The 57,671-nt window shown below is 67.6% G+C and carries 56 protein-coding genes, 1 tRNA gene, 2 rRNA genes, 1 pseudogene and 1 riboswitch (1 of these 61 running past the window's edge); of the genes and pseudogenes, 6 read left to right on the top strand and 54 right to left on the bottom strand.

The annotated features are described in order from the left end of the window. The 3 genes in view from WEE69_12865 to WEE69_12855 are tightly spaced (at most 2 nt apart) and all read left to right on the top strand, a layout consistent with a single transcriptional unit that may run on beyond the window. Positions 1-471: the 3' portion of a hypothetical protein gene (locus WEE69_12865; GenBank protein ID MEX1146183.1), read on the top strand. It extends 78 nt beyond the left edge of the window; the window shows 471 of its 549 coding nt (coding positions 79-549); its start codon lies beyond the left edge, outside the window; it ends in the stop codon at positions 469-471. Positions 472-473: 2 nt separating this feature from the next. Further along, complete coding sequence (locus tag WEE69_12860; GenBank protein ID MEX1146182.1) at positions 474-950, top strand: GNAT family N-acetyltransferase; 477 nt, start codon at positions 474-476, stop codon at positions 948-950. Next, positions 947-1,363 (top strand): NUDIX hydrolase, encoded by a 417-nt coding sequence (locus WEE69_12855; GenBank protein ID MEX1146181.1) that lies wholly within the window; start codon positions 947-949, stop codon positions 1,361-1,363. The genes WEE69_12860 and WEE69_12855 overlap by 4 nt, the downstream gene beginning before the upstream one ends. A gap of 85 nt (positions 1,364-1,448) precedes the next feature. Here the strand turns inward: WEE69_12855 and WEE69_12850 are convergent, their stop codons facing one another. The 27 genes and pseudogenes from WEE69_12850 to WEE69_12720 form a co-directional block, all read right to left on the bottom strand. Continuing rightward, positions 1,449-2,339, bottom strand: coding sequence for a Dyp-type peroxidase (locus tag WEE69_12850; protein ID MEX1146180.1), 891 nt, complete (start codon positions 2,337-2,339; stop codon positions 1,449-1,451). Positions 2,340-2,346: 7 nt separating this feature from the next. Continuing rightward, a complete protein-coding gene (gcvP, locus tag WEE69_12845) occupies positions 2,347-5,217 on the bottom strand; it encodes an aminomethyl-transferring glycine dehydrogenase (protein ID MEX1146179.1) in 2,871 nt (956 codons plus the stop codon). A gap of 144 nt (positions 5,218-5,361) precedes the next feature. After that, a riboswitch (glycine riboswitch) is annotated at positions 5,362-5,451 on the bottom strand. Positions 5,452-5,485: 34 nt separating this feature from the next. Continuing rightward, a complete protein-coding gene (gene gcvT, locus WEE69_12840; GenBank protein ID MEX1146178.1) occupies positions 5,486-6,553 on the bottom strand; it encodes a glycine cleavage system aminomethyltransferase GcvT in 1,068 nt (355 codons plus the stop codon). A gap of 107 nt (positions 6,554-6,660) precedes the next feature. After that, a complete protein-coding gene (locus WEE69_12835) occupies positions 6,661-7,098 on the bottom strand; it encodes a hypothetical protein (protein MEX1146177.1) in 438 nt (145 codons plus the stop codon). Positions 7,099-7,108: 10 nt separating this feature from the next. Beyond that, on the bottom strand, positions 7,109-7,690 hold the full coding sequence (locus WEE69_12830; protein ID MEX1146176.1) for a MerR family transcriptional regulator: 582 nt from the start codon (positions 7,688-7,690) through the stop codon (positions 7,109-7,111). Between the two features lie 146 nt (positions 7,691-7,836). After that, positions 7,837-8,340: a bifunctional nuclease family protein gene (locus WEE69_12825; GenBank protein ID MEX1146175.1), complete on the bottom strand. Its 504-nt coding sequence runs from the start codon at positions 8,338-8,340 to the stop codon at positions 7,837-7,839. Further along, on the bottom strand, positions 8,337-8,963 hold the full coding sequence (locus WEE69_12820; GenBank protein ID MEX1146174.1) for a phosphoribosyltransferase family protein: 627 nt from the start codon (positions 8,961-8,963) through the stop codon (positions 8,337-8,339). Before WEE69_12820 ends, WEE69_12825 begins: the two co-directional genes overlap by 4 nt. 794 nt (positions 8,964-9,757) lie before the next feature. Further along, positions 9,758-10,015: pseudogene (locus tag WEE69_12815) on the bottom strand (MerR family transcriptional regulator). Beyond that, complete coding sequence (locus WEE69_12810; protein MEX1146173.1) at positions 10,012-10,485, bottom strand: FHA domain-containing protein; 474 nt, start codon at positions 10,483-10,485, stop codon at positions 10,012-10,014. Before WEE69_12810 ends, WEE69_12815 begins: the two are co-directional and overlap by 4 nt. A gap of 33 nt (positions 10,486-10,518) precedes the next feature. Beyond that, entirely contained in the window at positions 10,519-11,232 is a 714-nt protein-coding gene (locus tag WEE69_12805; GenBank protein MEX1146172.1) for a biotin/lipoate A/B protein ligase family protein, read from the bottom strand. 44 nt (positions 11,233-11,276) lie between these two features. Then, positions 11,277-11,660, bottom strand: a complete 384-nt coding sequence (gene gcvH / locus WEE69_12800; protein ID MEX1146171.1) for a glycine cleavage system protein GcvH — start codon at positions 11,658-11,660, stop codon at positions 11,277-11,279. 40 nt (positions 11,661-11,700) lie between these two features. Further along, entirely contained in the window at positions 11,701-14,196 is a 2,496-nt protein-coding gene (locus WEE69_12795) for a sugar phosphate nucleotidyltransferase (GenBank protein MEX1146170.1), read from the bottom strand. A gap of 64 nt (positions 14,197-14,260) precedes the next feature. Beyond that, the gene (locus tag WEE69_12790) at positions 14,261-14,863 is read right to left on the bottom strand and encodes a CDP-alcohol phosphatidyltransferase family protein (GenBank protein ID MEX1146169.1); all 603 of its coding nucleotides are present in this window, start codon (positions 14,861-14,863) and stop codon (positions 14,261-14,263) included. A gap of 60 nt (positions 14,864-14,923) precedes the next feature. Beyond that, complete coding sequence (locus WEE69_12785) at positions 14,924-15,655, bottom strand: SDR family oxidoreductase (GenBank protein MEX1146168.1); 732 nt, start codon at positions 15,653-15,655, stop codon at positions 14,924-14,926. Between the two features lie 24 nt (positions 15,656-15,679). Continuing rightward, complete coding sequence (locus tag WEE69_12780; GenBank protein ID MEX1146167.1) at positions 15,680-16,489, bottom strand: XdhC/CoxI family protein; 810 nt, start codon at positions 16,487-16,489, stop codon at positions 15,680-15,682. Then, positions 16,486-16,803 carry an XdhC family protein gene (locus WEE69_12775; protein MEX1146166.1) on the bottom strand — a complete coding sequence of 106 codons (318 nt, stop codon included), beginning with the start codon at positions 16,801-16,803 and terminating at the stop codon, positions 16,486-16,488. The genes WEE69_12780 and WEE69_12775 overlap by 4 nt, the downstream gene beginning before the upstream one ends. Positions 16,804-16,870: 67 nt before the next feature. Further along, positions 16,871-17,986, bottom strand: a complete 1,116-nt coding sequence (locus WEE69_12770; GenBank protein MEX1146165.1) for a VWA domain-containing protein — start codon at positions 17,984-17,986, stop codon at positions 16,871-16,873. Next, positions 17,976-18,875, bottom strand: coding sequence for a MoxR family ATPase (locus WEE69_12765; protein ID MEX1146164.1), 900 nt, complete (start codon positions 18,873-18,875; stop codon positions 17,976-17,978). Before WEE69_12765 ends, WEE69_12770 begins: the two co-directional genes overlap by 11 nt. A 40-nt stretch (positions 18,876-18,915) precedes the next feature. After that, a complete protein-coding gene (locus tag WEE69_12760; GenBank protein ID MEX1146163.1) occupies positions 18,916-20,460 on the bottom strand; it encodes a gamma-glutamyltransferase family protein in 1,545 nt (514 codons plus the stop codon). Between the two features lie 25 nt (positions 20,461-20,485). Continuing rightward, positions 20,486-20,926 carry a hypothetical protein gene (locus tag WEE69_12755; GenBank protein ID MEX1146162.1) on the bottom strand — a complete coding sequence of 147 codons (441 nt, stop codon included), beginning with the start codon at positions 20,924-20,926 and terminating at the stop codon, positions 20,486-20,488. Between the two features lie 96 nt (positions 20,927-21,022). After that, positions 21,023-21,097, bottom strand: a tRNA-Pro gene (locus WEE69_12750). 54 nt (positions 21,098-21,151) lie between these two features. Beyond that, positions 21,152-21,370: a hypothetical protein gene (locus WEE69_12745; protein MEX1146161.1), complete on the bottom strand. Its 219-nt coding sequence runs from the start codon at positions 21,368-21,370 to the stop codon at positions 21,152-21,154. Positions 21,371-21,459: 89 nt separating this feature from the next. Next, positions 21,460-22,929 (bottom strand): Tad domain-containing protein, encoded by a 1,470-nt coding sequence (locus tag WEE69_12740; protein ID MEX1146160.1) that lies wholly within the window; start codon positions 22,927-22,929, stop codon positions 21,460-21,462. Between the two features lie 53 nt (positions 22,930-22,982). After that, positions 22,983-23,573 (bottom strand): TadE/TadG family type IV pilus assembly protein, encoded by a 591-nt coding sequence (locus tag WEE69_12735; GenBank protein ID MEX1146159.1) that lies wholly within the window; start codon positions 23,571-23,573, stop codon positions 22,983-22,985. Further along, positions 23,570-24,136, bottom strand: a complete 567-nt coding sequence (locus WEE69_12730) for a TadE family protein (protein ID MEX1146158.1) — start codon at positions 24,134-24,136, stop codon at positions 23,570-23,572. The genes WEE69_12735 and WEE69_12730 overlap by 4 nt, the downstream gene beginning before the upstream one ends. A gap of 135 nt (positions 24,137-24,271) precedes the next feature. Continuing rightward, positions 24,272-25,618, bottom strand: a complete 1,347-nt coding sequence (gene der / locus WEE69_12725; GenBank protein ID MEX1146157.1) for a ribosome biogenesis GTPase Der — start codon at positions 25,616-25,618, stop codon at positions 24,272-24,274. Further along, positions 25,615-26,991 carry a DUF512 domain-containing protein gene (locus WEE69_12720; GenBank protein ID MEX1146156.1) on the bottom strand — a complete coding sequence of 459 codons (1,377 nt, stop codon included), beginning with the start codon at positions 26,989-26,991 and terminating at the stop codon, positions 25,615-25,617. The genes der and WEE69_12720 overlap by 4 nt, the downstream gene beginning before the upstream one ends. A gap of 45 nt (positions 26,992-27,036) precedes the next feature. Between WEE69_12720 and ispH the strand changes: the two genes are divergently transcribed. Next, positions 27,037-28,107, top strand: a complete 1,071-nt coding sequence (gene ispH, locus WEE69_12715) for a 4-hydroxy-3-methylbut-2-enyl diphosphate reductase (protein ID MEX1146155.1) — start codon at positions 27,037-27,039, stop codon at positions 28,105-28,107. On the opposite strand, the gene WEE69_12710 is transcribed toward ispH, so the two are convergent. The 7 genes from WEE69_12710 to WEE69_12680 are packed head-to-tail and all read right to left on the bottom strand — an operon-like array spanning position 28,075 to position 33,266. Then, positions 28,075-28,734, bottom strand: a complete 660-nt coding sequence (locus tag WEE69_12710; GenBank protein MEX1146154.1) for a lysophospholipid acyltransferase family protein — start codon at positions 28,732-28,734, stop codon at positions 28,075-28,077. The two genes, ispH and WEE69_12710, sit on opposite strands and share 33 nt — an antisense overlap. Then, entirely contained in the window at positions 28,734-29,402 is a 669-nt protein-coding gene (gene cmk, locus WEE69_12705; protein MEX1146153.1) for a (d)CMP kinase, read from the bottom strand. Before cmk ends, WEE69_12710 begins: the two co-directional genes overlap by 1 nt. Next, a complete protein-coding gene (aroA, locus tag WEE69_12700) occupies positions 29,399-30,691 on the bottom strand; it encodes a 3-phosphoshikimate 1-carboxyvinyltransferase (GenBank protein ID MEX1146152.1) in 1,293 nt (430 codons plus the stop codon). Before aroA ends, cmk begins: the two co-directional genes overlap by 4 nt. Positions 30,692-30,722: 31 nt before the next feature. After that, a complete protein-coding gene (gene aroH, locus WEE69_12695) occupies positions 30,723-31,085 on the bottom strand; it encodes a chorismate mutase (protein MEX1146151.1) in 363 nt (120 codons plus the stop codon). Positions 31,086-31,095: 10 nt separating this feature from the next. Continuing rightward, a complete protein-coding gene (locus tag WEE69_12690) occupies positions 31,096-31,833 on the bottom strand; it encodes a pseudouridine synthase (protein ID MEX1146150.1) in 738 nt (245 codons plus the stop codon). Positions 31,834-31,845: 12 nt separating this feature from the next. After that, positions 31,846-32,463, bottom strand: a complete 618-nt coding sequence (gene scpB, locus WEE69_12685) for an SMC-Scp complex subunit ScpB (protein ID MEX1146149.1) — start codon at positions 32,461-32,463, stop codon at positions 31,846-31,848. After that, complete coding sequence (locus tag WEE69_12680; protein ID MEX1146148.1) at positions 32,460-33,266, bottom strand: ScpA family protein; 807 nt, start codon at positions 33,264-33,266, stop codon at positions 32,460-32,462. The genes scpB and WEE69_12680 overlap by 4 nt, the downstream gene beginning before the upstream one ends. Positions 33,267-33,323: 57 nt before the next feature. Here WEE69_12680 and trpS point away from each other — a divergent pair, with 57 nt between their 5' ends. Continuing rightward, positions 33,324-34,313 carry a tryptophan--tRNA ligase gene (gene trpS, locus WEE69_12675; protein MEX1146147.1) on the top strand — a complete coding sequence of 330 codons (990 nt, stop codon included), beginning with the start codon at positions 33,324-33,326 and terminating at the stop codon, positions 34,311-34,313. A gap of 13 nt (positions 34,314-34,326) precedes the next feature. Here the strand turns inward: trpS and WEE69_12670 are convergent, their stop codons facing one another. From WEE69_12670 to WEE69_12605, 14 genes are all read right to left on the bottom strand, one after another. After that, on the bottom strand, positions 34,327-34,734 hold the full coding sequence (locus WEE69_12670; protein MEX1146146.1) for a hypothetical protein: 408 nt from the start codon (positions 34,732-34,734) through the stop codon (positions 34,327-34,329). 125 nt (positions 34,735-34,859) lie between these two features. Beyond that, entirely contained in the window at positions 34,860-35,507 is a 648-nt protein-coding gene (locus tag WEE69_12665) for a site-2 protease family protein (protein ID MEX1146145.1), read from the bottom strand. Positions 35,508-35,510: 3 nt separating this feature from the next. After that, positions 35,511-35,849: a TraR/DksA C4-type zinc finger protein gene (locus WEE69_12660; protein MEX1146144.1), complete on the bottom strand. Its 339-nt coding sequence runs from the start codon at positions 35,847-35,849 to the stop codon at positions 35,511-35,513. A 62-nt stretch (positions 35,850-35,911) separates the two neighbouring features. Then, entirely contained in the window at positions 35,912-36,868 is a 957-nt protein-coding gene (gene xerD / locus WEE69_12655) for a site-specific tyrosine recombinase XerD (protein ID MEX1146143.1), read from the bottom strand. Positions 36,869-36,871: 3 nt separating this feature from the next. Further along, positions 36,872-37,441 (bottom strand): NUDIX hydrolase, encoded by a 570-nt coding sequence (locus WEE69_12650; GenBank protein ID MEX1146142.1) that lies wholly within the window; start codon positions 37,439-37,441, stop codon positions 36,872-36,874. Continuing rightward, the gene (locus tag WEE69_12645) at positions 37,438-39,111 is read right to left on the bottom strand and encodes a CTP synthase (protein ID MEX1146141.1); all 1,674 of its coding nucleotides are present in this window, start codon (positions 39,109-39,111) and stop codon (positions 37,438-37,440) included. The genes WEE69_12650 and WEE69_12645 overlap by 4 nt, the downstream gene beginning before the upstream one ends. 52 nt (positions 39,112-39,163) lie before the next feature. Further along, the gene (locus tag WEE69_12640) at positions 39,164-40,018 is read right to left on the bottom strand and encodes a hypothetical protein (protein MEX1146140.1); all 855 of its coding nucleotides are present in this window, start codon (positions 40,016-40,018) and stop codon (positions 39,164-39,166) included. A gap of 19 nt (positions 40,019-40,037) precedes the next feature. Beyond that, positions 40,038-40,967, bottom strand: a complete 930-nt coding sequence (locus WEE69_12635) for a copper transporter (GenBank protein MEX1146139.1) — start codon at positions 40,965-40,967, stop codon at positions 40,038-40,040. Positions 40,968-40,979: 12 nt separating this feature from the next. Beyond that, positions 40,980-42,104 (bottom strand): putative cytokinetic ring protein SteA, encoded by a 1,125-nt coding sequence (gene steA / locus WEE69_12630; GenBank protein MEX1146138.1) that lies wholly within the window; start codon positions 42,102-42,104, stop codon positions 40,980-40,982. A 44-nt stretch (positions 42,105-42,148) separates the two neighbouring features. Continuing rightward, positions 42,149-43,768: a DNA repair protein RecN gene (recN, locus tag WEE69_12625; protein MEX1146137.1), complete on the bottom strand. Its 1,620-nt coding sequence runs from the start codon at positions 43,766-43,768 to the stop codon at positions 42,149-42,151. 5 nt (positions 43,769-43,773) lie between these two features. Beyond that, positions 43,774-44,643: an NAD(+)/NADH kinase gene (locus tag WEE69_12620; GenBank protein ID MEX1146136.1), complete on the bottom strand. Its 870-nt coding sequence runs from the start codon at positions 44,641-44,643 to the stop codon at positions 43,774-43,776. Further along, positions 44,640-45,422 (bottom strand): TlyA family RNA methyltransferase, encoded by a 783-nt coding sequence (locus WEE69_12615; GenBank protein MEX1146135.1) that lies wholly within the window; start codon positions 45,420-45,422, stop codon positions 44,640-44,642. Before WEE69_12615 ends, WEE69_12620 begins: the two co-directional genes overlap by 4 nt. Before the next feature lie 8 nt (positions 45,423-45,430). After that, entirely contained in the window at positions 45,431-46,246 is an 816-nt protein-coding gene (locus WEE69_12610; protein MEX1146134.1) for an HAD-IIA family hydrolase, read from the bottom strand. 1 nt (position 46,247) lies between these two features. Continuing rightward, positions 46,248-46,631 (bottom strand): tetratricopeptide repeat protein, encoded by a 384-nt coding sequence (locus tag WEE69_12605; protein MEX1146133.1) that lies wholly within the window; start codon positions 46,629-46,631, stop codon positions 46,248-46,250. A 96-nt stretch (positions 46,632-46,727) separates the two neighbouring features. Here WEE69_12605 and WEE69_12600 point away from each other — a divergent pair, with 96 nt between their 5' ends. After that, positions 46,728-47,945 (top strand): DUF1015 domain-containing protein, encoded by a 1,218-nt coding sequence (locus WEE69_12600; GenBank protein ID MEX1146132.1) that lies wholly within the window; start codon positions 46,728-46,730, stop codon positions 47,943-47,945. Between the two features lie 12 nt (positions 47,946-47,957). Here the strand turns inward: WEE69_12600 and WEE69_12595 are convergent, their stop codons facing one another. The 6 genes from WEE69_12595 to WEE69_12570 form a co-directional block, all read right to left on the bottom strand. Further along, positions 47,958-48,998, bottom strand: coding sequence for a 2-oxoacid:ferredoxin oxidoreductase subunit beta (locus WEE69_12595; GenBank protein ID MEX1146131.1), 1,041 nt, complete (start codon positions 48,996-48,998; stop codon positions 47,958-47,960). Continuing rightward, on the bottom strand, positions 48,995-50,866 hold the full coding sequence (locus WEE69_12590) for a 2-oxoacid:acceptor oxidoreductase subunit alpha (protein MEX1146130.1): 1,872 nt from the start codon (positions 50,864-50,866) through the stop codon (positions 48,995-48,997). Before WEE69_12590 ends, WEE69_12595 begins: the two co-directional genes overlap by 4 nt. A 124-nt stretch (positions 50,867-50,990) precedes the next feature. Next, a complete protein-coding gene (locus WEE69_12585) occupies positions 50,991-51,380 on the bottom strand; it encodes a hypothetical protein (GenBank protein ID MEX1146129.1) in 390 nt (129 codons plus the stop codon). A 182-nt stretch (positions 51,381-51,562) separates the two neighbouring features. Beyond that, entirely contained in the window at positions 51,563-52,546 is a 984-nt protein-coding gene (locus WEE69_12580) for a tetratricopeptide repeat protein (GenBank protein ID MEX1146128.1), read from the bottom strand. Positions 52,547-52,652: 106 nt separating this feature from the next. Further along, positions 52,653-52,769 (bottom strand): 5S ribosomal RNA (rrf, locus tag WEE69_12575). 127 nt (positions 52,770-52,896) lie between these two features. After that, positions 52,897-57,302: ribosomal RNA gene (locus tag WEE69_12570) — 23S ribosomal RNA — on the bottom strand. Positions 57,303-57,671: the final 369 nt, after the last annotated feature.

Genomic DNA, 57,671 nt, shown 5'->3' with positions numbered 1-57,671 from the left:
CGCGACAGCGCGCCCCAGTTCATGCGCATGTTCGTGGCCCGCGGCCGCACCGAGCTCGACCAACGCCGCAAGTCGGTCGGTGAGCAGATCGATCAGGTGCGCACGCTTGGCGAGACCGCGGCGACCGACGGCGGACCAGAGGTCCTGCGGGTGCTCTCGACCGGCCTTGCTGCGCTGCGCGAGAAAGCCGAGGAAGCGCTCGTAGCGCTCGGAGTGACGGACGCAGGCACGTCCGACGCGGCCGACGTGGCCGAATGCGCCGACCGGGACGCGGCGGGTGCCGTCACCCGGAACCGCGATCGGGGCGACCTCGCGATCCCGGGGTACGACGACCTCTCGGCATCCCAGGTCGTGGACCACCTCGACGACCTGTCCAGCACCGACCTCGAGGCGATCCGCGAGTACGAGGCCGCACACCGCGCGCGCAACACCATCCTCGGGAAGATCGAACAGCTCACGCGCGGCTCCTGACCGTGGAGAGCTGCCGGCGCGCGACCCCCGACGATCTCGAGGAGATCGTTCGCCTCGCGCAGGGGTTGCGCGAAGAGCTCGGATCGATGCGCGGCGGTGACGTGTGGCTCGCCCGTGAAGCACGACCCGAGCCGCTCGACGAGACGTATCAGCCGCTGATCGACCACCAGGATGCGCTGGTCGTCGTGGGCGCGATCGATGCCTCGGCCGTGGGCTTCGGCGTCGCTGAGATCGAGACGATGCGTACGGGGGAGCGACTCGGTCGCGTGACCGAGCTGTTCGTGGAGGCCGGCGCACGGTCGGTGGGTGTGGGGGAGGCGATGGCCGCGACGTTGATCGACTTCTGCACCGAGCGCGGGTGCATCGGCATCGACACGATGGCACTCCCCGGCCACCGCGCGACCAAGAACTTCTTCGAAGAGCAGGGTTTCACCGCGCGGTCACTCGTGATGCACCGATCCCTGCGCTCCTCAGAGTGAACGCGCCGCAGGTCGCCGTGGGCGCTGTGGCGCTCCACGCCGGGCGGATCCTCCTGGTGCGTCGTGGTCACGGCCCCGCGGCGGGCACATGGTCGGTACCGGGCGGGCGGGTCGAGCTCGGCGAGACCCTGCACGAGGCGGTGATCCGAGAGGTGGCGGAAGAAGCCGGGATCCCCGTGGTCGTCGACCGCTTCCTCGGCTGGGTCGAGCGCATCCACGACGCGCCGGGCGGGCCGCACTTCGTGATCCTGGACTTTGCCGTCACGGTCCTCGAACCAGACACCTCACTGATCGCCGGCGACGACGCCACAGAAGCCGCCTGGACGCCTGTCGACGAGCTCGGTGACCAGAACCTGGCGCCCGGCCTGCTCGACTTCCTGGGGGACTGCGGCGTGCTGGCCGGTGAAGGCTGAGCGCCGAAGTGCCGATAAGCCTCGTTATGTCAAGTTGCCAGACTTTGGCGGGCTGCTGGAGAACGCGGGAGGGCGAGATGCGCCGCTACGCCAGGTCGCGTAGGGCTGTGAGTGACGGGGCGAAGTAGAAGGCTGCGCTGACTGGTTTGGTGAAGTCGGTGAGGTGGTCGTGTGTGTCGTCGGCTGTGCCGAACATTCTGGCGAGCATGATCTCGAACTTTGTGGGGTCGTTGCTGAAGGCTACGAAGTAGAGGCCGAGCTCGTTGATGCGGCCGTAGGGGACGCTGCGGCGGTAGATCTCTAGCTCTTCGCCGTTCTCGTCTTCTACGACGACTCTGCTGATGTGGGCGGTGTCGGGCTTGTCGTCGCGTTCTTGGCTGTCGGGCTTGGTGCGGCCGATGACGGCCTCCTGCTCCTCGACGGAGAGGGCGTGGAGCTTGGCGAGGTCGTGGACCCACTTCATGGTGATGACGTGGGAGCCGCCCTCCCCTGGTGCACCGGTGGGGACGAGCGCGACGTCCGGTGCGTCTTCGACCGGAGGGTTCTCGGTGCCGTCGATGAAGCCGCTGAGGTCACGGCTGTCGAGGTACACGAAGCAGGGCTCTTCCTGCGCGAGCTCCGCGACCGGTGCGAGCGCGGCCCCCACGGCGCGGGCGTTGTCGAGCAGCACGTCGGGGCCGGTGCCGTGCAGCCAGACCCACAGGTCATGCGGTGTCGCCGGCACGCGCCGTCCGTCGCCTTCGATGCCTGCGAAGTCGTGCGCGTTCTCGGGCGTGTTGTCCGGCGCGATGCTGCGCCAGAGGTCGGCGCGGAACCCGACCACGATGTTCGTGCCGCCTGAGGTGACGAGCGGCTCGCGCAGCTTGGCGACGGCTGCGGCGACGGCTGCCGGCTTGGTGCCGGGACGCACGTCGAACTCGAGGTGGTACTGCGAGCGCGTGCCCTGAGCGAAGATTCCTGGCTGTGCGGTGATCACGAACCCGTCATTCCCTTTCGGCGTAGGCCTCAATCGGCGGGCATGAGCAGAAGAGGTTGCGGTCCCCGTACGCGTTGTCGATGCGGCTGACCGGTGGCCAGTACTTGTCATCGGGCGATCCGCCGGTTGGGAAGGCGGCCTCGTCACGCGAGTACGCGCGGGACCATTGGTCGGTGACGACGTCGCCGGCCGGGTGCGGCGCGTGACGCAGGGGACTGTCCTCGACGGAGCACTCCCCTCGCTCGACCCGCCCGATCTCCGACCGGATGGCGATCATCGCGTCGCAGAAGCGATCCAGCTCGTGCTTGCTCTCCGACTCGGTCGGCTCGACCATGAGCGTGCCTGCGACCGGGAACGACATCGTCGGCGCGTGGAAGCCGAAGTCGATGAGCCGCTTCGCCACGTCCTCGGCAGTGACGCCGGTGTCGTGAGTGATCGCGCGCAGGTCGAGGATGCACTCGTGGGCGACGAGTCCTTCGGGGCCCGCGTAGAGGACCGGGTAGTGCTCGTGGAGCCGCCGGGCGACGTAGTTGGCGCTCAGGATCGCCACCTGGGTGGCGCGCAGCAGTCCGGGCCCGCCCATCAAGCGGATGTACGCCCACGAGATCGGCAGGATGCCGGCCGATCCCCACGGCGCCGCGGAGATCGGGCCCACGCCGGTCGCTGGTCCGGCTTCGGCCACGAGTGGGTGGTTGGGCAGGAACGGCGCAAGGTGCGCGCGCACTGCCACCGGTCCGACGCCGGGTCCACCCCCGCCGTGAGGGATGCAGAAGGTCTTGTGCAGGTTGAGGTGCGATACGTCGGCACCGAAGTGTCCCGGCTTCGCGACGCCGACGAGCGCGTTCAGGTTGGCGCCGTCGAGGTACACCTGGCCGCCGTGCTCGTGCACGACCGCGCACACGTCTCGGATCTGCTCCTCGAAGACGCCGTGCGTCGATGGGTATGTGACCATCAGCGCGGCCAGCGTGTCGGCGTGCTCGTGGGCCTTGGTCTTCAAGTCGTCGACATCGACGTTGCCGTGGTGGTCGCAGCTCACGACGACCACGCGCATGGCGGCCATGGCTGCGCTCGCCGCGTTCGTCCCGTGCGCGGATGCCGGGATGAGACAGACGTTGCGGTGCTCCTCCCCCCTGCTGCGGTGGTACGAGCGGATCGCGAGGAGACCGGCGAGCTCCCCCTGTGAGCCCGCGTTGGGCTGGAGCGACACCGCGTCGTACCCGGTGATCTCGCACAACCACGTCTCGAGGTCGGCGAACAGCTCGAGGTAGCCGCCGACCTGGTCGACCGGCGCAAACGGGTGGATCGACCCGAACCCCGGCCAGGTGACCGGGATCATCTCCACGGTCGCGTTCAGCTTCATCGTGCACGAACCGAGCGGGATCATCGTGCGGTCCAGCGCGAGATCGCGATCCGCGAGCCGTCGGAGGTAGCGCAGCATCGCGGTCTCCGAACGGTGCGAGTGGAACACCGGGTGGGTCATGAAGTCGGACGTGCGTGCAAGGGCCGCAGGGATCGCAACCTCGGTGTGAGCGTCGACGTCGTCGACCGCGGCCGAGATCCCGAATGCCTCCCACACCTGTTGCACCACGCGGCGGGTGGTCGTCTCGTCCAGTGAGATGCCGAGCGTGTCTCGGTTCACCTCGCGGAGGTTGATTTCGCGTGCGCGCGCACCGGTGGCGATCGCCGCCGCTCGACCAGGCACACGCACGGTCACGGTGTCGAAGAAGGCGTCGTGCATCACGTCGATCCCGGCGTCGCGCAGCCCGGTGGCCAGCACAGCGGTCAACCGGTGGATTCGGCGCGCGATCGCGCGGATCCCGTCGGGTCCGTGGTACACGCCGTAGAGCCCGGCCATCACGGCCAGCAGCACCTGCGCGGTGCAGATGTTGCTCGTCGCCTTCTCACGACGAATGTGCTGCTCCCGAGTCTGGAGCGCGAGCCGGAACGCGGGGCGGCCGCCCGAGTCCACCGAGACGCCGACCAGGCGACCCGGCAGGCTCCGCTGGTACTCGCTGCGGGTGGCGATGAACGCGGCGTGCGGGCCGCCGTAGCCAAGGGGCACGCCGAACCGTTGCGATGACCCGACGACGACGTCGGCGCCCTGCTCCCCCGGCGGAACGATCACCGCCAGCGCGAGGAGATCGGCCGCGACCGCCGCGAGCGCGCCTTGGCCGTGCAGGCGGTCGACGAGGGGGCTGAGGTCGCGCAGCACGCCGCTGCTGCCGGGCTGCTGGATCAACGCGCCGAACACCCCGTCGGGCGGGACGTCGGCCTCGGCATTACCGACGCGAACGTCGAGCCCCAACGGCATCGCGCGCGTCTCGACGACCGCGATCGTCTGAGGATGGCAGTCGGCATCGACGAAGAACGTCGTGCCCGCGTCGGGGTTCATGCGGTGGCACAACGTCATGGCTTCGGCGGCGGCGGTGCCCTCATCGAGCAGCGAGGCGTTGGCGATCTCCATCCCCGTCAGGTCCGTCACCATGGTCTGGAAGTTCAGGAGCGCTTCGAGACGACCCTGGGAGATCTCGGGCTGATACGGCGTGTACGCGGTGTACCAGGCTGGGTTCTCGAGCACGTTGCGCAGGATCACGTTGGGCGTGACCGTGCCCGAGTAGCCCATGCCGATCAGTGAGGTCGCGATGGTGTTGCGCGCCACGAGCTCGTGCAACAGCTCGAGCGCGGTGACTTCGTCGCACGCGTCCGGTAGCGCCAGCGGTGTTCGATCACGGATCGTGACGGGCACGGCGTGGTCCGTGAGCCCGTCGAGTGACGTGTACTCGAGCAGGTCGAGCATCTCGCGCTGCTCGGCGTCGTCCGGACCGATGTGCCGACGCACGAAGGCGTCGGGCTCTTCCAGCTCCGGGAGTGTGGTCATCTGGGGATCTCCGTCCGCGACGTGCCAGCGAGCCACTCGTCGTGACCCTCGGCTCCCCCGCTGTCGCGGTACCTGAGAGATTCGCCGGCGCTCGCCGGCTTTCCCCTTCGGTGAGGTGCTCTCGCACCTACTCTCCAGCGTTGCCTCGCCCGGGCGGTCCTGGTGCCTGAGAGGTTCCGGGGAGTGGTTGCTCCTTCGGCGCCCGCGTGCAGCGGGCTCTCCCGCCCAGGGTCGACGGCTGTGCAGCCCCGAGGCTAGCCGCGGCCCCTCACCGGCCGAAGAACGGCGGCTTCACCACCTGTGCGGAGATGGTGCGGCCGCGCACGTCGATCTCGACCTTGGTGCCTTCGGCGGCGTCGGGCGGGAGGAACGCCAGCGCGATCCCCTGCTCGAGCATCGGTGAGAAGTTGCCGCTCGTGACCTGGCCGACTTCCGTGCCGTCGATCATGACCGCGCAGCCTTCGCGTGGGATCTGGCGGCCGTCGACGAGAAGGCCGCGCAACCGGCGCTCGACCCCGCGCTCCTTCTCGGCGAGCAACACATCGCGCCCGCGGAAGTCGCCCTTGTCGAACCGCACGACCCAGGACAGACCGGCCTGGAGCGGCGTGATGCCCGGCCCGAGCTCGTGGCCGTGGAGTGGGAGGCCTGCCTCGAGGCGCAGCGTGTCACGAGCACCGAGCCCGGCCGGCTGAACACCGCCCGCCAACACGGCGCGCCACACGCTGGCCGCAGCTTCGACTGGCACGTGCAGCTCGACACCGTCTTCGCCCGTGTACCCGGTGCCGGCTGCGAAACCGGGCGCTCCGTCGTAGTCGACCGCCTCGACGGCGAAGTGCGGGACGTCGGCCGCGGCGGGCACCGCTGCCGTCAGCTTCGCGCGCGCCTCTGGACCTTGGACCGCGATGATCGCCCGGGACGAGGTGATGTCCTCGACCGAGCAACCGCCCGGATCGCCCAACGCGTCGACGATCCGAGCCGTGTTCGACGCGTTGGGCATGACGATGAAGTCGTCGTCCGTGAGCCACCACACGATGATGTCGTCCACGACGTGGGCGTCGTCGGGGTCGAGCAAGTGGGTGTACTGAGCCCGGCCCGGCCCGATCCGACCGAGATCGTTCGTGAAGGCCTGTTGGAGGAGTGCGTGCGCGCCAGCGCCCGTGACCCGGAGCGATCCGAGATGCGAGACGTCGAACGCCACCGCGTGCTGGCGGCACGCGCGGTGCTCTTCGAGCACGCTCGTGTACTGGATCGGCATCTCCCAGCCGCCGAACTCGACCAGGCGCGCGCCGAGCGCACGATGCTCCGCGTCGAGCGGGCTGTGGCGCAGTTGACTCACGGCGTCGGAGCCTAAATCCCTGGTCGCGCTCGCTCGGGCTCGGGGTACCCGAGCCCGCCCAACGGGGCGCTCGGCTGCTCGGAGAGGGATGACTCAGGAGGGATGACTCAGGCGGTCTCGGCCGCGGATCCTGGCGCTCGACGCGGCTCCGGGCGGAGGTCGAGACGCGTCGGTGGAGCCCCGCCGATGTCACTGAGCTGCTCGGGTGGCTCCAGGCCGTACTTCACCAGCAAGTGGAGGTAGTCGCGTTGGTAGAGCACCTTCACCTGGACCTCCGGGTGCTGTTCCTGGAGCCGGCGCGCCTTTCGGTTCTTCTTTGTGACGAGCTTCTGGTTGAGGGTGGTGATCTCGATGAAGACGTCGTACGTCGGGAGGTAGAAGTCGGGGGTGAACGCCTGCACCGGGTTGCCCTGGCGGTCACGCTCCAACGTGAACGTGCGCGGTTCGTACTCCCACGCGATGCCGTAGAAGTCGAGCAGCTTCGCGAACTGCCGCTCCGAGTTGTGCGCGAACCGAACCTGCTCGTGCGGCAGGTCCGTGCTCATCGGGTCGCGTTCAGCCCCCGTCGGCTGCCCGCTGCTCGGGCTCGGTCGCCGTCGCGTGACCGGCCGACCCTGGCAACGCGAGCCGGTGGATGGCGGCGTCGAGCTCTTGCACCATGTTGCCGACCGGGACCACGTTGAAGACGCCCTGGCCGGTGCGCACGAGATCGAAGAGGTGCTCGCCGTCGCGTGCGAGCACCGTGTTGGTGCCGTCGATCACGAGGCTCGCGGTTTGCCAGTCGCCGCCGCGCTCGCTGCGCAACGATTCGATGACCTTGCGAGCGGTCTGGAGGCGCACGCCGGCATCGAGCAGGCCCTTGATGACCTTGAGCTGCACCAGGTCGCGATACGAGTACCGGCGATGGGTCCCGCTCCCGGCCGCCGGAGCCAACGAGGGCTTCAGCAGGTCGGTGCTGTCCCAGTAGTCGAGTTGGCGGTACGTGATCCCGACGATGTCGCAGACGTTGGGCCCGCTCCAGCCCAGCCCATCACCAACTTCGTCTGGTCGCCCCCGCAGGCTCGGACTCGTGCTTTGGCGGTCGGCAGAGCCGCCGCCTTCGCGTGCCTCGTCGAAGGTCCCCTGGCTCGTGCTCATCGAGGCCGCCTCCCGGTCGCATCCCCGGTGGCTCGGGCCCGCGGGGCGGGCCTCAGGGAGTCACACAGGCGTAGTTACGGCCATGTGACGCTACTCCTCGTCCGCCTGAGAGTCAACGGTTTCGGTCCGGAGCCAGGTCAGGCCGATCAGCCCGGTGAGCCGCCTTCCCCGGAGGCGAAGTCCTCGGGTTGGACCTGGTTGAGGAACTCCCGGAACTCCTCGATCTGGGCCTCTTCCTCGTCCTGGTCGAACAGGATGCCGGCCTCTTCGAGCACTGCCTCGGCGGCGAAGATCGGCACCGGCTCCGGGTACCTCGCGGCGAGCGCGAGCGCGTCCGACGGGCGGGACGAGATGCGGCGGGTCTCGCCGTTCCCGCCGAGCTCGATCTCGGCGTAGAAGGTGCCGTCGTGGAGCTCGGTGATCACGACTCGTTGGAGCTCGACGGCGAGGTCGTCGAGCACGGCCTTGAACAGGTCGTGGGTCATCGGCCGCGGTGTTTCCATCCCCTGGAGCGCGTAGACGATCGCAGTCGCCTCGGGCGGGCCGATGAAGATCGGCAGGTAGCGCTGCCCCTCCTCCTCGCGGAGAAGCACGATCGGCTGGTTCGTGGGGACCTCGACCCGGACACCCACCAGTGACATCTGGATCACGGCGTAGTCCTCCTCGCGGTCACCCTAGACCCTGGTCTCGCCGGTTCAGGACCGGGATACAGCGACAGGTACGCGTCGGGATGGGACGCGAGCGTCGCCGGATCTGCTCGCACGATCATCGGCAGGTTCCGGTACTGCTCGCCGTGATGCAGGCCGTAGCCGAGCACGTACGCATCCCCGGGGATCTCGAGGCCCACATAGCGGACCGGCACCGGGACGATGCGCCGTTCGCTGCGATCAAGCAGTGTGCAGATGTCCACTCGACGCGCGCCGCGCACGTTGAGGTGCTCGACGAGGTACGCGACCGTGAGTCCGGTGTCGACGAGGTCCTCGACGAGGACGACGTCACGATCGGTGACGTCGAGATCGAGATCCTTGAGCAGACGTACCCGACCGGAGTCGGGCGCGTAGCGCGAGATGGCAAGGAAGTCGACACACACGTCGATCCCGCGCATTCGGCGCACCAGGTCGGCGAGGAACACGAGCGCGCCCTTCAGCACGCCGACGAGCACGACACCCTCTGGATGGTCGGCCGTGATCGCGGCGGCGAGGCGTTCGGCGCACTCGGCGAGCTCCGACTCGTCGAGGATGGTGACCGGCTCTGCGCCTTGGCGCTGAGTCACTCCGCGAGCGTGCTGCGCAACGCGCGCCTGAGCATCGCAGTCCGCAGCCGACGCCCCAGCCGAGCCAGCTCCTCCAGCTCGCCCTGGAGCTTGGCGCGCGACGCCGGGTTGCGCTGCTTGACGTACGGCAGCAGCACTTGGGTGAACAGCGCGGCTTCGCGCTGGGCGAAGTGCCAGTACATCTTCAGGTGCCGAGGCTCGATCCCCCGCCGGTAGCAGCCGACGGCGAGCTCGGCGACGGCGAGCATCTCGTCGTCGTACCGGTCGATGTCGTCGTCGGACCGCATCGCCACGATGATTCCGAAGGACTCGAGCGCGTCGAGCTGCGGGTTCGTGAGTCCGGTCGCCTCGAGGAGCTCGCCGCGTGTCAGGTCGGTCGACGTTGCGACGTCGCGCCCGTTGCGGATGCTGCCGACCTGCTCCTCGTCGTCCTCGGTGTCGATGTGATCGTCGAGCTCGGCGAGCGGCAATCGCGGTGCGCGTGGGGGTGACGACGGCGGACCCTGCGGCCGCGGCGGTGACGACGGTTGGGCTTGTGGCCCTGGTGGTGATGTCGGACGCGGGGCGACGGGCGTAGCCGGCGCGGGTGGACGTGCGGCCGGCGCGGGCGCGCTCGAAGCAGTGGAAGTGCTCGGCGCGGTCGCGGCCGGTGCGGTCTGGGGCGGTGAAGGGGTGCTCGGTGCTGGTGCGACACCGGGCGACGTCGACACGGGTCGGGTCGCCGTCGTGCCAGTGGATGGTGGCTGCGAGCCCCCGTTGGCAGAGCCGATGCGGGGCGCACCGTTCGGCCCGAACGCGTCGAGTCGCTCCTTGATCACACGGAGCGGCAAGAAGTGATCGCGCTGCTGCACGAGGATCCAACGCAGTCGCTGCAGGTCGGGTGGGTAGAACCGTCGGTAACCTGACGGTGTGCGCTCGGGGTCGATGAGGCCCTGACTCTCGAGAAATCGGATCTTCGAGATCGTGACGTCGGGGAACTCGCTGCGCAGCTGATCGAGCACCTCGCCGATCGACAGGTGCGCGCCTGAGCTCGCGGTGGCTTCGGTGGTCATGCCTGCTCCCCCGAGCCGCCGACCACGAACGTGAGTACGAATCGCCCCACCTGGAGCTCGCTCATGTCGCCGAGCTTGGACGTCTCGATGCGCTCGCGGTCGACGTAGGTACCGTTGAGCGACCCCGCGTCGCGGACCTCGTAGTGGCCCTCTTCGCGCTCGATGACGGCGTGATGACGTGACACGGTGACGTCATCGAGGAAGATGTCGGACTCCGGGTCTCGACCGAGCGTCGTGTTGTCCGAGGCGAGCACGAAGGTGCTCCCGGCATTGGGTCCGCGCCGCACGATGAGCATCCCCATTCCGTCTGCGAGCTGATCGAGCAGGTGCCCGATCTCCTGCTCGAGGGCGCGACGTCCTTCGATCAGCTCCAAGGAGACGGTGGTGTCCTCTTCGCCGAGCGGCTCACCGCATGACGAGCAGAAATTCGCCTCGACTTCGTTCTCGTGGCCACAGCGCCGACAACGCACCCTTACAAGGGTACCGACGCGAGCCCGGTTGCATCAATGCTGCGCGTAGGAACGCTGCGGCACAAGCACTGCAGGGTCGAAGGAAACGGGCAGGGATCTGGCGAAACCCTTCACGATCGCGTCGGCAACCGAGCGCGGATCACTCGGCGCGGCGAGCTCCTCGAGCGTGACCGTCGCGCGGAGGAGCGCGTCATGGTCGCAGTCGGTGCGAACGACGTCACACTCGTCGATCTCGAGACGTCGTAGCAGGATCGAACCGTGCTGAAGGACGGCGCCGTCGCGTCGTACCTGTGCCGATCCACACACCTTGCGATCGCCGACCCGCAGGTCGGCTCCCTGTTGCCCGGCGAAGCACACTGCTCCTGGCGGCCCGTCGTTTCGGGCGATCGCCGCGGTGACGCCGATGAGCTCGAGGCCGGCGATCAGCGCTCGTGCGATCACGTCGTAGACGGCGCGCACACCACCGTCCGCACCCGAAGGAAGCGACAGCGAAACCGAGTAGGTGAGGTCGGCGCCATGCAGGAGCGCGGCTCCGCCGGTCGGGCGGCGCACGATGCGAACACCGAGCTCTTCGCAGGCGGCCTCGTCGACATCCGCGCGGTCCTGGAACCGGCCGAGTGACAGCGTCGGCTCGGACCAAGTGTACAGGCGCAACGCTGGCTGTCCATCGGCAACGACCTGCTCGAGCAGCTCGACATCGGTCCGCATGTGATCGGTGGACGCGTCGCTACCGATGTCGTCGATCAAGCGCCAGCGAGGCGCACCCGCGGGTGGTCGATGGTCGCGAGTGGTCAACCGCTCTCAACCAACGCGCGGTATGCCCTCGCGTCGAGCAGGGAGTCGATCTGAGACGGATCGCTCAGATCAACTTCGAAGATCCAACCCACCCCGTAGGGCTCCTGGTTGACGAGCTCCGGAGAATCGTTGAGCGCTTCGTTCACCGCTGTGATGGTTCCCGACACCGGCGCGTAGATGTCGGAGACGGACTTCGTGGACTCGACCTCGGCGCACGTGGCCATCGCTTCGACTGCCTTGCCGACCGTCGGGAGCTGCACGTAGACGATGTCGCCGAGCGCGTCCTGCGCATAGTCCGTGATCCCGACGCGCGCACGCGAGCCGTCGACCGCGACCCACTCGTGCTCCTTGCTGTACCTCAGGTTGTCGGGAAACTCCATTGCTCCACTCCGGTGTCAGGGTCGGCGCATCGTAGGTGGCTCAGCGAAGCAGCTGGCGAATCACGAGCGCGTAGTCGTGCGCGAGACGGTGGGCCGCCTCGTCATTCTCGGCCTCGGCCCAGACGTGCGTGGTCGGCTGCTCGAGATCGGGCATCACCAGCGCCCAGCCGTCCGGGCGCAGGACCTTGACGCCATCGACGAGGAGGAACTCGTGCTCGGCATCACGCGTCAGGAGCTCGACGAGCTCACGCATCACCGCGCCCTTCCGTTCCCAGGCTGTCGGCACCGTCTCGTGCGCGACGTGCACCCGTGGGAGCTCTTTGACGACGGTCGAGAGGGTTCGACCGGTCGTCGCGAGCAGGTCGAGCACATGCGCGAGTGATGCCGAGGCGTCGTAGGCCGGGAGGAACTCCGGCCAGATGAACCCGCCCTCCGGCGATGCGGCGAAGGCGATGTCACCGAGCGCGGCCACCTCCATGAGGTGAGTATCGGAGCGCTTGGTCCACACGACCTCCCCGCCGTGCGCCATCGCGAGGTGCTCGGCTGCTTGTGTGACGGATACCGGCAGCGCGATGCGGGCGTGCGGGCGGGCTTCGGCCACGAGGGTGACGAGCGCCAGGAGCGCCTCGGTGCGTGAGAGTGCGTGACCTTCGTCGTCCACCAGGGCGATCGTCTCTCCGTCGGGCGAGATCACGCAGCCGAGGTGACTTCCCGATGCGCGAACGAGCTCGGCGATGCGGACGACCTGCTGGTCAAGCTCGGTGGCGGAGCTCGCGGCGGTGCTGGCGTAAGGATTGATCGCGAGCGCGTCCACGCCGAGCTTTGCCAGCACCGACGGCATCACGATCGACGCCGCGCCGTACGAGTAGTCGAGCACCACTTTGAAGGCGCGTTCGTGCAGCTTCTCGGCGTTGACGGAGCGCGCGAGGGCGGCCGTGTAGAACTCGATCGAGCGCGGCGGGTACACGATGTCGCCGATGTCCCCTGCGAACGCACGTCGGTAGTCCTCGCGCGCGAGGAGCCGCTCGAGCTTTCGTTGCATCCCTTCGTCGATGTCGCGCCCATCCGCGTCGAAGATCCGTATCTCGACGCTGTCTGGATCGTCGGCGTCGAGGCGGACGGTGATGCCACCGCGCGCCTGGCTGTTGCGAACCTGAAAGCGGGTGACCGGGACGGTCGCGAGCTCGACGTCCTCGACGTTCGCTCCGGCAAGGTTTAAGCCACCGATCACCGCACGCTTCAGCGCACGGGCCGCACGGCTGGTGTCCCGGCTCGTCGTGACCGTCGAGCCCCGTTTGAGTGCGGTGCCGTACGCCATGGCCAAGCGCACCGCGACCTCCGGCGTGATGTCGACGTTTGCGAGCCCTCGTACGCCCCGTCGACCGAACAAGGTTCGGGCACCGCGACTTTCCCAAACGATCGAGGAGTTGACGACGGCTTCGGCTTCAACCGTCTTGAAGGAGTAGATCCGCACGCCGGCGTTGACGACCGCGTGCTCGCCGATGAAACACTCGTCGCCGACCACGACGCCTTCCTCCAGGCGAGCATGGCCGCGCAGGTCGGTGGACCGTCCGATGACACAACCGCGGAGCCGGGCGTTGCGCCCGATGTAGACGTGGTCGTGACAGAGCGCACGCTCGAGGGTCGCGTCGTTCTTTATGACCACGTCGGTGCCGAGCACGGTGTACTCGCTGATCCTCGCTCCGGCTTCGATCTTGCAGTTGTCGCCGATGACGGCCGGACCCTCGACCACGGCGGCGGGATCAATCTCTGCGCCCTCGCCCAGCCAGACCCCCTTGCTCATCTCGAAGCCGGTGATGTCGACCTTGACCCGGCCGTCGAGCACATCGGCGTGCGCGCGCAGGTACGCGTCGGTGGTGCCGATGTCCTCCCAATAGCCGTCGACGACATGGCCGTGGATCCGAAGGCCCTTGTCGAGCGCTGCGGGGAACACGTCTTGGGCGAAGTCCACGACCTCGCCCTCTGGGATCAGGTCGAAGATCTCGGGCTCGAGCACGTAGATCCCGGTGTTGATGGTGTCGGAGAAGACCTGGCCCCAGCTCGGCTTCTCGAGGAACCGCTCCACGCTGCCGTCGGGGCGCGTGATGACGATCCCGAACTCCAGCGGATCCTCGACGCGCATGAGTGCGATCGACGCGGTGGCCCCACTCTCACGATGTGCCTTGATGAACCCGGTGAGATCGATGTCGGTGAGCACGTCGCCGGAGATGACCAGAAACGTGTCGTCGAGCTCGGAGGCGGCGTTGCGGACCGAGCCTGCAGTGCCGAGGGGTGTCTCATCGGTCGCGTAGCGCATGCGGGGCCCGAAGTCGGAGCCGTCGCCGAAGTAGTCACGGATCTGGTTGGCGAGGTACGCGACGGTCACCACAACGTCGTCGAAGCCGTGGCGAGCCAGGAGCGTCACGATGTGCTCCATCAGCGGACGGTTGACGAGGGGGATCATCGGCTTCGGCTGGTTGCTCGTGAGCGGACGCAACCGCGTGCCTTCTCCCCCGGCGAGGATGACGGCTTTCATGGTCGCGCTCCCTCGGCAGCGGGATACCCGCTGCCGCCCTGCGGGACGGTCGGCTGCTCGGTCTTCATACCGCAGCTCCTGACGTGCCCGCGCGGGCACTGCGACCGGCGCGCAGCGCGTCACGAGCGATCGGCACGTACTGCGCGACTGCGAGGTATCCGAGGACGAGACCCCCGGCCGTGGCAACCCAGGTGGTGACTTGGGCCGCATCGCGACCGGTGCCGGGATCGAGCACGTCGACGAGAAGGAAGCCGGGCAGCGCGAACATCAATGCAAACGTGCCCGCTTTGCCGGCCCATTGCACATCGATCCTGGCTGCGCCGGCCACGGCGAGCGCGAGCGTGGCCGCGCTCACGAGCGCCTCACGGACCAGGACCAGCACACCCACCCAGGTGGGGACCACGCCGTCGATGGTCAAGGCGATCGCGGCGGTGAGCAGGAGGATCCGGTCGGCCACGGGATCGAGCACCTTCCCCACGAGGCTGCCCTGGTCGAAGCGTCGGGCGATCCAACCGTCGACCCAGTCGGTGGCGCCGAGGACCGCGAGAAGGCCGAACGTAACCGCGCGCTCCTCGGCCTCGAAGAGCAGCCAGAGGAACAGCGGTGCGCAGAGGAGCCGGATCACCGAGATCGCGTTCGGGACCGTGAGAACCCGGCGATCGTCCACAATCGCCAGCGTAGGCGGCTGATCGCGCTCTTCCACTCTGGCTGCGGCGTGACGTGACGGCTATTGCAGGCCGGCGTATGCGCCGCCGTCGACAGGGATTGCCACACCCGTGAGGGAGCGAGCTTGCTCGGAGCACACGAACGCAACGATCGCACCGAAGTCCGCCGGCTGACCCAGCGTTCCGCTTGGAATGCCGGACGCGTCCGCGCCACCGAGCGCGCGCAGTCTCTCCGTGTCGTGCAGACCGGGTTGAAGTGAGTTCACCGTGATCCCGTCGGGTGCGACCTCGCGAGCGAGCGTCTTCAAGAATCCGGTCACGCCGGCGCGCGCGGTGTTCGACAGGATGAGATGCGGCATCGGCTGGCGGACGGCGATCGATGTGATTGCCACGACTCGTCCCCATTGCTGTGCCTGCATGGCCGGGATCGCTTCTGCACACATCGCGATCGTCGAGAGGCAGTTGAGCTGGAAGGCACGCGTGTACTCCTCGAGGTCGGAGACGTCCGCGAACCGCCCCGGCAGCGGCCCACCGGCGTTCGGCACCAGGATGTCGATCCCGCCGAGCGCTTCTCTCGTCGCCTGCACGAATCCGCGAGCGCCGTCGGGCGTGCTCATGTCGGCCACGAGCGGCACGAGATCATGCGTGGACGCGGCGGCTTCGACCGCGCCTCGGTCGCGGCCACAGATCGCCACCTGTGCGCCTTCGGCGGCAAGTGCCACCGCCGAAGCGAGGCCGAGACCGCGGGATGCCGCGGCGACCGCGGCACGGCGGCCGGTGATGCCCAGGTCCATGGCTCCTCCCCTGATGTGAGCGGCTCAGGCGTGGATCGGGCCGTCGGTGTCGCGCAGCGATGGCGCCGCGTGGCCCGTGCGGGTCGCGATGATCTCGGCGCAGATCGAGACGGCCGTCTCTTCAGGTGTTCGCGCCCCGAGATCGAGGCCGATCGGCGCCATGACCCGCGTCAGCTCCGCGTCGGTCACCCCGACCTCGCGCAGTCGCACGACCCGCTTGGCATGCGTCGAGCGACTTCCCATCGCGCCGAGATACCCGACTCGCGTGCCGAGTGCACCAACGATGGCGGGCACGTCGAACTTGGCGTCATGGGTCAGCACGCACACCGCGTCACGTGGTCCCAGGTTGTCACCGATTCGGCTCAAGTGACGGTCGGGCCAATCACACACGACCTCGTCCGCCATCGGGAAGCGCGCGGGAGTGGCGAACACCTCACGCGCGTCACAGACCGTCACGCGGTAGCCGAGCAGCTTCGCCGCTCGAGCGAGCGCCGCGGTGAAGTCGACTGCGCCGAAGATCACCATCTGCGGTTGGCGCACGAACGACTCGACGAAGACTTCGACGTCACGCTCGCGTGCCTCACCGTGCGGGCCGTAGTGACGGGTCACCGTCAACCCGGCTTCGAGCTCACCGAGCGCATCGCGAGTGACGACGCGATCGAGATCCGGATCTCCGAGGGTACCCATGGGTTTGCCGCCGGGGGTGACGAGCAGCTTGGCGCCGACGCCGTTGCCGTTGATCACCGTGGCCAACGCAACCGGCTCGTCGGCGCGAAGGGCGTCCTCGAGCGCTTGGAAGACCGGAGTCGCCGGATCGCCCGCGCCGGAGGTCACCAGTCGAGGGGCTCGACGAACACGTGGATCGTGCCGCCACACGTGAGACCGACGGCGAAGGCCTCGTCGTCGGAGTAGCCGAACGACACGACGCCACGCGGGCGCGTTCCTGCGAGGACCGCGAGCGCCTCGGTGACGACCGCGCCCTCGACGCAACCCCCGGACACCGAGCCGGCAACCTCGCCGCTCTCGCTCACCGCCATCGCGGCGCCGGGATCGCGCGGACCAGAGCCATCGAGACCGACCACGCGCGCCACCGCGACCCGCTGTCCGAGGGCCCGCCACCGGTCGATGTCGTCGAGGATCTCTTTCACCCTTTGTTCGCTCCCACTCCGCTACCCCGCTCAGTGCGTTCGCTCCATTCGCTCCGTTCGCGCTGGCTCACTTGCCGATCACCTCGGCGAGCTCTTCGAGCGCGGCAAGCGAGTGCCCGGTGACGAACTCGTCGACGTGGGGCAGGGCGGCAGCCATCCCGCGCGCGAGCGGGGCGTACTCGGGAGTTGCCTTGAGTGGGTTCACCCACACGATCCGGTGCGCGACGCGTCCGAGTCGGGCCATCTCCTCTCCGAGCACCGAGGGATCGCCGCGATCCCAGCCGTCAGAGAGGATCACGATCACCGCGCCGCGCGCCATGCCGCGCACACCCCATTGGTCGTTGAATGCCCGCAGGCCTTCGCCGAGTCGGGTGCCGCCGGAAAAGTCGACGACACGTTGCGCCGCGGCGGTGAGTGCGGCGTCGGGATCGCGCGACGACAGCTCCCGCGTGATGCGCGTGAGTCGGGTGCCGATGGCGAAGGCCTCGACCCGTCCCCGACCGACGACCGCCGCTTGCACGAAACGCAGGAACGCCCGGGCATACGGCTCCATCGAGCCGCTCACATCGCACAGCAAGACGACCCGACGCGGCCGCCGCGACGGGCTCGAGAACGCGCGGTCGATCGGCTCGCCCGCCGAGCGCAAGGATCGGCGAACCGTCCGGCGCAGATCGGGACGGCCGCGCTCGCGGCGGGTCGGTCGACGCCGGCGTGAGCGCCGCAACGCACCGGCGAGTCGGAGGTCGGCCATCATCCGACGTGCCTCGACAAGCTCGGCATGCGTGTAAGCGGCGAAGTCGTGGTGGCGCAGCACCTCGGCGCGGCTCCATCGCACCTCGAGCGTCACGGCCGCGTCGTCGTCGGGCTCGGCGTTGTGGTCGGCGTCGTCCTGATCGGCATCGAACGCGAGCGTCAAGGGCGTGGGCTCGGCGGTGCTCCCGTCAATGCCGACCTTGCCGTCCCAGAACACGCCGAACGCGCGGTCGTAAGTCTCGCGGTCTTCCGGGCCCCGGAGCAGGGTTGCGTGCCCGGCCCAGTACACCCCGTCCCGGCGATCGAGGCCGACTGCTGCGAGGGCTTCGCCGAACGCGATGGTCGAACCGACGGGCACGTCGAGGCCAGCACCGCGCAGCACGCGGGCGAACGCAACTGCGACGCGGTCGGCGTCGGCCTCAGGAGGCACGGTTGGTGGTGGCTGCGGCCTGGACCAGCAGCTCGAGCCCATGGGCGCGGGCGCGCTCCTGATCCTCGCGGTACTTCAGGACCGTGCCGAGCGTGACGTCGACGGTTGCCGCATCGAGCGTGGTCGACCCGAGCGCGGCGACAGCTTGGGCCCAGTCGATCGTCTCGGCCACGCCGGGTGGCTTGTAGAGGTCGAGGTCGCGCAGTGCTTCCACGGCACCCGCGACCTGGCGCGCGAGCTCCTCGCGCACGTCCGGCGCCCGCACTCTGAGGATCGCAAGCTCGCGCTCGAAGTCGGGGTGTCCGATCCAGTGGTACAGGCAGCGGCGCTTCAGCGCATCGTGGACGTCGCGCGTGCGATTCGACGTGACCACCACGATCGGAGGTGATTCGGCTCGGAAGGTGCCGAGCTCGGGGATCGTGATCGCGTAGTCAGACAGGATCTCGAGCAGGAACGCCTCGAACTCGTCGTCCGCCCGGTCGACTTCGTCGACGAGGAGCACCGGCGGCTGGTTCCCGCTGTGGGCGATGGCGCGCAAGAGCGGGCGCCGCACGAGGAACCGCTCGGAGTACAGCTCGTCCTCGTCGACCGGGCCTCCACCAGCCTCGCTCGCCCGGAGATGGAGCAGCTGACGCGAGTAGTCCCATTCGTAGACGGCCTGCGCCGCGTCGATGCCCTCGTAGCACTGGAGGCGAACGAGCTCACCGCCGGTCCAGCGTGCGAGCACCTTGGCGACTTCGGTCTTGCCGACACCGGCCTCACCTTCGAGCAGCAGCGGCCGTTCGAGTCGAAGCGCGAGGAAGATCGCCGTGGCGAGGCCCTCGTCGGCGAGATAGTCGTGCGCGGCGAGTGCCTCGCGCACTTCGTCGACGTTCTTCACGTCGGTCACGCGTCGATGGTAACCGCCGCGGGAGCCGGCTCGGTGCGGTTCACAAGCCGAGCGCGGCACCCTCCGAGCGAGGATCGAACGTGGCACCCCATCCGCTGCCAGTCGGCCAGACGGCGTGTGCGTGCCCCATGCTGATGTCGTACGCGCTCGTCTCGGTGACCGCGTGGCCCTTCGCGCGCAACGCCTCCAGCGTGTCCGCTTCGAAGCGCGTCTCGGCGCGCACGTGCCACGAACCGGGATCGACTCGCCACCGCGGAGCCGCGACGGCGTCGGCGGGATCCTCCCCTGCCTCGATGATCCGCGCGAGCAGCTGCACATGCACCGGCACCTGCGCATCGCCACCCATGCTCCCGAACACCAGGCTCGGTTGTCCGTCCCGGAGGACCATGGCCGGGATCAAGGTGTGCATCGGCCGCTTGGCCGGCGCATACGCGTTTACGCGGTGCGGATCGAGTGAGAACGAGAAGCCGCGGTTGTTGAGGTTGATCCCCCACTCCGCCACGTGGACGCCCGATCCGAAGTGGACGAAGTTCGACTGGATGAGGCTCACGAGCAGACCGTCGCCGTCTGCCGCGCACAGGTACGCGGTCCCTCCGGGCTGCGGTTCACCTCCGCTGGGAGTTGTCGCTCGGGCCGGATCGATCTCGTCCGCGCGGGACTTCACCCACTCGTCGGTGAGCAAGTCGAGCGCGGATCTCGGCATCGTCGTTGGGTCGGTCACCCAACGGTCGCGGTCGGCGAGCGCGAGCTTCGTCGCCTCGATCATCACGTGCTCACGCTCGCCAGCCGCGGTCGGCAAGCCCACGGCGTCGAGGATGCGCAAAGCCTCGAGCGCAGTGACACCTTGGGTCGGCGGGGGAAGCTCGGCGATTTCCACCTCGCGGTACTGCGCGAGGAGTGGGTCTGCCCATTCGCCGGTGTGCGACGAGAGGTCGGACGGTGCGAGGTCGCCGCCGCTCTCGCTCACCGCGACGGCGATGGCCTCCCCGATCGGCCCTCGGTAGTAGGAGTCGGGTCCGTCGCTCGCCAGGCGCGCGATCGTTCGGGCCAGCGCCGGCTGACGCAGCACGTCACCACGTTGCATGTCGCCGTACACGCCGTGCCATGCCGTCGAGCCGGGGTACATCTGACGCCCCTCGGCGATGGCTCGCGCGCCGCCGGGCGTGACTTCGAACCCGTCTTCGGCATAGCGCAGCGCGAACTGGGCCAGCTGCTCGAAGGTTCGGGTTCCCCAGCGATCGAGGAGGTCGAACCAGCCGGCCACCGCACCCGGGACCGTGACCGAATCGGGACCGAACACGGGCATCCCTGCCTGCCCCGCCCGAGCCTGCACCCGCTCGATCGTCGCCGCCGCGGGAGACCGTCCCGACCCGAGGTAGCCACTGAGCGAGCCGTCCCACACGATGACGAACAGGTCGCCCCCGTAGCCACAGAAGTACGGCGCGACCACGCCGAGCGCGAGGTTCGCGGCCACGATTGCGTCCACTGCGTTCCCGCCGTCGGCGAGGGTGGCGTAGCCGGCTGCCGACGCGAGGTAGTGCGGAGTCGCCAACGCGGCGCGCGGGTATCGATGACTCAACGGCACGACGAGCAGCCTAGAAGTCGGTCTCCTAGCTCGCGTCGGGGTTGGCGGCGCGAGCCGCCGCGTCCTTGCACTCGGCGATGCGATGCCGCAGTCGTGTCGCGAGCGCCTCGTCGCCGCGCTGGCGCGCGATCCAACCGAGGCGGCGGAAGTGCAGCTCGAGCGGTGGCACCTGCGCGACGAGCGACTCGGCTTCGGTCGCCTCGACGAGGCGCCACAGCAGGAACTCGGCCGCGTCGAGGTCGCCTTGGCCGATGAGCGCCTCCACGGTGGGGATCCACTCGGTGTGATGCCGGCCGAAGTGCTGGCCCGGCTCGTCCGAGTGGTCACCCCGGTGCTCGAGGCAGAAGTCGCAGCGGTCGCCGTACCCGATCACGATCCCGCAGCGGCGACAGCGCCGGGCCGCGGGGGCCAGAGCCGACCAGCCGCGCTCGTTCCCCAACGGGAGTGCCGAGTTGTGGACAGCCATGTGGACAACCTGGGGACGACGTGTGAGCGAAGGCTCGCTTTCTGTGGAGAACCTAGCCACGTCTCCCCGCGTCGTACAAGGGGGCGATGTCTTGAGTCGGGCTGCCGGGATTCGAACCCGGGACCTTTGGTCCCCCAGACCAACGCGCTAACCAAGCTGCGCCACAGCCCGCGGTGCTCGGTGCCGCACCGGGACGACGATGCTACCGGCCGCTCACTGCGTTCCTCAGAGCTCGCCGATCAGCCACTCGACGCCCTGCACGATGCGATATCCGAGGTAGAGCGCGAACACGCCGAGCAGCAGCTTGAGATGCCATGGGATGCGCCGCAACGCTCGGGCGCGTCCGCCTTCGGGATCGACGGGCTTGCCGCAGACCGGGCACGCACCGTCGGCGCGGACCGTCGACGGTGACAGAAAGCGGTCGCACTCGGTGCACCAGGGCATGCCCGCATTCCAGCATGTGTCGATCAAAGCCTGGATGTGACCGATGTTCGTCACATGCTCGCCCGAATGGCGCGAGCAGACCGAGTCCGCTACTTCACGAGGTGGACGGGGTCACCGACGATGTTGACCGACCAGGTCGTTCGGTCGGTCGGGTTGCTCCCCGCCGTATACCGCACCTTCCACCACGTCTTCGTGCCGTAGAGGCCCACGTAGTTGGCGGGCAGAGCGATGTCGAGGACCATGTAGCGGTCGTTGTACTTGCTCGTGCTGTTGAGGCCACTGTACGGCTGGGTTCCGGTGCCGGACACGCTGAGGGAGGTACCACTCCCGCTGCATCCTCCCGTCGGCGGCGTCGGCGGGTTGCACGGTGTGGACCAGCCGAAGGTCGTGGCATTGCCGTTGGGATCGATGATCCGCAGCGTGTCGGAGCCCTCACCGGCGTCGAACAGGGTTACGCGCATCGTCTTCCCGGCATGCACAGGATCGATCTGCGCCAGGTAGAAGTCGGCGGTGGTGCTCGGACCGTTCGCGAGGATCGAGATGTCACTGACGCCGTGCACTTGCGGGCATGACGCCGAGTAGCCGGTCGCACCAATGATCGTGGTGCATTGCGAGAACGAGCTCCCGGTGAACGCGCGGATGCCGAACCCGTTCGAGGCGCGGCTGTTGAGCTGCCCTCCGAGCGTCCGCGCTCGGAGGTAGTACTGACCAGCCGACGGGTTTGTCCAGGTCTGGAGCCTCACCCAATTGTTCTGAAGCGTCGACGACGACTGGTTCGTGGTGTACGTGAAGGTGCTGAGCAACGTCAGGTTCGAGAGGTCGAGAGGCGTGGTGTTGCGGTCGTAGACCTCGAAGATCGTCGTCACGGCTTGCGACCCGCTCGCGACCGAGAGGTCCGAGGGTGACCCCGAGGTGTAATAGGGCGCGTCGTAGACCTCGAGGTTGAGAGACGACGCGTTCGAGGGCAGCTCGATCGCGTAGAGGTAGCCACTCGGGTCGTAGCTGGTCGAGTCCTCGGATCCGTTGTTGCACTGGCTGGCACCCGACGACGTCGAATACGACTCGTGGAACGCGAGCTTGTCGTCGCCGCTCTCATGACCCGCGCAGTATCCGTTGGCTGCCGCCCAGAAGTTCTCCCGGTCCGTGGAGAGGAGGTTGCCCGTCCCGAAGGTGTTCTTCGGGCTCCCGAGCGGAACCGGGAGGACGTATTCGGCCAGCGAACCGCGCGAGATCGCCTGACTCTGGGCCACCAAGCTGGAGAAGAACTGCTTGGCGTCCGTATCTGTGATCGTGACCCGCAGCTGGCGGTTGTTCCCGGTCACCGCCTCCACCCAGATGCGGATGTTCTCTACGCCGTCCTCAAAGCCGTTCCGAGCGGCGGCGTCGAGTGCCGCTTGTTCAGCCGAATCGAACTGAGGCATCCACACGACGCCGGCCAGTGCCGCCGCGTCGGCTGTGCGCTTGATCTCCCCGGCCCGCACATACCAGCTCCCGAAGTCGACCGCGAACCCGGCGAACAGCAGCAGCGTCGTCAACATGATCGCGACGAGCACCAGCACGAACCCGTCTTCTTCGCGGCAACGCTTGCGTAGAAATCGACGCTCTCGCACGGCTACCCCTTCGGCTCGAGGCGCATGACTGCAGCGGACTGCAGACCCAGCGGCGATCCGAAGAAGTTGGTCAGGGTCTGGGAGTTGGCCTTGATCCACACCCCGACGTAGTCATTCCCGAGGTGCTGCACGCTCTGGCGCGAAGTCGGGCACCAGAAGTGATCGGGCGCGCCCCCACCGCAGCTCGTGGTGCCGGTGAAGTCTGCCTGCGTGAGGCTCCCGAGCTGTGCGCCGCTGTACACGTTGCACTTCCCCGTCTGCGACGTCGGTGTTGAGCCAGTGCATCCGGTGGGGATGTCGCCGTCGGCATCAGACGCCTTGTAGACAACGACGTAGTCGACGTTGTCGAGCCCCAAGTCGGTGAGCACCGACTTGACGCTCTGGAGCGCGCCGTAGTCGGCCATCCGGTCGGCGCCGAGACCGCTCCCCACCCGCGCACCGCCGCGAGCCGCGGTCTCGACCTTCAGCTTGTTGCTCCATGCCGATCCGAACTCGATGATCCCGAGCACGATCAGCACGAGCAGCGGCAGGGTGACGGCGACCTCGATCAGGGCGGCTCCCCGCTCGTCGCCCCACCGGCGACGCCTTCTCACGTCAACGTCCGAGGCTCGATGCGGATCACCGTGTCGGTCGTGAACGTGAAGCTCTCCCCGATGATCCCGGTCAGGTTCTGGTGCTCGGCCTCCACGTACACGCCGATGTAGTCCGGCGGGCCGTTCGCTCCCTGGAGTGCGGTCTTCCGCGTCGTCGGGCACCAGAAGTTGTCCACTTTCGTGCCCGGGCCAGGAGGGCCGATGCAACCGAACTGATCCGAGTCGAGGGCCAGGTCGCCGCTCACATAGCGATTGCATCCCCGTGTCCCCGAAGTGTTCGTCACACTGGCCGTCTTGCACGCGGCCGGCACCCGGTCGTCGGGGCTCGTCGCTCGATAGACGACCACCATCGTGATGTCGTTGGTCCCCATGCCGGTCGCGCCGTTCTCGACGGCTTGGAGGATCGCGAAGTCCGCGAGGACGTCGTTGGCCTCGCCGGAGCCTGAGCGGGCGCCGACCACACTCATGTTGTTCACCGTGAGGCGACCGAAGAAGGCGTAGCCGGTCTCCATCACTCCGTAGATCAAGAGGAGGACGAGGGGCGCGATGATCGCTGCCTCCACGAGACTCGAACCCCGCTCTGGATCTCGCCTGCGAACCACGTCTTCTCGGACCCTCGGTTGCGACTCCTGCCGCGCGCCACTTTCCGGAGGTTTCGGCATTTCGGGGCCTCGGACTTGAACCGGCCCCGAAAGAGATCAGGACGTGCGCCGCCGGACCCGGAGCTTCACGGGCGTGGGGCCGAGCTCGAAGGCCTCCCGGAGCTTGCGCTCCAGGTAGCGCAGGTACGGCTTTGGGAGGTCATGGGTGGCAAAGATCGTGAACGTCGGGGGGTCCGTCGCGCCTTGGGTGGCGTAGAGGATCTTCGGTCGGTGGCGCTTGGTGGGTGGGGGTGCGTGACTCGCCTGGGCGTCCTGGAGCACCTTGTTGAGCGCCGACGTCGGGATCCGCCGGTGGTACGCGGCCTCGGCCTCGCGCAATGCGGGGAGCAGCTGCCCCACGCCGCGGCCGGTGTGCGCCGAGACCTTGAGGACCGGCGCATACGACAGGAAGGAGAGCCGATCCGCAATGTCGATCAGCACCTCGCGTCGGCGATCGGCGTCGTCGTCGAGGAGGTCCCACTTGTTCAAGACGACGACGATGGCGCTGCCGGCCCCGTCGACGCGCTCGGCCAGGCGTTGGTCTTGGTGGGTGACCCCGGCGGACGCGTCGATCACGAAGAGTGCGGCGTCGGCACGGTCGACGGCTTCGAGGGCGCGGAGGACGCCGAAGTGCTCGGTGGCTTCATCGACCCGGCTGCGCCGTCGCATGCCCGCGGTGTCGACCACGCGAAGCGGGCCATCTGGTGTGTCGAGCAATGTGTCGATGGCATCGCGAGTAGTGCCGGGCTCGTCGTGCACCACCACCCGCTCGTCGCCGACCAGGCGGTTGAACAGCGTGGACTTGCCGACGTTGGGGCGCCCGACGATGGCCACCGCGAATGCCGGGTCTTCCTCGACCGGCGTGTCCTGCACGACGGGAGGGAGGGCAGCCACGATCGCATCGAGGAGGTCTCCCGCGCCTCGACCGTGTGCCGCCGACACGAGCAGCGGCTCGCCCAACCCGAGGCGGCTGAACGCCCACGCGTCGGCCTCCTGGCGTTGCCCATCGACCTTATTGGCCACCACGAGGACGGGCTTCTTCGCGCGCTGGAGGATGCGCGCGACCTGCGCGTCCTCTTCGACCACACCCACAGCCGCGTCGACAACGAGGATCACCACGTCGGACTCGCGGATTGCCCGCTCCGCCTGTGCGCTGACCTGCCGCGTGAGCGCACGCGACTCCTCAGTGGCCGTTCCGTCGGGGAGCCAGCCACCGGTGTCTACGACCCGAAACCCGCGGTCTCGCCAGTCCGCGACCAGCTCCTTGCGGTCGCGGGTCACGCCGGGCCGTTCTTCGACGATGGCGGCACGACGACCGACGAGGCGGTTCACGAGCGTGGACTTACCGACGTTCGGACGCCCGACGACCGCCACCACGGGCAACATGGCCACGATCGTGCTCATGACGAGCGCACGGTCGACACCAACGCGACACCGTCGGTCGGGACGACCTCGACCGGCATCGGCAGGTCATCGAGTCCGGTGCCGTCGAGGAATCGCCCGTTCGACAGCACGACGTCGGGAAGCAGCACGCGGCTGTTCGTCGGCTCGCCCTCGAGCGCGGCGGCGATGTCGCTCCCCGTGAGCAGTCCGGTGACGGCGATGTTCCCACCGAAGAAGTGGTTGCGAACGGGGAGCAGGTGGATGCTGGCATCCGACGCCCCTCTCAGCGCGTCGAGCATCGGCTCGAGCACACTCGCGCCGTACTCCCCGGTCACGATCGTGATCGGCCGCACCTCATCGCGGGCGTCGCGCACCGCAAGTCCGCGAGGCGCGCGGTAGCCCCACGAGGGAGCGCCATCCACCCAGTCGAAGAAGCCGGTGCGGTGCGGGCCCGGCGCCGCGGCATCCCCGGCGAGCGCGCTTGCTACTTGTGCCGCGAAGGTGCGCGCCATCCCGATCCCGTTCTCGTGTTGCGGGTAGCCGTCGTACTCCTCGCCTTCCGGGAACGCTGAGCTCGCGAGGAGGTAGTACTCATCGGCTGCGAACACGAGACGCCGGCCTACGGCCTCCAGGAATCGCGGCTGCCACCGCTCCACCGTGTCGATCGCCGCGAGCGCGTCGGCCGTGGTGTGCGGGCGGAGGTCAGGCTCGGTGGTGTGGGCGCTGACCCCGAGCGGCACGAGGCCTAGTGACGCGAGGGCGGGGTACTCATCGAGCACCCCCAGCAGGGTCTCCCCGAGCACGTCACCATCGTTGAGACCGGGACAGACCACGACCTGTCCGTGCACCTCGATGTCGGCCTCCAGCAACGCTCGCAGCCAACGCAGGCTGGTGGCGCCGCGCGGGTTTCGCAGGAGGCGGGCGCGGAGCTTCGGGTCGGTCGCGTGGATGCTCACGTACAACGGGCCGAGCCGTTCGGTGACGACTCGCTCGAGGTCGGCCTCGGTGAACCGGGTGAGCGTCGTGAAGTTTCCGTAGAGGAACGACAACCGGTAGTCGTCGTCCTTCACGTAGAGGCTGCGCCGCATGCCCTTCGGCAGCTGGTAGATGAAGCAGAACGGGCAGTGGTTGTCGCACGTCCGTACTCGGTCGAACACCGGGCTCGCGAGCTCCAACCCGAGCGGCTCTCCGGCGCGCTTCTCGATGACGACGGCGCGTTCGATCCCACCTCGTCGAACCTCGAGGTCGAGGTGCGCGTCGTCAACGTGCAGGTGATAGCGGATGACGTCGCGCACGGCCTCGCCATTGACCCTGAGGAGTTCGTCGCCGGCGACCAGCCCTGCGGTCGCGGCAGGCGAGGCGGGCGCGACCGCCACCACGCGTGCGGTCGGCATCCGACGAGTCTACGAGGCCATGAGCCCACGGGTACCCTCGCCCGAATGGCTGTCGAACGTGTGCTGCTCGCGGAGCCGCGCGGCTTCTGCGCCGGCGTCGAGATGGCGATCAAGGCACTCGCTTGGATGGTTCGCGCCTTCGACCCGCCGGTCTACTGCTACCACGAGATCGTCCACAACCGACTCGTCGTGGAGCGCTTTCGTCGACTTGGAGTGGTGTTCGTCGACGACGTCACCGAGGTTCCTTCGGGGGCTCCGTTGATGTTGTCGGCGCACGGTTCGGCACCCGACGTGGTCGATGCCGCGCGCGAGGGCAATCGATTCGTCGTCAACGCGGTCTGCCCGTTGGTGACCAAGGTGCACCACGAGGCCAAGGTGCGCGCGGGCAAGGGCTACACGATCCTCTATGTCGGCCATGCCGGTCATGACGAGGCGGTCGGGACGCTCGCCGTGGCTCCGGAGAGCATCCGTCTGGTCGAACGTCCAGAGGACCTCGAACGTGCGGTGTCCACCGTCGGGGACCCACAGCGGGTTGCGCTGCTGGCCCAGACGACGCTCGCGCTGCACGACTGGGAAGGGATCATGGGCGAGGCCCGTGCAAGCTTCCCGGAGCTCTGGACCGCCACCCGCGATGACCTGTGCTTCGCGACGACGAACCGCCAAGCCGCGCTCCGAGCGATCGCAGCTTCGGCCGATGCCGTGATCGTGATCGGGAGCTCGAACTCCTCGAACACCATCGCCCTGGCCAAGGTCGCCGAGGAAGCCGGATGTGAGCTCGTGCTGCGCGTGGACGGTCCCGACGAGCTCGACCTCGCGGCGCTGGGCGGAGCCCGAGTCGTCGGCGTCACCGCGGGTGCAAGCGCGCCCGAGGACGTCGTCATGGCCGTCGTCGAGAAGCTCGATCCTCGCGATGACGTCGAGCGTGTCTACGTGACCGACGAGGACGAGTACTTCCCGCCGCCACGTGAGCTTCGTGAGCTCGTGCCGGCGGTCGACTCGCTCGTGGCGGTGATGCTCGGGGGTGATCCTGCCACCGCACGACGCGCCGGTGGTCCGTTCGTCGACGACCGCAGCGTCGACGCGTCAGCGGCGCTCGCCGACCTCGTTGCCCGCTGACGTTCCGGCGACTTGGCGTGCCGTGTCGAAGCACTTCTGGAGCTGCGTGCGCAACGCCTCCGTGAGCTCGCGTATTTCGGATCGCCGCTTCGGCCCATCACCGCTCGCCGGGGGTGAGATCGCCGGCCCGATCACGACGACCACCCGTTTGATCCGCGGGAGGAGCTTGCCGCTGGCGAGGATCTCCTCGCTCCCGCCGATCCCAACCGGCACGATAGGGACGCCGAGCTTCAGCGCGAGGTACGCCGCTCCATCGTGCATCTCCCCGAGCGTCGGTCCGCTGTTGCGCGTGCCCTCTGGAAAGACGCCGACGGGCTCGCCCGCATCGAGCGCGGCTTGGGCCTCCCGCAACGCCGATCGGTCGGCGGCGGCGCGATCCACCGGGATCGCGGCAAGGGCTTGAAAGAAGCGCCGGCCGAGCCAGGTGCTGAACAGCTCCTTCTTGGCCATGAACCGGATTCGCCGCCGGGTGATGTACGCGGCGAACGGGATGTCGAGGATCGAACGGTGTGATGGCGCGACGACGTACACACCGCGACGTGGCACATGCTCTCGGCCTGTGACCCGGACGCGAAAGACGAGCTTGAAGATCGACAGTACGAACGCTCGAAACACCCGATAGAACATCAGCGATCGTTCGGGGTCGTTGCGGCCGCGACGAGACGAACAATCTCGTCGACGACATCGGCTACCACGCGTCCGGTGGTGTCGATGACGACCGCATCAGGTGCCGATCGAAGTGGCGACGCCTTGCGGTTGCTGTCTTCGCGATCTCGGCGAGCGAGGTCTTCCTTGACATCATCGACCTTGACCGCGCGATCCGCTGCCCGTTCGTCGCGCTGACGTCGATGAGCCCGCTCCTCGTCGCTCGCGGTGAGAAAGATCTTCACGGTCGCATCCGGGAACACGACCGTCCCGATGTCGCGACCTTCGACGACACCGCCCTCCCGCGCGGCGATCCACGCCCGTTGGCGCTTGACAAGCTCGCGGCGAACGGCCGGGTGTGCCGAGACCTGCGACACCGCTGTGGTCACGGTCGGGCCGCGGATCGCGGTCGTGACGTCGTGCCCGTCGAGCATGACGCGGTCCCCGACGTCGAGCTCGGTGTCGCTCGCGATGCCGGCGCACGCGTCGGCGTCGTTCAGATCGATGCCGCGATCGAGGGCGGCGAGGGTCACCGCGCGGTACATCGCGCCGGTGTCGAGCACGTCGAAGCCAAGCGAATCCGCGACGCCACGAGCGACGGTCGATTTCCCCGATCCAGAGGGCCCATCGATCGCCACGACCAGGCTCACGACATACCTGCAAGTTGATCGAGGTCTTCGGCGAAGTGCGGATACGACACTGCGACACTCGACCAACCGCGAACCCGGCTCTCGCCTTCGACCGCGCTCGCGGCGACGGCCGCGGCCATGGCGATGCGGTGATCCCCATGGCTCTCGAGCGTGGCGGCCCTGGGTCGTCCGCCGCGGACGACGAGGACGTCGCCATGCGCCTCGACGCCAATGCCCAGCATCGTCAGTTCGTGCTCGATCGTCGCAGCGCGGTTGCTCTCCTTCACGCGCAGCTCTGCCACATTGCGGATCTCGGTGAGTCCGTCGGCAAACGACGCGGCCACGGCGAGGACCGGGATCTCGTCGATGATCGCCTCGGTGGTCGTGAAGGTCGTCCCGCGCAGCGGTGCAGACCGGATCGCGAGGTCCCCCACCGGCTCACCGAGCCGATCCTCGCGGACGTGCACCTCGATGCTGGCGCCCATCGAGCGCAGGACGTCGATGAACGCGATCCGGCCGGGATTGAGCAGCACATCTTCGAGCACGAGCTCTGAACCCTGCGTGATCGTGGCGGCGACCACGAAGAATGCAGCCGACGACGGGTCGCCGGGGACCGTGCACGTGAATGCTTCGGGGGCGCCCGCGCGCACTCGCGTCGTCCGGTCGTCGACCCGCTCGACCGGCGCCGCGAGCGCGCCGAACAGCCGCTCCGTGTGATCGCGACTCGGTGCTGGCTCGACGATCTCCGTTGTCCCACTGGCTTGCAGGCCCGCGAGGACGAGCGCGGTCTTGACCTGTCCGCTGGCAACCTCGAGCTCCACGGTCGCGCCTGTGAGCTGAGCCCCGGACACCTCGAGCGGTGCACGGTTTCCACCGTCACGACCGTCGATCGTCGCGCCCAACGTCCGAAGCGGCGTCACGACGCGCTGCATCGGTCGCTCGCTGAGAGAGGCGTCGCCGGTGAGCACCGTGCGGAACGGCCGCCCGGCAAGCAGACCGACGAGCATCCGCATCGTTGTGCCCGAGTTCCCGCAGTCGATCGCAGCCGCCGGCTCATGCAGGGCTTCGACGCCTGCCCCCTCGACCGAGACACCATCGGGCGCGCTCATCACCCGAACGCCGAGCGCATCAAGCGCGGCCTGGGTCCGGGCCACGTCGTCGCCCGGCGCAAGGTCTGTGATCGCGCTCGCGCCGTTCGCGAGGCTCGCCGCGAAGAGCGCGCGGTGCGAGATGCCCTTGTCACCCGGGAGCCGCAACCGACCTCGCAGCGGGCGGGGCCCCACGACGACGAGCTCATCGGCGCGGGTCATCGCTTCGACCGACGTTCCGCGGTCCGGCTTGTCACTCGGGCAGGTCGTCGCGCAGGGCGCGGGCACCGTCGAGGTACACGTGGTGCAGGTCGCTGCGATCCTTGTCCGTGTAGCAGTGCACAAGCACTCGGACGACATGCGCCATGCCGTGGTCGATCGCGAGCTCGCGCGCACACAGGAGCGGCACGTCACCAAGCCCGAGCGCGCGTGCCGCCGCCGCGGGAAACTCGGCGGTGAGGTCCTCCGTGGCGGTGAACATGATGCTGACGAGACCTTCGTGGTCGAGATCGTTGCGCGACAGGATCTCTTCGATCAGGCGCGCGGTCTTGGCATCAATCTCAGCCTTGGTGTTCGCGTCGCACGTGATCGCGCCACGGATCGCTCGTAGCTTCACGGCCTGGAGGCTACCGATCGCGGTGCTCGTGTGTCGCGGATTCGTAGAGCTTGCGCACCTCGGTTGGTTCGAGCGTCCGCCACTCCCCCGGCGCGAGCCGGTCGTCGTGCAGCGGGCCGATTCGAGTGCGGACGAGTCGCTGAACGGGATGACCGACGGCTTCGCACATCCGTCGGACCTGACGGTTCCGCCCTTCGTGGATCGTGAGCTCCAGCGCCGTTCGTCCGCCGTCGTGCTGGACGATGCGGACGCGCGCCGGTGCCGTCGGTCCGTCGTCCAGCTCGATGCCCTGCCGGAGCGCGCGAACCGTCGCGGCGGTCGGGACACCGCTCACCTCCGCGAGGTACGTCTTCTCCACGCCGTGACTCGGATGCGTGAGCAGCTGGGCAAGATCGCCGTCGTTCGTGAGGATCAAGAGTCCTTCGGTGTCGTAGTCGAGGCGACCCACCGGAAACACACGTGGGTCGGCGGGCACGAGCTCGAGCACCGTATGGCGACCTTCGGGGTCGTCCGCGGTGGTGACGACCCGCGTGGGCTTGTTCAGCAAGTAGTAGACGACGTCACTGCGCGTCGTCACCGGCGTGCCATCCACGGTGATCTGTTGGGTCTCGGGGTCGACGCGCATCCCGAGCTCGGCGGTGTGCCCGTCGACCGCCACGCGTCCTGTTGCGATCAGATCGTCACACGCTCGCCGAGAGCCGATGCCGGCCCGCGCGAGCACCTTCTGGAGCCGTTCGTGTTCGACCACGCCCCGAGCCGCTTACTCGTGCCGGTCGGCATCCTCGAGGTCGGCCTCGGGATCGGTCGACAACCGCAGGCCGCGCTCGAGCGCTTCGACCACGCTCGCGTCGGGAACGAAGTCGCCGAGCGGGGGAAGGTCGTCATGTGAATCGATGCCGAGCCGCTCCAGGAACAGGTTCGTCGTTCCGTACAGCACCGCGAGCCCGGGTCCCGGATCCCGGGCCACCTCTTCGATGTACCCCCTCGCAACGAGCGTGTCCAGCGTCGACTCGACGTTGACGCCGCGAATGGCGGAGATCTGACCACGGGAGATCGGCTGCTTGTAGGCCACGATCGCCAAGGTCTCGAGCGCGGGACCCGAGAGGCGAACATGCTGGCCCTCCACCACGAACCGCTCGACGTACGCCGCGAGGTCGGGGTGGGTCTGGAAGCGGTAGCCACCGGCGACGCGCGTGAGCACGAAGCCGCGTTGCATCTCCTCGTACTCGCGGGCGAGGTCGGCGCAGATCTCCTCCACGTCGGCCACCGGGAGCTCGACGAGCTCGGCAAGGAATCGCGGCTCGACCGGCTCCATTGCCGCCAGTACCACAGCCTCGATGGCGCGCCGATCTTCCGACGCGACGTGATCGCCGTTCATGAGCGCTTCCCTGCCGGCGGCGCCGCGGGCTCGTCCCAATCGGCGACGCTCGCTTCGTCGAGCGAGTAGTCGTCGGCGACGAGTCGCCGCAGTGAGAGCGTCCCGAAGTTCTCGGTCTGCTCGAGGTCGATGAGTCCCTGCTTGAAGAGCTCCAGCACCGCGAGGAACCGCACGATCACGTCGAGGCGGGTCTCGGCGTCGGCGACGAGCTCGCGGAACTGCATGCTCTTACCGGCGCGCATACGCCCGAGGACCTCGACGATCGCCTCGGCCACGCTGGCGCGGATCGGCGCGATGTGCTCGGTGTCGACGATCTCGGTGCGGCGCGGCGCGAGCGCGCGCCGGGCGGCATCGCGAAGTGACAGCAGGCGCACCCGTTCCAGTGGGTCAGGCACGAGAGAGCGGTATGGCTCCTCGGGGCCGGCCAGGCGGGGCACGGACAGCGCCGCGCGACTCATGAGCGATTGGATCGCGGCCGCGGCGTCCTTGAAGGTCTTGCACTCGAGCAGGCGGGCAAGGAGGAGGTCGCGCTCTTCGAACCGCAAGAGCTCCTCGTCGAGTTCGAGATCAGCCGGTCCGGGCAGCAGTCGCCGCGTCTTGAGCTCGATGAGCGTCGCCGCGATCAGGAGGAACTCCGTGGCCAGCTCGAGGTCGAGCGCGTGCATGCGCTCGAGCTCGGCGAGGTATCCGTCGATGATCGGCGCGAGGGAAACCTCCCAGAGATCCACCTCTTGGCGGAGGATGAGGTGCAACAGGAGGTCGAAAGGCCCCTCGAAGACCGACGTGCGTACCTCGTAACCCATGCTCGCGTCAGGGTATCGGACGGCTCATTCGGTGCTGTGCCAAGTACCGTGGCTGCGATGGTCAGGGTGTTCTCGGGCATCCAGCCCACCGGTGAGCTGCATCTCGGCAACTTCCTCGGCGCGATTCGCCACTGGGTCGCGCAACAGGCCGAGCACGACGCCATCTACTGCGTGGTCGACCTGCACGCGATGACGGTCCCCTACGACCCACCGACGCTGGCCGACCGAACCTGGCGCACTGCGGCCATGCTCCTCGCGGCAGGAATCGACCCGAGCAAGTGCACGCTGTTCGTCCAGAGCCACGTGCCCGCGCACACCGAGCTCACGTGGGTCCTGAACTGTGTCGCGACGTTCGGCGAAGTCGGGCGCATGATCCAGTTCAAGGAAAAGGGCGGCGGACAGGAGTCGGTGAGCGTCGGGCTGTTCGACTACCCGGTCCTGATGGCCGCGGACATCCTCGCCTATGACACGGACCAGGTTCCGGTGGGCGATGACCAACGTCAGCACCTGGAGCTGGCGCGGGACATCGCGATCCGCTTCAACCACCGGTTCGGAGACACGCTCGTCGTGCCCGAGGCGACCATCCCGCCGGTCGGCGCGCGCGTGATGGATCTCCAGAACCCGTCCGCGAAGATGTCGAAGTCGTCCGATTCGCCTCAGGGCACGATCCCGTTGCTCGACGACGGGAAGGCGATCGCCAAGCGCATCAAGAGCGCGGTCACCGACTCCGATACCAGCGTGCGGTACTCCCCCGAAGACAAGCCCGGTGTGTCGAACCTGCTCGAGATCCTCGCCGCGACCACGGGGCGGACCATTCCAGACGTCGCGGCGGAGTTCGTCGGTGGCGGGTACGGACCGTTGAAGAGCGCGGTTGCCGACGCGGTGGTGGACTTCCTCAAGCCCCTGCAAGAGCGCTACGCCGCGCTCGAGGCCGACCCGCAGCACGTGACCGCGCAGCTCGTGATCGGTGCGGAGAAGGCCGAAGCGATGTCGGCCGCAGTGCTCGAGCGCGTCCGACGTGCGACCGGACTCCTCCCCCGAGCCTGACGCAGGGGGTGCGTCAGTCGTTGTCGGCCTCGTCGAGGGCCGTGACAACGCCCGCTGGAAACGCGAGCGCACCCCATGCGGACTCGTCATGGTGCGCACCTGCCCAAGCCGCGGCTTCGTCACGGGCGCCGATCACTCGCAAACGCGTCTCGCCCAGCTCCGCGTGGCGGAGGTAGAGGCCGAACCGCCGCGTGACGCCGCGTTTGGCCGACCACGCGTCGGCCATGTCGTGCCCCGCCGCGGCTCCCGCGAGCGTCGCACCGACGCGACCCAACACGCCCAGTCCCGCGTCGAGCTTGCCGACGTCATGGAGCAGGGCCGCCGCCACCCAGCGCGGGTCGCCGGCTTCTGAGGTTCCGCTCAGCGCGTGTTCGACTCGACGCGCGACCCCGACCGAATGGCGGCGGTCGTGATCGGGCATGCGGGCCCAGAGTTCGCACTCGGGCGGGCTGAGGATCGCCTTGACCCACTCTGTGTCCCGCGGTGCTGGTCCTCCAAGGCGGAGCGTGCCGACGAACCGGCGGGCCAGGTGACGGGCACGACGCATCACCGGAAGATGAACCCGTCGAGAAGGTCGAAGAACGGTTCGGCGATGTGCCCGATGATGTTGGTCGAGAACACCAGCACGATGAGGACGATGAGCCCGTACGGGCGGAATCGGTACCACGCCGGGAGCCAATCCTCCGGGAGCACCCGCTCGATGAGCGCGGACCCGTCGAGCGGAGGGATCGGGAGGAAGTTGAACAACCCGAGCAACAGGTTCACCGTCGCAAAGAACAAGAGGACCTTCAGGAGCACGTCCCCATGCAGGTCATCGAACGAACCGGAGAGCTCGTAGCCCGCGGAGTGTCTCCACCTCGCGCCGAGCGCTGCTATGGCCATCAACAAGAAGTTCGTCGTCGGGCCGGCGAGGCTGACGTAGACGAGGTCCCGGCGCGGACGGCGCAGGCGCGCCGGGTTCACCGGAACAGGCTTCGCGTACCCGAGGATCGGAAGTCCGGCGAGTGCACCCATGGCCGGTAGCAGAATCGACCCGAACGGGTCGACATGGGGAACGGGGTTCAGCGTGAGGCGACCGGCGCGCTTGGCGGTGTCGTCACCGAACCACAATGCAACGACGCCGTGGCTGACCTCGTGAAAGATCACGGCCGTGACGAGACATCCGAACAGGATGGCCGCGTCGCCGAGGGGCACGCTTCAGCGGGACTTTGACGCGCAGCGGATGCACAGACGAGCAGCGGGCATCGCCTCGAGCCGCGCCTCGCCGATGTCGCCGCCGCAGGACTCGCATCGTCCGTACGTGCCCTCGTCCATCTTGTTGAGAGCGTCCTCGATGTCGTGGAGCGTCTCCGAGAGCGACCCGGTGAGCGCTTCGATCTCCGACCGCTCCGCGGTCACCTGGCTGGAGTCGGCGAAGCCCCCGTCGAAGGTCAGCGAGCCGTTGTCTCCGAGGCCGAGCTCACCGAGCTTGATTCGAAGCCGATCGCGCTCTTCCTCGAGCTGGACGCGCAACACCGCTTGGGTGGCTTCGGGCATGCGGGAATGGTATCGCCGGACCCCCTCGTTCACTTCGGGAGATGGGAAGCCCAGGACCGTTGCTACGAACGGGATCGGGGGTGGGCGGTGTCGTAGACGGCCCTGAGGCGCTCAGCGGTGACCTTCGTGTACACCTGGGTTGTCGACAGGCTGGCGTGGCCGAGCACCTCCTGCACCACGCGCAGATCAGCGCCGTGGTCGAGCAGGTGGGTGGCGCACGAGTGTCGCAGCACGTGCGGCGAGATCCTGTCCGCGAGCCCGACCCTTGTCGCGGCGGCTCGCACGATCCCCCAGCATCCTTGGCGAGTGAGGCGACCACCCCGCGCGTTGAGGAACACCGCGTCCTGGGCGCCGAGTGCGGCGCGTCCGGATCGTGCGAGCTCGGGTCGTCCCCGCGTGAGGTAGTCCGCGAGTGCGGTTCGAGCGGGCCGACCGATCGGCACGACGCGTTCTTTGCCGCCTTTCCCGAACACGCGGACCAGGCCGTCTTCGAGGTCGAGGTCGTTGCGATCCAGTCCCACCAGCTCGCTGATGCGCAGGCCGGCGGCATACAGCGTCTCGAGGATCGCCCGATCCCGCGATCCGGTCGGCGCATCGACGATCACCGCGTCCAGGAGCGCCTCTACCTCGGGTTCGGTGAGCGCCTTGGGGATCCCGGCCGGGACCTTCGGCGCCCGGACGTCTTGCGCCGGGTCGTCGCGGGTAAGTCCCTCATCGACACAGAACCGGTGGAACGATCGCACCGCGACGAGCAACCGCGCGATCGACGACGCCGACCAGCGCGGCTGGCCGTCGTCGTCTCGAGTGGCGCGCAGCCAGGTGACGTACTCGTCCACGGTCCGCTCCTTGACCACTGCAGCATCGTGAACACCGTGATCGCGCAGGTAGGCCGCGTAGATCGAGAGGTCGCGGTGGTAGGCCGCGAGCGTGTTCGGGCGCAGGCCGCGTTCGACGGCCAGCCACGTCGCGTGCTCTGCGAGCAGCTCAGTGAGTCGGTCGGCCTCGGTGATCGCCGCCATCGGTCACGCCTCGGTGCCGGCAATCTCGCCCGCGAGATAGCGCCGCGTGAACAACAGACCGATGATCGTCTTGGCGTCCACGATGTCGCCGGCCGCGATGAGATCGTCGACCGCCGACAGTGCGATGCGCTCGATGGTCATCGCCGCTTCCTCATCGGTCGCCGCGTGCGTTCCGTCGATGGGTTCGAGGTCGAGCGCGCAATACAGGTGACTGCGCTCGTCGCAGAAGCCGGGTGAGTTGAGGAACTCGCCGAGCTTCACGAGCCGCCCCGCTCTGTGGCCGGTCTCTTCTTCGAGCTCACGGCGGGCCGCCGCCGCAGGTGGCTCGCCCACGACGTCGAGCTTGCCCGCAGGGACCTCGAGCAGCTCGGACTCGAGTGCCGCGCGCCACTGGCGTACGAGCAACGTGTGCTTCCTATCCGCCTCGACGGCGACGATAACTGCCGCGCCAGGGTGACGCACCACAGCTCGTTCGAATCGCGTCGGGCCGGGTCCTTCGATCTGGAGATCCTCGATCTGGAGGTATCCGACGTCGGCGCGCGCCGTCGACTCGACGACGCGGAACTGCGTCACGATCGGACGGGCGGCACCATGTCGTGACTCACGGTGGGTGTCTCGATGGGCAGCCGCGGTGCCCGCCCATCGGCGCGCTCGGCGGCGGCGCGCACGAACGCAGCAAACAAGGGGTGCGGGCGATCGGGCCGGCTCTGGAACTCGGGATGCGCCTGGGTCGACACGAAGAATGGGTGCTGGTCGACGGACAGCTCGATGAATTCGACCAGGCGTCCGTCGGGTGAAGTGCCTGAGCACACGAGCCCCGCTTCCTCGAAGCGCGAGCGGTACCGGTTGTTCACCTCGTACCGATGCCGATGACGCTCGTATACGAGATCCTCGCCGTAGGCGGCATGCACGATCGAGCCCGGTTCGAGCCGCGCCGGGTACAGGCCGAGGCGCATCGTTCCGCCGAGCTCCACGACGTCGCGCTGCTCGTCCATCAGGTCGATCACCGGGTGCAGCGTGCGCGGGTTGAACTCGCTCGAGTTGGCATCGGTGAGACCGCAGACATTGCGGGCGAACTCGATCACTGCGCACTGCATGCCGAGGCACAGGCCGAGGTACGGGATTGCCTGTTCGCGTGCGTATCCCGCGGCGGCGATCTTGCCCTCGATGCCCCGGAAGCCGAACCCGCCGGGGATCACGATCCCGTCGAGCTCACGCAGTCGTCCTTCCGCGAGGAGTCCCTCGGCGTCATCGGACGCGATCCAGTCGATCTCGACCCGGGCACCGCACGCATAGCCGCCATGACGAAGCGCTTCGACCACCGAGAGATATGCGTCGGGGAGGTTCACGTACTTGCCGACGAGACCGATGCGAACTCGCTGGTCGGCGGCCTGCACCCGTCGGACGAGTGCACGCCAATCCTCGAGGTCGGCCTCGTGGTCTTCGAGGCGCAGGACGCGGCACACGTACGTGTCGAGGCCTTCGTCGTGCAAGACCAGCGGGATCTCGTAGAGGTGCGGGGCGTCAACCGCCGAGACGATGCCTTCCTCGGGCACGTCGCAGAGCTGGGAGATCTTCTCCTTGAGCCGGGCGTGGATCGGTCGGTCGGATCGGCAGACGATCGCGTCGGGCTGGATGCCCCGACCTCGCAGCTCGGTCACCGAGTGCTGCGTGGGCTTGGTCTTTTGCTCCCCCGAGGGTCCGATGAACGGAACGAGCGTGACGTGCACGTAAAAGACGTTGTCGCGACCGACGTCCTTACGGAACTGCCGGATGGCTTCGAGGAAAGGAAGGATCTCGATGTCGCCGACGGTTCCACCGATCTCGGTGATCACCACGTCCACGTCGTCGTCGGCGAGACGGAGGATGCGCTCCTTGATCTCGTCGGTGATGTGAGGGATGACCTGCACGGTCTGGCCGAGGTACGCCCCACGCCGCTCCTTGGCGAGCACTTCCTGATAGATGGAGCCGGTCGTCGCGTTCGACTTCTTCGACAGCGGCACGTCGACGAAGCGCTCGTAGTGCCCGAGATCGAGGTCGGTCTCACCACCGTCGTCGGTGACGAACACCTCGCCGTGCTGGAAGGGGTTCATCGTGCCGGGATCGACGTTGATGTACGGGTCCAGCTTTTGCATCGTGACCCGCAGGCCCCGGCACTTCAGCAGTCGTCCGAGCGAAGATGCAGTGAGGCCCTTCCCGAGGCTGGATGCCACCCCGCCGGTGACAAAGATGTGTTTCGCCACGGGAGATCAACATATCAGTCGCGCACACGTTCATTGGTGATCGCGCCTGAGGTCAGGTAGCGCGGCGCTCCGGACGTTGGCCGAGGCGGTCGAGCCACCGCAACGGCGGGACCCGGTCGACGATCGTGCTGAACGACCACACCTCAGCCGCCAGGTTGGCGACGATGAGGAGCCCGAGCGCCGTCCACCGGGATACCTCGCCGCGGCCGAGCACCACTCCGAGCCCCAGCGTGGCGCCGATCACGTTCGCGCCGGCGTCTCCCAACATCAGCCGCTCCCTGAGATCGTCGCCGAGCAAGCCGAAGGCGGCGCCCATCACCGGCGCGATGGCGAGTCCGACGGGTCCGGTGCCCAAGAGGACCGCCAGGGGGATGTAGGCGACGATCGCCGCCTTGATGGTGCGACCAGGGGCGCGGTCGAGCAGGTTGAAGAAGTTGGCGGCGAGCGCGATGAGGACCGCGTCGACGAGCAAGCGCCGGCCGGTTGCGAAGCCCGGCGTGGCGACCAGCACCATCGCGACGCCAGCGCCACCGAACAGCTTGAGGAAGCCGGTCGTGATCTCGCCGCGAAAGAGGGCACTGACGTGGCCGCGAAACCCCGTGCGGCGGTCGTCGCCGATGAGGTCGTCGATCAAGCCCAGCAGGCCGAAGCCGAAGACCGCGAACAGCACTTCGCTGCGTTGGATCGTGAGATCGACCGTGTCCCCGATCCCGATTGCCCCGAACGCGGCTCGGCCGGCCTCGATGACGAGAACGGCGATCACGATGAGGACGCCGCCGCCGGTCGGGAGCCGATGGCCGCGGTAGTTGGCTCGTTGCATGGCCGGAGCCGTAAGCGTTCCGGCCGCGCCGACCTTCAGGAACTGCACGGTGATCGCCCCGACCACCAGGCCGAGGACGACGGTCACCGCGCGCTCGCTGCGTGGATCACGGTTGCCACCACTCTGGCACCGCTGCGGTCGAGCCCTGGCCAACTCCGTAGTGACCCACCGTGCCGCGAGCGAGGTCGGCGAGCGCGAGCAGGGCCACCGCAGACCCCGAGGGGAGATCGACGTCATCGACCGTGGGCACGTCCGCGGCAAGGGCCTCGTCCTTGCGGACGAGTCCCACGAGGGACCCACGCTCCGGACCACCTTCGATCGCGCCGTACACCTCGGCAGCGGTGATCGGCAGGCCGGCCTCGACTGCGGCCTGGGCCGCGGGGACGAGCACATGACGGCCTTGGACGACCCCGTCCGTGCCGACGACGAGGAGGACCTGGGTCCCGAGGCCACCCACGTCTCCGAGGGCGACGTTCCCGTCGACGCCCTCGAAGGAGACGAAGCCCGCGTCGGTCAGCGTGCTCAGCAGGTCCGACGCGAGCCCCGGTCCCTGGTTCAGCCGTTCGATCAGCGCCTGCCATCCTCGCTCTCGGATCGCGGACCGCCGCGCGGAGTCGACCTCGATCGCGGCGGCCAATGCCCCACGATCTTCGGCCTCGGCCAGCGTCCATGGCGCCTCGATCCAGAGGATCCCCGGAGCACTTGCGCCGGCACGTCGCGCCAGCTCCGTGATTCCTTGCATCGTCTCGGGGTCGACACCGCGAACAGCCACGACGAGCACGCTCGCATCGGCGAGGCGGTCAGTGACGGTGAACGGCTCGAGCGCATCGAGGGTTTCCTCGAGCTGCTCGACCCCGGCTTTGAGCGCGCCGTTCTCCAGCCGCGTCGCCTCTGCCTTGGCCTCGACCGTGTTGATTCGGTCCTCGAGGGTCTCGACGGTCGGTTGGCCGAGTACGCCATACCCCATGACGACACCGACCGCGAGCGCGAGGAACACCGCGACGAGCGACACGAGGTGGAAGCGAAAGTTGATCACGACAGTGCTCCGTTATCCCGTGATCGAGAACCAGAGGTCGCGGAGCGTCAACCAGAAGCCGTCGAGCAGCGTGTGGATCGGCTTCGACACCGCCACCACGACCATCATCACGACCAGAGCCGAGCCGACCAGGAGGAACCAGTCGAGGCGACGCACGCGCTGCTCGTAGAGGCTGCTCACACCCTTCGCGTCGACGAGCGCGGGGCCGAGGCGCAGGCGGGTGAGGAACGTCGACGCCATGCCCCTGCGGCCCTTGTCGAGGAACTCCACCATCGACGCGTGAGTGCCGACCGCGACGATGAGCTGCGCGCCTGCCTCGTACGCAAGGAGCATCGCGACGTCCTCACTCGTGCCCTCGGCCACGAACTCGTGGTAGCGGACGCCCCAGTCGAGGAGCGTCTCGCGTCCAGGTGCGCGACCGTCAGGGTGCACGTGGTGCACGAGGTCCTTCGCCGTGTTCAGCGCCTCGCGTGACACCGAGTCGAAGTCGCCCACGATGATCTCGGGCTTGAGCCCGATCTCCAACAGCGCGTCGGCGCCACCGTCGACGCCGATGAGCACCGGGCGGAACTCGCGGATGTAGGACCGCAGGTGGGCGAGATCGCTCTTGTAATCGTGGCCGCGCACGACGACGAGCGCGTGTCGCCCCTTGCAGGGCGTGACGATCGGCGGCAGGTTGAGTGGCTCGAAGGTGAGTCGAGCTTCTTGTTGGACGTACTCGAGCGTGTTGACCGCGAATCGCTCCAGCTCGATCCCGATCGACGAGCGGGCGTCCTCCATGGCGGCCTCGACCTCGTCGCCTTCACGGACCGTGCCGGTCGCGAGCAGGACCGTGCCGCGCCAGATCTCGCGTCCGTCCACGCGGAGCGTCTCCCCCTCCCGGACTCGATGCATCAAGTCGGAGCCCGCGTCGTCGATGAGGGGGATGCCGGCCTCGATGAGGCGCCGGGGTCCGAGGTTGGGATACCGGCCCGAGATCGACGGCACGGCGTTGATCACTGCGGCGGCACCACCGGCCACGAGACCATCGGCCGCGACGCGATCCAGGTCGCGGTGATCGATGACGGCGATGTCGCCGGGCTCCAGTCGCTTCACGAGATCCTTGGTGCGCCGATCGACACGCGCCGGCCCGACCACAGCGGTGGAGTGCTGTGCGCGGTTCCGGCGAAGCAGGCGCTCGATCAATGTGAGACCTCGGCGCGTCGGTCGGCCGCCCGCTCGAGCAGCTCGGCGACGTGGCTGCGCGCGTGGGTGGACTCGCCGACCCCGGCGAGCATGCGTGACAGCTCGTTCACGCGTTCCTCGGCTTCGACCGGTGTGGCATCGGCCACGGTGCGCCCAGCCTCCTCACGCTTCTCGACGACGACCTGGGCGTCCGCGAAGGCGGCAACCTGGGCCAGGTGCGTCACGCACAGCACCTGATGGCGGGTGCCGAGGTCGGCGAGCAGCCGGCCCACGGCGATCCCGGCTTCGCCACCGATACCGGCATCGACCTCATCGAACACCAATGTGGGCGGCGCTTCGGAGAGCACGAGACGCAGGGCAAGCATCGCGCGTGACAGCTCGCCGCCCGACGCGGCCTTTGCGAGCGGTTTCGGCGGTTCGCCAGGATTCGGTGCCAGCAGGAACGTCACGTCGTCCGCGCCGTCATCGGTCAGCGGCCCGGGTGCGATCAGCACTTCGAGCTGCGCGGCCGGCATCGCGAGCTCCCGTAGATGTGCGGTCACCGCATCTGCAAGTGGAGCAGCCGCGCGTCGACGCTCATTGGACAGATCGAGCGCGGCCGTCTGCGAGCGTTCGTTCGCGGCGTAGCGCTGGGCCTCGAACTCCGCGGCGCGGGCTTCGAAGCCTTCGAGCTCGTCCAGCCGTTGGTGAGTGTCTGCGGCGTACGTGATGACATCGGTGAGCGTCTCGCCGTACTTCCGACACAGCTCACGCAGTCGCTGGCGGCGGGCGCGAACCTGCTCGAGACGGGCCGGATCCTCGTTGACCACGTCACTTGCGAGGCGCAGCTCGCGCTCGAGATCGGCGAGCTCCGCTTGCACGGAACGCAGGCGCCCCGCGAGGTCGGTGAACGGGGCCCGGTCGTCGATCGCGGCAACCGCCCGGCCCACGCCGTCGAGCGCTGGTCCTTCGATGGCGCCGAAGGCGTCGCTGAGCGCCTCCCGGTGGGCGACCGCATCGGCAAGCAGCGCCTCCTCGGCTTCCAGCGTGACCTCTTCGCCTTGATCGGTGACGGCCGCGCTCTCGATCTCGTCGATCTGGAATCGCAGGAGATCCAGCTCGCGCGCTCTCGCCCGCTCGTCGCCACCGAGCGCAGCGAGCTCGATCTCTGCTTGGCGCACGTCGTTGCGCGCGGCCCGAAGCTCTGCCACCGCGGCCAGAGCCGGCTCGCCGGCGAACCGATCCAGCGCGCGTCGTTGCACCGATGGCGCCAGCAGCGACTGATGAGCGTTCTGCCCGTGCAGATCGACCAGCGTGCTGCCGACCTCCGCCAGCTCGGTGACGGTCGCCAGTCTGCCGTCGACGTATGCGCGTGTACGGCCATCTTCGGGGAGCACGCGCGCCAAGACGACCTCGCGTCCGTCGTGGGTCTCGAAGCGTCCCTCGACGCGAGCTTCGCTGGCTCCCTGACGCACCAGGCTCGTGTCGGCGCGCGCTCCCAGCAGGAGCTCGATCGCCTCGACCAGCAACGTCTTCCCCGCGCCCGTCTCACCGGTGATCGCCGTGGACCCGGGGTTCACGAGGAGGGTCACGTCGTCGACGATGCCGAGGTCGGTCACGTGGAGCTCGCGGAGCATCGTCGCTACCGGTCCGCGAGGCCGAACTTGGCCTTCAGGATCTGATGGAAGTCGCGGGGACCGAAGGTGACCATCCGCGCGGGTTTCGGGCCAGCGGTGCATGTCACGGTGTCACCCGAGTCCAGCTCGCCCAGCTCCTTGCCATCGAGCGTGATGACGACGTTGCGTTGATCGACGATGGTGAAGCGCAGCTCCTCGTCGGCATCGAGGACGAGGGATCGATCGAAGAGCATGTGTGGTGACACCGGGGTGAGAAGCAGGCAACGGTGTCGCGGCGACACGATCGGTCCGCGGGCCGAGAACGAGTAGGCCGTCGACCCGGTTGGCGTGGCGACGATGACGCCGTCAGCCGCATACGTCGTGAAGAAGGCACCGTTGATCGCCACCTCGAGCCGAACGAGCCGACCGGTTCTGGTCTTCTCGATCACGGCCTCGTTGAGCGCCCACCATCGCCCGGCTGCCGGTGATGCCGAGCTGACGACCACCTCGAGCACCATGCGCTCGTCGATCTCGAAGTCGCCCGCGAGCACTCGAGCGAGCGCGTCTTCCAGATCCGTGGGCTCGACCTCGGCGAGGTAGCCCATCTGTCCCACGTTGACGCCGAGGACAGCCGCACCGATCTCGTACACGAGGTCGACCGATCGCAACATCGTCCCGTCACCACCCAACGAGACCACCAGATCGAGCCCGCGGGTGAACGCGCCGATGTCGATCGCGCACTCGTCGAGTCCGCACGCCGCTGCGTCGTCAGCCTCCACGCGCACTTCGATCCCCCGCGCCGCGAGCCAATACGCCGCACGACGGGCCACCTCGTGGGCGATCGGGCGGTCCCGATGGGGAACGAGCCCCACCACCGCAACGCGTTGACCGCTCATGAGCTCCTCGCAAGTGCGCTCAAGGCGTCGGTGCCGATGAGCGAGCCGTCGCGCCGGCCATGTAGCAGGAACTCGCGATTTCCGTCGGCGCCCCGCAAGGGCGACTCGATCACGTCAACCGCGACGATCCCATGGTCAGTCAACCGGGTCGTGACGGTGATGAGGACATCTTCGTGCACGCTCGGGTCGGTGACCACGCCGTGTCGCCCGACCTTCGATCGACCCGCCTCGAACTGTGGCTTGAGCAGCAGCACCAGGTCGCCATCGGCTGTCGTGCAGCGCGCCAGGGCCGCGGCCACGGTGACGAGCGAGATGAACGAGAGGTCGGCCACCGTGACGGGCACTGCGCCGTCGATGTCGGCCGGATCCAGGTTGCGCACGTTGGTGCGCTCCAACACGCGCACGCGGGGGTCTTCACGCATCGTCCATGCGAGCTGACCGCGCCCGACGTCGACGGCGTAGACCGCAGCGGCACCGCGCTGAAGCAGGCAATCGGTGAATCCACCGGTCGACGCGCCGGCGTCGAGGCACCGCCGCCCCGCCACGTCGACCGCGAACACGTCGAGCGCGTGTGTCAGCTTGTCGCCGCCTCGCGACACGAACTGAGGACTCGGGCCTTGAACGGCGATCGGCTCCGCCGGGCTCACCTGTCGAGCCGGGCTCATTGCGGGCGCGCCAGCGACGAGGACATGACCAGCGGCGATCGCTTCCGTCGCTCGCGCACGACTGGAGACGAGACCGCGCCGCACGAGTTCGGAGTCGAGGCGGCGGCGAGACACAGGCCAGGTTACGTGGAGTGCGCGAGGGCGGCCAGCAATTCCGGGACCAGACCACCGAGATCATCGGCAACGAAAGGCGGTGGGGGTTCCGGGATCGCCTCGCCGCCGGGTGTCGCGACGGCTGTCGTCACGCCGCTCAGGACCAGCGCGAACGGCCACCCGAGCGCGTCGGCGAGCGCGCCGTCCGACGACGGGCGATCGCCGACCACGATGCCGGTCGTCCCCAATCGCTCGCGCACGAGCGCAACCATGGGCGCCTCGGGCTTGCCCGCGACGTCGGGCCGCTGCCCCGATGCGGTGGCGACCGCGGCGGTGATCGCACCGGAGCCGGGCATCAGGCCATCGGCGACCGGGTACGTCGCATCCAGGTTCGTGCTGACGAAGCGTGCGCCTTCGCGCACGGCTCGCGACGCGATGTCGAGCTCGGCGAAGTCGAAGCCCCGATGGAACCCGACGACGACGGCTTCCGCCGGCAGACGATCGACGGGCTGGAGCCCGACCTCGGCCAGGGCTTCGGTGACACCCGGGCCAGCGCAGGCAAGCACCCGCGCGTCGGGGTCCAGGTCGTCGGCGAGCAGCCGGGCGGCTGATACCGCGCTCGTGAGCACGTCGGCGGCCTCGGCTTCGACACCGCAGGCGCGGAGCTTGGCGACGACGTCGGCGATCGTGTGGCTGGAGTTGTTGGACACGAAGCCGACACGCGTCCCGGCGGCGCGCAGCTCGGCGATGCCGGCTACCGCCGGGACGATCGGCTCGTCACCCCGCCAGATCACACCGTCGAGGTCGCAGCACACGACGGGGTCGGTTGCGCCGGGGCGCGTCATCTCAGGGCCGCTCGGCAACCCGGTCGAGGGCCTGGCGATACTCCTCGCGCGGTCGCATCGCGACGGCGAGCTTGAGGTGGCGACGAGCCCCAGCGCGGTCGCCGAGGCGTGACAGCGTGAGCCCGAGCCCGAAGTGCGCGTAGTCGTTCACCGGATCGAGCTCCACGGCGCGCGCGAACTCCGAGCGCGCCGGAGGGAAGCGACCGCTGCTGAAGTACGCCCGACCGAGTGCCTCGCGGATCGACCCCTTCTCCGGCTCGAGGTCGCGCGCCCGCTCGAGCGCGACGGCCGCGGCGTGGTGGTCTGAGCAGGCCAGGAGGCGACTCCCCTCCTGGAACGCCTCGTACGCCTCGGCTCCCGACGACACCGTCTCTCTCTGGCTCATCTGCTTCGAACATCCCTTCCTTGTCTCGGTTCAGGGTGCACGCGAGACCGTATGCGAGACTGACCCGCGCCGACCGACGAAACGGAAACCGCGCCCGTGCCCGAACTGTTCCCCTTCCGCGGCTTGCGGTACACCGCGACCAGTGATCTCAGCAAGGTCACGGCGCCGCCCTACGACGTCATCGACGAAGACGACCGCGCTGCGCTGGAGCGATCACATCCCCAGAACGCGGTGCAGCTGATCCTTCCCCGCCATGAGCACGGCACCGACGGCTACGAGCGCGCGGCACGCTCCTTGAACGAGTGGGAGGCGGAAGGCATCCTCGCCCGCGACGCCGAGCCGAGCCTCTACGCGTATCGGATGAGGTACGAGACGGCCGACGGTGACCCGCGGCACACGTTGGGAGTGATCGGCGCGCTCGGCCTCCCCGATGGAACGGGAGATCCCGACGTCCTTCCTCACGAGCGCACGCTGCCCAAGGCGAAGTCCGACCGCCTCGCGCTGCTCCAAGCGACGAAGGCCAACCTCGATCCGATCTGGGGGCTGTCGCTCAGCACAGGCCTGACCGACGCGATCGGCGACCTCGACCCGGCGCTCACCGTGCAAGCCGTCGACGGCGGGGGCACTAGCCATGAGCTCATGCCGCTCCCGGCAGACCGGGTCGATGCGGTCCGCGCGGTGATCCGCTCGGCAGCGGTGGTCATCGCCGACGGACACCATCGCTTCGACACGGCATGCACGTATCGCGCCGAAGACCCCGACGCGCCGGGCGCGAGGGCGATCATGGCCTTCGTCGTGGAGCTCACCGACGACGAGCTGTCGGTCCACGCGATCCACCGACTCGTCCATGGCGGTGGCCATGCACGTGAGCGGTTGGCCGCGCATCCCGACGTCGAGATCGAGGCGCTCGGTGCCGGGCCCGACGCGTTGCACGATCTCCGTGCTCGCTTGCGCGCCGACGGTGCACTCGGCTTCGTCGACCGTGATGGCTTCGCGCTGCTCCACCTTCAGGAAGAGCACATCGAACGCCACCTCGCGGGCGTACCCGACGTGCTCCACGGAATCGACGCGGTTCGGTTCGACCTCGGTGTGCGCCCGGGGCTCGGAGATCTGGAGCTGTCCTATCGCGACGACGCCGCGACCTGCGCATCGTTGGTCGAGAAGGGGGGGGCGGACGGTGCGGTGCTCCTCGAACCCGTGTCGGTCGCTCAGATCCGCGCCGCGGCCGTGGCCGGGGTCCGGATGCCGGAGAAGACCACGTTCTTCAACCCGAAGCCGCGCACCGGGATGGTCTTCCGGCTCCTCGACAGCTGACGCTTCGGTTCGCTACACGACTTCCCAGGTGGCGCCGGAGCCGAGCAGCGCGGCGAGATCGGGCGGACCCTGGCGCTCCGACGACAGCACCAGCTGGCGCTGCACCTCGGCTTCGTACGTCGGTCGCTCGACATCGCGGAAGACACCGATCGGAGTGGGCACGGTCGGGCGATCGGCGAGCCGAGACAAGGCGAACGCGAGCGTCGGGTCCTCGCGGTGCTCGTCGTGGACGAGGAGCCGGCTCTCACCGACCTCGGCCACCTCGGCAACCTCGCACTCACCGAAGTCGTTGAGCACGACGCCGTGGGATCCCTCGGCACCGAAGCGAATGGGCTCACCGTGCTTCAGGTCGATGAGCATCTCGGAGCGGACTTCCTTGCCTGTGACCGCCTCGAACGCACCGTCGTTGAACACGTTGCAGTTCTGGTAGAGCTCGACGAACGCCGTGCCCTTGTGTGCGTGCGCGCGACGGAACATCTCGATCATGTGGTTGCGGTCCATGTCGTGCGTCCGGGCGACGAACGTGGCCTCCGCACCGAGCGCGACCGAGAGCGGGTTGAACGGTGTGTCGAGCGATCCGAACGGGGACGACTTGGTGACCTTCCCGACCTCGCTCGTCGGCGAGTACTGGCCCTTCGTGAGTCCGTAGATCTGGTTGTTGAAGAGGATGATCTTCATGTTCACGTTGCGCCGAAGCGCGTGAATGAGGTGGTTGCCTCCGATCGACAGCGAGTCACCGTCGCCGCTGATCACCCACACGTCGAGATCGGGACGAGCGAGTGCGACGCCCGTGGCGAGTGCCGGCGCCCGGCCGTGGATGCCGTGCATGCCGTAGACGTTCATGTAATAGGGGAAGCGCGCCGCGCAACCGATGCCCGACACGAACACCATGTTCTCGGGCTTCACGCCGACCTCGGGCAAGAAGAGTTGCATCGCCGAGAGGATCGAATAGTCGCCACAGCCGGGGCACCAACGAACCTCTTGGTCGGATTGGAAGTCCTTCTTGCCGAGCTTGACGGCGGTGTCGCCTGGTTCAGTATTGGCGTCGCTCACTTCGCCAGCTCCCGGATTGCTTGGTCGATCTCGGTCGCACGGAACGGCACACCCTGGATCTTCGTGAGGCTCACCGCATCGACCAGGAAGTCGCCCCTGATCAAGCGAACCAGCTGGCCCAGGTTCATCTCGGGCACAAGGACCCGGTCGTAGCGACGCACCACGTCACCGAGGTTGGCCGGGAACGGGTTCATGTGGACGAGATGTGCGTGGGCCACTTCGACGCCGGAGTCGCGGGCTTGGCGCGCCGCCTGCTGGATGGTCCCGTACGTGCTCCCCCATCCCACCACGAGGACGGACGCCGCTCCACTGGGATCGTCGACCTCGACCGGTGGAATGTCGTTGGCAATGCCAGCGACCTTCTTCGCGCGCAACCGAACCATGTGCTCGTGGTTCTCGGGTTCGTAGTTGACGTTGCCCGAGCCGTCTTCCTTCTCGAGCCCGCCGATCCGGTGCTGCAGACCCGGCGTCCCCGGGATCGCCCAGGGTCGGGCGAGCGTCTCGGGATCGCGTAGGTACGGCCAGAACTCGGCGACGCTGGCTGCGTTGGTGTGGTTGGTCTCGGTCGCGAACGGCACCGAGATGTCGGGCAGCGCGTCGACGTCGGGCAGGAGCCACGGCTCGGCGCCGTTTGCCAGATAGCCGTCGGAGAGGAGGATCACCGGCGTTCGGTACTTGAGCGCGATGCGGACGGCTTCGAAGGCGGCGTCGAAGCAGTGACTCGGTGAGCGTGCCGCGACGATCGGCAACGGCGCCTCACCGTGACGTCCGAACATGGCCAGCAGCAGGTCGGACTGCTCGGTCTTGGTCGGCAGGCCGGTAGACGGACCACCGCGCTGCACGTCGACGATGATGAGGGGCAGCTCGAGGCTCACTGCCAGCCCGATGCCCTCGGACTTGAGGTCGACACCGGGGCCACTCGTGGCCGTGACGCCGAGGTGCCCCGTGAACGATGCACCGATGGCGACGCTTACCGCGGCGATCTCGTCCTCGGCCTGGAGCGTGCGCACCCCGAAGTTCTTGTGGCTCGCGAGCTCGTGGAGGATGTCGGATGCCGGGGTGATCGGATACGACGCGTACGCGAGCGGCAGCTTGCTCTGCTGCGCGGCCGCGATCAGCCCATACGAGAGCGCGATGTTGCCGGTGATGTTGCGGTAGTGGCCGGGCGGCAGCTGGGCCGGGGCGACCGCGTACGCGTGGTCGAAGAGCTCGGCGGTCTCGCCGAAGTTGTATCCGGCCTTGAACGCCGCCAGGTTCGCCGCCTTCACCAGCTCGCGATTCCCGAACTTGGACTCGATCCAACCGACGGTGTCGTCGACGGGGCGCGTGTACATCCACGACACCAGACCGAGGGCAAAGAAGTTCTTGGAGCGCTCCGCGTCGCGGGGCTTCACGCCCAGCTCCTTGGTGCTCTCCAACGTGAGGCTCGTCATGGGCACCTGGATCACCCGGAACGCCGCGAGCGACCCGTCTTCGAGTGGGTTGGCCTGGTAGCCAGCCTTCGTGAGGTTGCGCTCTTCGAACGTGTCGGAGTTGACGAGCAGCGTGCCGCCCGGGATGAGCTCGGCCACGTTGGCCTTCAGCGCAGCCGGGTTCATCGCCACGAGCACGTTCGGTGCGTCGCCGGGCGTCAGGATCTCGTGGTCGGAGATGTGGACCTGGAACGACGAGACGCCGGCGATCGTGCCCGCGGGGGCGCGGATCTCGGCCGGGAAGTTGGGCAGTGTGGCGAGGTCGTTGCCGAACACCGCGCTCACATCGGTGAACCGGTCGCCGGTGAGTTGCATGCCGTCGCCAGAGTCGCCGGCAAAGCGGATGACGACCTCTTCGAGGCTCTCCGGCTTCAGCTGCGTTGTCTCCGCGGTCACGCGCCCTCGCTTCGGGTCTGGACTCCGTTGTCCGGCGCGCGAACGGCCCACGTCTGCGCTCTGGCCCGAGAGCCGAGTCTAGGACCAGAGCGAGGGTGCCTTGGATCGGGCGGAACATCGATCGTCAGGAGAGTCCGTCGAGCTCCTCCTCGGCTCGGCGTCGGGCAGTGTCGAGACGGCGCCGGTCGGTACCACGACCGACCGCTCGCGCTTCGACCTCGACGCGTGCTCCGGTCGTTCCCGTCGCGGTCTTGAAGAAGCGCCGGCGGAGCGCGCCCACGACGACGATCGGGGCTCCCTCGTCGAGGTCCTCCACCCAGCCGGGCGGCTCGCGCACCGCCACCGGGACGGAGGTGGCGCCGGGATCGAGCGCGTGGACACGCACGGAGAGCGTAGCGATCCGCCGGCCCGAGGTGAGCTTGCGGATCTCGGGCGGGGCGGAGGCGACACCTCGGAGCACCACGAGGTTGACCGTGGGCAGGGAGTCGTCGGAGTCGGTTGTGGCGGTGGTCATGGCTTCCTCCTGGTCGTCGCGAGCGGCTGCTCGCGCCCGTTCGGGGGAAGGGAGGAAGTGGAGCGCAGCGTAGGAAGTGGGTGTGACAGCCATATGCGCTCGTTCTCTGCGGCCGGGGATACCCCGGCCGCGGGTGTTCCTTCGCTGGTGAGCGCCTCCGCTCCGCTGCGGCGCCGCGCGAGTTAGCGCAAGGCGGCGGCCCGGGCGGCCACGTCGGCGAACTCCGGGTCGTGCTTGCGGATCCGGGCGAACAGCTCCCTGGCCCGGGCAAGGTTGCCGGCCCGTTCCTCGAGATCGGCGAGCGAGTACCAGAGGCGGAGGTGGTACGGGCGGGGCTGCTTCACGGCCTTGGCCTTGCGCGCGAGCATCGAGATCGCGTCGTCGAGGTCGCCCTGGTCGGCGCGAGCCCCCGCGGCGACAATCCGGCCTTCGGTCACGAGCTCGGCCGACGGAGAGGTGGCCGCGAGGTCAGCCCAGAGCTCGTCGATCTTCCGCCACCGCCGCTGCGCGCGGTAGCAGTCCATCAGGACGGGATGCTGCTCGACCGCGTCGGTCAGCTCGACGAACGCCTCGAGCTCTTTCGCCGCCGCGCGGTAGTTGCCGAGCCGGTACTGCACCAGGCCGCACAGCTCGCGCGTTGTCGGCGAGTCCGGCAACGCGTCGCGCACACGTCGGACCTTGTTGAGTGCGTCGCGGTCGCGGCCGTTGCCGAACTCGTCCGCGGCCGCGAGGAGCTGGTTCAACAGCGCGGGGCCGCGCCGGCCCCCGAGGCGGAGGATCTCCGCTTCGACGTCGGACGGTGCGCGCCGCCGACGGCGGGTCGTGCGCGTGGGTGCCGCCCGTCGGTTGCGCTCCGAGCCGGCGGACGTCCCGCCCGAACGCCGTTCGCCCCGAAGACGAAGGCGCGACTGCGGCGTCGCTCGCTGGGGTCGGGCTTCATCCGGCCGTCGCTCTCGTTCGGGGGCCCTCGGCGCGCCGTACGGTCCGAACCCGCCCTCCATCGCGCGGTCGCGCCCGGTGGTCTGCATCCGCTTCGGGTGCTGCGACTGCTTCGAGAAGCTCGGCGTCGCCCGCTTCGAAGACGTTCCCGTCCGCTTGGAGCCCTGCCCCCGTTTCGACGGCGCACGTGATGAGCGCGCGTCGCGACGATCGTCAGGGCGAGCCATGCGTCGGAGCGTACCGGTGTGTGTGCAATCGCCTCTTGTTCCGCGCTGTTGTTGTGTCCGAACGCGACGAAGCGCCCTCGCGATGAGGGCGCTTCGCTCGAAGAAAGCCCGGCGGCGACCTACTCTCCCGGGGAGTCTCCCCCCAAGTACCATCGGCGCTGGCGGTCTTCACTGCCGTGTTCGGAATGGGAACGGGTGTTTCCCCGCCGCTGTTGCCACCGGAACAATTTGGACTGATCGACTCCGCTCGGCGCCGGGATACCCGTCGCCGCTCCTTCGGAGCCGCTTCGTCTCTGCGTTGTCAAACGCCACCTGAGCGCTGAAGAGCGAGCACGAGCACAAGGCAAGAAGATCCCAAGCCCTCGGCCGATTAGTACCGGTCGGCTGAACACGTCACCGTGCTTGCACGTCCGGCCTATCAACCTGGTCGTCATCCAGGGGCCTTACTCGGTTAACCCGATGGGAGATCTCATCTCGAGGCCGGCTTCGCGCTTAGATGCCTTCAGCGCTTATCCATTCCGCAGGTAGCCAACCAGCCGTGCCCTTGGCAGGACAACTGGCACACCAGAGCTGCGTCCGTCCCGGTCCTCTCGTACTAGGGACAGCTCCCCTCAAATCTCCTACGCCCACAGAGGATAGGGACCGACACTGTTGTTACTCCGACACGACCGTGTGTCGTGAGGAGGCCAGATCATTTCTGTCTGGCTCTGCATGTCGCCATGCAGGTCGGACCATATCTTCACCACTGAAGACTCCAGTGGTGTTCGGCGTATGGTCTCTGAGGATTCTCAGCGATCTCGTGCTACCGAGAATTGCTGAGCCTTTCCTGCTGATTGACCGCACCTAACGCATTGTCACGGTTCGATTTCCGAACTCGTAGCGCAGGATTCTCGGTGTTTCCAGCATATAGCCGAATTTATAGACAGCGCGTTTCATCCACTGTCTCGCGACGTTCTAAACCCAGCTCGCGTACCGCTTTAATGGGCGAACAGCCCAACCCTTGGGACCTACTTCAGCCCCAGGATGCGATGAGCCGACATCGAGGTGCCAAACCTCCCCGTCGATGTGGACTCTTGGGGGAGATAAGCCTGTTATCCCCAGGGTAGCTTTTATCCGTTGAGCGACGGCCCTTCCATACGGTACCGCCGGATCACTAAGCCCGACTTTCGTCCCTGCTCGACTTGTAGGTCTCGCAGTCAAGCTCCCTTTTGCCTTTGCACTCTACGAATGATTTCCAACCATTCTGAGGGAACCTTTGGGCGCCTCCGTTACTCTTTAGGAGGCGACCGCCCCAGTCAAACTACCCACCTGACGCTGTCCCCGACCCGGATTCACGGGTCTGGGTTAGAGCCTCAAGATATGAAGGGTGGTATTTCAAGGTTGACTCCACCGAGGCTAACGCCCCAGCTTCCAAGTCTCCCACCTATCCTACACAGCATATGTCAAAACCCAACATCAAATTGTAGTAAAGGTCCACGGGGTCTTTCCGTCCTTCTGCGGGAAACGAGCATCTTTACTCGTCGTGCAATTTCGCCGGGTCTCTGGTTGAGACAGTAGCCAAGTCGTTACGCCATTCGTGCAGGTCGGAACTTCGCCTTTATCCGTTGTTTCCAACGGGGCAGACTATGCCTTCATCTCAAACATGCCGTGAGGCGATGATCGCTTCCGGTCGATATCCCCGCTGACCGCTCGGGTTCATCTGACTAGCCAGTCGCACGATCTCGACGAGTCCGGCCGGCACCAAGTGCTCGCCGCGAGCCATCCGCTCGCAGATGTCTGCGAACAGCTCGAAGTCGCGGTGCTTGCCGGATCTCAGCGGATAGCGCTGAAAGTGTGGGACGACCATCAAGCGAAGCACAGGGAGACTTCTCGCCTCCCACTTCACTGTTCGGTCGCTGCGGTCGGGCCGGAGCGTGCCGCAACCGAAGTACTGCTGAATTTCCAGCAACACCTCGCTGCGGTCGCCGTTCTGGCTGACCGACAGGCTTGGCCTCACCTCCCAACCGACTCGAAGAGTGCGGCGTGGAGAGATCGAGACCGTGAAGCATCCCTCACCGTCGACGTATCCGAAGATGTACGACGGGAGATCCGTCTCACGAGCATTTCGAGAGCCCGCGTATTGCGCCGATTTTAGATTTGTCATGCGCCGACCGTACGGCCGACGTGTGACAGCAACCGACGCCTCTCCCCGAAGGGATCAGTCGTTACGGGGTCATACCTCGAGTACGAGGCAGAGGACTTCCCACGGCATTACCCACCGCCTATCGCCTCGTCCTTGAATCGAGGCAGTCGGTTTGGGCTTCGCCGTTATGAGCGGGTCTGCACACACGGTCACCCGCGTGTAGGGCAATTCACTTACCCGACAAGGAATTTCGCTCGAGTCGTTCCCCATGTCGCCATGAGGCTCGGACCATCTCTTCGACTCATGATCGGATATGAGTCGGTTGGCGTATGGCCTCTGAGGATTCCCAACAACGATGGACTCGAATGATGCACCGCTGGTTGCGGTCCGAGATCATTCGTTCGCGGTTGGGCCTTTCCTGCTGATTGTCCGCACCGGACGGATTGTCACTCACGTACTTCGTGAGTACCGCCGGATTCTCGGGTTTTCCAGCACTTAGCCAACTGCACTCATCGCATTGCTGCGATGAGGGGCAACACCCCGCCACGACTAGCGGGGCAAAACCTTAGGACCGTTATAGTTACGGCCGCCGTTTACCGGGGCTTAGCTTCAGAGCTTCGCCTTGCGGCTAACCCCTCCGCGTAACCTTCCGGCACCGGGCAGGCGTCAGAGCGTATACATCGTCTTGCGACTTCGCACGCTCCTGTGTTTTTAGTAAACAGTCGCTTGGCCCTGGTCTCTGCGGCCTCCTCGGGCTTTGGACGCGAAGTCCGCAACCCTACTGAGGCCCCCCTTCTTCCGAAGTTACGGGGGCAATTTGCCGAGTTCCTTAACCAGAGTTCTCCCGATCGCCTTCGTATTCTCTACGTGCCCACCTGAGTCGGTTTGGGGTACGGGCACCGTGTCAGCTCACTAGAGGCTTTTCTCGACAGCATGGGATCAGTCACTTCACCTAAAACGGTTCGGCATCACATCTCGGAGTTGGCCGGCGGATTTGCCTACCGACCCCCCTACCTGCTTGCCCCGGGACAACCAACGCCCGGTAGACCTACCCTCCTGCGTTCCCCCATCGCTACCCACCGGGGTTTGGGACAGGTTCGTCCCGAAGGACAGCCCCCGATCGCACCCCTTAGGGGTTGGCGCGGACACGGTGGTACAGGAATGTCGACCTGTTGTGCATCGACTACGCCTTTCGGCCTCGCCTTAGCTCCCGACTAACCCTGGGCGGATGAGCCTTCCCCAGGAACCCTTGGGCATTCGGCGGAGGGGTTCCTCCCCCCTCGTTCGCTACTCATACCGGCATTCGCACTCGACCACGCTCCACGACGGGTTCCCCCGTCGCTTCACAGCGGTGATCGACGCTCCCCTACCCATCCTTACGGATGACGCAGCTTCGGCTCTGTGCTTGAGCCCCGTTACATTGTCGGCGCGGGATCACTCGACCAGTGAGCTGTTACGCACTCTTTCAAGGGTGGCTGCTTCTAAGCCAACCTCCTGGCTGTCTGGGCAATCCCACATCCTTTGCCACTGAGCACAGAATTCGGGGCCTTAGCTGGCGTTCTGGGCTGTTTCCCTCTCGACCATGAAGCTTATCCCCCATGGTCTCACTGCCGTGCTCTGGAGTATCGGCATTCGGAGTTTGGTTGATTTCGGTAAGTTGGTAGACCCCCTAGACCATCCAGTGCTCTACCTCCGATACTGAACGCACGACGCTGCACCTAAATGCATTTCGGGGAGAACCAGCTATCACCGAGTTTGCTTGGCCTTTCACCCCTATCCACAGGTCATCCCCCAAGTTTTCAACCTTGGTGGGTTCGGCCCTCCACGAGGTCTTACCCTCGCTTCAGCCTGCCCATGGATAGATCACTCGGCTTCGGGTCTACCGCCCGCGACTGAACGCCCTGTTCAGACTCGCTTTCGCTCCGGCTTCCCCTCTCGGGTTAACCTCGCCACGAACGGTAACTCGCCGGCTCATTCTTCAAAAGGCACGCCATCACGGAACAAGTCCGCTCTGACTGCTTGTAAGCCAACGGTTTCAGGTTCTATTTCACTCCCCTCCCGGGGTACTTTTCACCCTTCCCTCACGGTACTCGTGCACTATCGGTCGCCAGCGTGTACTTAGCCTTACGAGGTGGTCCTCGCAGATTCACACGGGCTTTCCCGGATCCCGTGCTACTCGGGAACACCACCGGAAGGTCACTCGGATTTCGTGTACGGGGCCGTTACCCTCTGCGGCGCGCCTTTCCAGAGCGCTTCCACTATCCAGTGACTTGATGACTTCCTGGAGGTTCTGCCGTCCCTCCTGGTGGGTCCCACAACCCCATCGCAGCATCGCCGGCAGGCTGTACCACTGCGACGGTTTGGGCTCTTCCCGTTTCGCTCGCCGCTACTCAGGGAGTCGCTCTTGCTTTCTTTTCCTCGAGGTACTGAGATGTTTCAGTTCCCTCGGTTCCCTCTCTGACCCTATTGAATTCAGGCCAGAGTGACTGGGCATGACCCCAGCCGGGTTGCCCCATTCGGAGATCCGCGGATCAAAGCTTGGTCGACAGCTCCCCGCGGCTTTTCGCAGCCACCCACGTCCTTCATCGGCATCTGGCGCCAAGGCATCCACCGTTGGCTCTTTCTAGCTTGGGATAACTCCTTGCACTGTTTGTAGAGATGCTCGTGCTCGCTCTTCAGCTCTCAAGGGGCGTGCCGAGGCTGGCCGCACTGACGTCGCGCTGCACAGGCGCGGAGAACGTTGACGGGGGATGCCTCGGGGAGAGCCGGCACGCCCCGAAGGGGCGCGGTCCAACTCCCTCAAAACGGAACAGTGACACCGCGCCGACGAGCTCAGGCCTACAAGTCCCTCCCTCCGAAGAGGCGGTGACGTTCGGTGTACCAATCTCGCCGACTCGGCCAGTGATCAACGTAGGAGCTGCCCCATTCGTGAAAATGGAAGCAGTGTGAGCTCCTTAGAAAGGAGGTGATCCAGCCGCACCTTCCGGTACGGCTACCTTGTTA

This window comes from Acidimicrobiia bacterium (genome assembly GCA_040881685.1).
GTDB lineage: Bacteria > Actinomycetota > Acidimicrobiia > IMCC26256 > PALSA-555 > SHVJ01.
This window is presented reverse-complemented; position numbering and strand designations above follow the sequence as displayed.

Bases quoted from the DNA above. Each gene is read 5' to 3' on its own strand.
- xerD (MEX1146143.1), bottom strand. From the start codon at position 36,868: ATGGCGGCGATCACCGAGGCCGACCGACTCACTGAGCTGCTCGCAGAG.
- scpB (MEX1146149.1), bottom strand. From the start codon at position 32,463: ATGAACGGCGATCACGTCGCGTCGGAAGATCGGCGCGCCATCGAGGCT.
- aroA (MEX1146152.1), bottom strand. From the start codon at position 30,691: ATGACCCGCGCCGATGAGCTCGTCGTCGTGGGGCCCCGCCCGCTGCGA.
- ispH (MEX1146155.1), top strand. From the start codon at position 27,037: ATGGCTGTCGAACGTGTGCTGCTCGCGGAGCCGCGCGGCTTCTGCGCC.
- trpS (MEX1146147.1), top strand. From the start codon at position 33,324: ATGGTCAGGGTGTTCTCGGGCATCCAGCCCACCGGTGAGCTGCATCTC.
- WEE69_12670 (MEX1146146.1), bottom strand. From the start codon at position 34,734: ATGCCCGATCACGACCGCCGCCATTCGGTCGGGGTCGCGCGTCGAGTC.
- gcvH (MEX1146171.1), bottom strand. From the start codon at position 11,660: ATGGAGTTTCCCGACAACCTGAGGTACAGCAAGGAGCACGAGTGGGTC.
- WEE69_12620 (MEX1146136.1), bottom strand. From the start codon at position 44,643: ATGAGCGGTCAACGCGTTGCGGTGGTGGGGCTCGTTCCCCATCGGGAC.
- WEE69_12720 (MEX1146156.1), bottom strand. From the start codon at position 26,991: ATGCCGACCGCACGCGTGGTGGCGGTCGCGCCCGCCTCGCCTGCCGCG.
- WEE69_12745 (MEX1146161.1), bottom strand. From the start codon at position 21,370: ATGCCCTGGTGCACCGAGTGCGACCGCTTTCTGTCACCGTCGACGGTC.
- WEE69_12830 (MEX1146176.1), bottom strand. From the start codon at position 7,690: ATGAGCACGAGCCAGGGGACCTTCGACGAGGCACGCGAAGGCGGCGGC.
- WEE69_12585 (MEX1146129.1), bottom strand. From the start codon at position 51,380: ATGACCACCGCCACAACCGACTCCGACGACTCCCTGCCCACGGTCAAC.
- WEE69_12610 (MEX1146134.1), bottom strand. From the start codon at position 46,246: ATGACGCGCCCCGGCGCAACCGACCCCGTCGTGTGCTGCGACCTCGAC.
- WEE69_12680 (MEX1146148.1), bottom strand. From the start codon at position 33,266: ATGGGTTACGAGGTACGCACGTCGGTCTTCGAGGGGCCTTTCGACCTC.
- WEE69_12795 (MEX1146170.1), bottom strand. From the start codon at position 14,196: ATGAAAGCCGTCATCCTCGCCGGGGGAGAAGGCACGCGGTTGCGTCCG.
- WEE69_12755 (MEX1146162.1), bottom strand. From the start codon at position 20,926: ATGGCTGTCCACAACTCGGCACTCCCGTTGGGGAACGAGCGCGGCTGG.
- der (MEX1146157.1), bottom strand. From the start codon at position 25,618: ATGAGCACGATCGTGGCCATGTTGCCCGTGGTGGCGGTCGTCGGGCGT.
- gcvP (MEX1146179.1), bottom strand. From the start codon at position 5,217: ATGACCACACTCCCGGAGCTGGAAGAGCCCGACGCCTTCGTGCGTCGG.
- WEE69_12605 (MEX1146133.1), bottom strand. From the start codon at position 46,631: ATGAGCCAGAGAGAGACGGTGTCGTCGGGAGCCGAGGCGTACGAGGCG.
- WEE69_12660 (MEX1146144.1), bottom strand. From the start codon at position 35,849: ATGCCCGAAGCCACCCAAGCGGTGTTGCGCGTCCAGCTCGAGGAAGAG.
- WEE69_12835 (MEX1146177.1), bottom strand. From the start codon at position 7,098: ATGAGCACGGACCTGCCGCACGAGCAGGTTCGGTTCGCGCACAACTCG.
- recN (MEX1146137.1), bottom strand. From the start codon at position 43,768: ATGCTCCGCGAGCTCCACGTGACCGACCTCGGCATCGTCGACGACGTG.
- WEE69_12580 (MEX1146128.1), bottom strand. From the start codon at position 52,546: ATGGCTCGCCCTGACGATCGTCGCGACGCGCGCTCATCACGTGCGCCG.
- WEE69_12710 (MEX1146154.1), bottom strand. From the start codon at position 28,734: ATGTTCTATCGGGTGTTTCGAGCGTTCGTACTGTCGATCTTCAAGCTC.
- WEE69_12785 (MEX1146168.1), bottom strand. From the start codon at position 15,655: ATGGACCTGGGCATCACCGGCCGCCGTGCCGCGGTCGCCGCGGCATCC.